This is a genomic window from Anaeromyxobacter sp. SG64, assembly GCF_022690745.1.
In the GTDB taxonomy this organism is placed as follows: domain Bacteria; phylum Myxococcota; class Myxococcia; order Myxococcales; family Anaeromyxobacteraceae; genus Anaeromyxobacter; species Anaeromyxobacter soli.
Genome location: NZ_JALCZB010000036.1, coordinates 1 through 44,005 on the forward strand (window position 1 = coordinate 1; position 44,005 = coordinate 44,005).

Below are 44,005 nucleotides of genomic sequence, written 5' to 3' on the forward strand. Positions count from 1 at the left end.
GGCACTGCCGGCAGTGCCGCATGACCCGGGCGTCCAGCTCGCAGGCCACCTGGACGCGCTCCAGCTCCTCGGCGGTCGGGCCCCGCTGACCGGTGCGACCGTAGTGCGTGCCGTGCTCGGGCTCCGAGATCAGCGGGACGAGGTTCACGAGGAACGCGCCGGCGCGGCGGACTGCCCGGGCGACGTCGGGGAGGTGCGCGTCGTTCACGCCCGGGATCACGACCGAGTTCACCTTCACGAGCACGCCGCGCGCGGCGAGCGCCGCGATCCCCTCGAGCTGCTGCGCGGACAGGAGCCGGGCGCCCTCGACGCCCCGGAGCTTGCGCCCGCCCCGCAGCACCCACGGGTAGATCCGCTCGCCGACGGCGGGGTCGATCATGTTCACCGTCACCGTCACGTGCCGCACCCCCGCCGCGGCGAGCCGCGCCGCGTGCTCGGGCAGGGCGAGGCCGTTCGTGGAGAGGCACAGGCGAAGATCCGGCGCCGCGCGCCGCACGCCCTCCAGCGTGGCGAAGGTGGCGTCCGGGTTCGCGAGCGCGTCCCCCGGCCCCGCGATCCCGACCACCGACAGCTCCGGGAGCTCCGCGGCGACCGCGAGCACCTTGCGCACCGCGTCCTCGGGGCGGAGCCGCTCCGACACCACCCCGGGCCGGCTCTCGTTCGAGCAGTCGTACTTCCGGTTACAGTAGTGGCACTGCACGTTGCACGCGGGCGCCACCGCGACGTGCACGCGCGCGAAGTGGTGGTGCGCATCCTCGCTGTAGCAGGGGTGATCGGCGACGAGCGCGGCGACGTCGGCGGGGAGCGCCGGCGGGGCGTCGCCGCAGCCGCGGCCGAACGTGCAGTTCGCCGCGGGGGGCGCGGCGTCGGGACGGGCGAGGACGGGCAGGCGCATGGCGTCCTCACGCCGCCAGGGGCTCGAACGAGAACGCGCCCTTCTTGCAGGTCCGGCCGCAGGCCTCGCAGCCGATGCAGTCGTCCGCGTTCTCGACCGCGGCGAACATCTTCGCGGACTCCTCCTCGTCCACCTCCGCCGGCGCGAGCACGCCGTGCGCGCAGATCTTGATGCACCGGCCGCACCCGATGCAGAGCTCGGGATCGATGTTCCGCACGAACCGTGGGGTCCACTCCCGCTTCCCGCGCGTCAGCCCCGTGATGAACGCCATGACCGTCTCCTCTCCCGTGTGGTGCGCCCTTCACGGCGCCGTTCAGTCGTCCTTCGCCTCGTCCGCCGGCGTCTCCGCCGCGGCGCCCGCTCCCGCGGGCGCCATCGCCTTGCGGAGCCACGGCGGCGGCCGGCCGCGCAGGACCTCCTGCAGCCGCTCGACCACCTCCGCCACGGCCACCTCGCCGCTCGTCCTCATCGGGTGGATGCGGCGCGAGACGAGCTTCGCCGCGGCGGGTCCGCCGATCTGCGCGGTGTAGACGATGGCGCAGCCGGCGAGCGCGCTCGCCCGCGCGGCGATGCGGTCCTCCTCGTCGTCGGCGCTCGTGATCGCGCTGACGCGCTCGAGGAAGCGGGCCGCGCCGGGCCCGATCTCCCACACGTAGAAGTGGTCCGCCCGCCCGAAGTGCTCGTCGATCCGCTCGCCCGTGGTGCTCGTGAACGCGATCCGCATGGTGACCTCCGCCGTCAGCTGTGCGCGAGCCGCTGCGCCTCGGTCGCGCTCGCCTGGAACAGGTTCGCCACCTCGAACACGAGGTTCATCGTGCCGCGGTAGCCGGCCCAGACCTTCTGGTGCGCGCCGAGCCGGTCGAACACCGGCACGCCCGCGCGCAGGTGGGCCTTCACGCCGAGCTTCGCGACCGCCTGGCGCCCGTTGGAGCTCGCGACGACGAGGTCCGCCCCCCGGGCCGCGGTCTCCAGATCCTCGAGGTCGCCGACGGACACCGCCCGCGCGGGCAGCGCGTCGAGGCCACGGGTCCGCGTCGCGGCGAGCGCGGCGCCGATCTCGCACCCCATCCCGTGCAGGAAGCGGGTGAGGCCCTTCAGGTGATCGGCCTCGAGCGCGAGCGCCACGCGCTTCCCGCCGAACGCGTAGTGGCTGTCCACCATCGCGTCCATGAGGCGGCTCCGCGCCCGGCGGAGCGCGCCGGGGACGGGCCGACCCGAGATCGCCGCGAGCGTCGCGACGAGCCGGTCCACCTCCCCGAGGCCCGTCACCGAGGTGAAGCCGTGGGCCGGGATCCCGAACGCCTCCTCCAGGCGGAGCGCGGCCCGGGCGAGCGAGTCGCCGACGTAGATCGTGGCGACGCTCCGCCCCGCGGAGCGGATCGCGTCCACCCCCACGCCGCCCGTCGAGAGCGGCGAGACCTCGTCGTCGATGTGGCCGTCGAGGGCGTTCGCGATGTCCGGGACGGCGACGACCGAGAGTCCGAACGCCTCGATCATGCCCTTCAGCTCCTCGACGTCGGCGGGAGTGAGGTGGGCGCCCGGGAGCAGCGTCACCTGCCCCGGGATCGGCGTCCCTCCCTCCGCGAGCGTGGTGACGAGGGCCTCCACCGCCGCGGCGTACCCCTCCTGCAGCGAGCCGCAGTAGTCCGGCGTGGACGCCCAGACGATGGGCACGCCGGCGTGCTCCGGGCGCTCCCGGCGGAACTCGGCGATCGCGCTCCGCACGTCGTCGCCCATGGTCTCGGTGAGCCCCGAGGTCATGACCCCGACGACGCCCGGGTGGAACTTCTCGATGACGCGCGCGAGCCCGGCCTTCAGGTTCCTCCAGCCCCCGAAGATGGCGGTGTCCTCGCTCATGGCCGTGGAGTTGAGGGCGATCGACTCCTTGAAGTGCCGCGAGAGCTGCAGCCGGATGAACGTCGAGCAGCCCTGCGCGCCGTGGAGGAGCCCGAGCATGCGATCCACGCCGAGGTACGCGAGCGTCGCGCCGAGCGCGGGCGAGTTCTTCTGCGGGTTCACCGTCGCGGCCTTGGCCGGCACCGCGACGCGCGACGCGGAGAGGTCCTCGGCGGCGAGCGCCGCCGCGTGGCCCCGCGCCGCCGCGCGCTCGGCCTCGAGGGCGGCCTCCGGCAGCTCCCAGGGCGCCCGCGCGGAGAGCGCGGGCCAGATGGGGTTGTTCACGGTGAGATCGAGCTGGCGGGCGAAGGTGACCATCCCCTCGTAGCCCGCGTACGGGTGCGCGCGGCCGTGGTTGATGTCGAGGAACGGCGTCCGCGTCTTGAGCGCGAGGAACTTCGTCTTCCCGCCCGCCACGACGAGGTCGGGCAGCTTCTCGCGCATGATCCCGAGGAGCCCGGCGGTCGAGGTGTCCTCGATGATGCGGGCGTCGCGGTGCATGAGCGCCTTCATGCGGTGGAAGTCCTCGAGCGTGGAGTTCTGCGTCCCCGCCGCGAGGATCTCGACGCCCAGCTCGCGCAGGGCGTTCACCATCGACCAGGTCTTCACGCCCCCGGTGAAGAGCACCGCGCGCTTGCCCTCGAGCCGCGCCCGGTGCGGCGCGATGCGCGCGCGGCAGCGCGCCTCCTCCTCGGCCACGAGCGCCTCCACCGCGTCGGCCATCGCGCTCGCCCCGTCGCCGCGCCCGCGATCGAGCTCGCGCGCGATGTGGCGCAGGGCGGTCGCGGTGTCGGTCATCCCGTAGAACGACTCCTCCAGGTACGGGATGCCCCAGCGCTTCTTCATCTTCCGCGCGAGGTTCGTGAGGCTCTTCGAGCAGATGATGACGTTCAGGCGGGCGCGGTGCGCGTGGCGCAGGTCGTCGAAGCGCGCGTCGCCCGAGATGCAGGACAGGATGCGGATCCCGAGCCGCTCGAAGAGGGGCAGCATCCCCCAGAGGTCGCCGGCGATGTTGTACTCGCCGATGAGGTTCACGTCGTACGGGGTCGTCGTCTCGGGCTCGGCCGTGCCGATCACGTGCTCGAGGAGGAGCTCGCCGGCGAGCCGGTTGCCGATGTTCTTGTCCCCGACGAACCCCGGGGTGTTCACCGGGATGACCGGGACCGGCACCTCCCCCGCGACCGACCTGCAGACGGCCTCCACGTCGTCGCCGGTCATCGCCGTGACGCAGGTGGCGTAGACGAAGATCGCCCGCGCCTCCGGGTAGCGCGACGCGAGGTCGACGATGGCGCGGCGGAGCTTCTTCTCCCCGCCGAAGACCACGTCGTTCTCGAGCATCTCCGTCGTGAAGCCGCGCCGGTAGAGCTGCGACCCGGAGGAGCGCGCGCCGCGGTTGTCCCAGGAGTTGCCGGCGCAGGCGATCGGCCCGTGCACGAGGTGGATGGCGTCCGTCACCGGCATGAGCACGACGCGCGCGCCGTCGAACGCGCAGCTCCGCTCGGTGCCCTCGCCGGGCTCGGACTTCTTGCAGAACCTCGGGGCGCCCTTCTCGCTCGTCTCGCAGTCGGGCGCGTCGTAGTAGTCGGGCCGCGGCATGGCCGCCTCGCTCGGGTTCGGGGTCGGGATCGAGCGCGGCCGCTACCGCATCATCTCGAAGAAGCGGTCCTCGCAGCCGTCGTCCTGGAGATCGATGAACTTGTTGCAGATCTCGGTGACCATGTTGACGACGCCCTGGTAGCCGACGAGCGGGTAGCGGTGCCTGTTGACGCGGTCGAAGATGGGGAAGCCGAAGCGGAAGAGCGGGATCTTCGCGTCGCGCGCGGCGAACTTGCCGTGCGTGTCGCCGATGAGCGCGTCCACCGGCTCCGTCACGAGCAGGGACCGCAGGTGCCACAGGTCCTTGTTCATGTAGACCTTCCCGTCCTTGCCGTAGGGCGAGGCGTCGAGCAGCGAGTGGAGCTCCTTCTCCAGCTTCTTCGAGCCCTTCGAGCAGAGGACGTGGACGGGCCTCGCGCCCATCTCGAGCAGGAAGGAGACGTAGCCGAGGAGGTAGTCGGAGTCGCCGTAGACGGCGAACCGCTTCCCGTGGACGTACTGGTGGGCGTCGGTCATCGCGTCCACCGCCCGGCCGCGCTCCGCCGCGAGCGCGTCCGGCACCGGCTTCTCGAACAGCTCCGAGAGCTTCAGGAGGAAGGCGTCCGTCTTGGCGATGCCCATCGGCATCGGCATGGAGACGTGCTTGCCGGAGTAGTTCTCCTTCACCCACCCGAAGGTCTTGGTGGTGGCGTAGGGCGCGACGGAGAGCGTCGCCTTGCCGTTGATGGAGTCGGCCGCCTCCTCGAGCGGGGTGCCGCCCGGATACAGGCGGTAGGTGCCGTCGAGGGGGGAGTCGAACGTCTCGGAGATGTCGGCGAGGAAGGTGTACGGGATCCCGAAGGCCTCGAAGATCCGCTTGTACTCACGGTAATTGCCGGTGTTCGCGTCGAAGCCGGCGATGAAGTTGAGCTTGCCGGTGCAGCGCCCCTCCACCGCCCTCCCCTCGGTCAGGGTCTCGAGGATGGCGCCGAGCATGGCGTCGTAGCCGTGGACGTGGGAGCCGCTGAAGCTGGGGGTGTTGGCGTAGGGGGCCGGGAGGTCCTTCGGGAGGTGCCCCTTGGCCCTCGCGTTCTTCAGGAACGACGAGACGTCGTCGCCGATGATCTCCGGCATGCAGGAGGTGAAGATGGCGATCATCTTCGGCGCGTAGAGCGCGCAGGCGTTCTCCAGCCCCTCGTGCAGGTTGTTCTGCCCGCCGAACACCGCGCCGTCCTCGGTCATGGCGCTGCAGACCGCCGGCGCGGGCTCGCGGAAGTGGCGGTTCAGCGTCGAGCGGTAGTAGGACGCGCAGCCCTGCGAGCCGTGCACGAACGGCAGCGTCCCCTCGAAGCCGTGGGCGCACAGCTCTGCGCCGAGCGGCTGGCAGGCGTGGGCCGGGTTCACCACCAGCGCCTGGCGCGCGAAGTTCTTCTCCCGGTACTCCGGCGTGTCGATCCAGGCGCGGACCCGCTCCTCGTCCTCGCGCGTGATCTCGCAGACGGGTTTGACGGTCAGTCCAAGGTTGTTCGCCATGTGTCGGTTCCTTCGGGCAAGCGGGTGGCGTTCCGTCCGGCGGGACGGCGGATCGAGGTCTCGAGAGGTGGCGGGGGCCGTGGCCCCCTCCGGCTAGAACGGCGACTTCACGAAGCCCCAGGTCGGGCTGTTGATCGCCATGTCGATGTCGCGCGCGAAGATCGGGAAGCCCTTGTACCCGTGGTACGGGCCGGAGTAGTCCCAGCTGTGCATCTGCCGGAAGGGCAGCCCCATCTTCTGGAACAGGTACTTCTCCTTGATGCCGGAGGCGACGAGGTCCGGCTTCAGGTCGTGGACGAACCGCTCGAGCTCGTACTCGGAGGCGTCGTCGTAGATGACCGTCGCGTCGGGCATCTCGGGGGCGGTCCGGTCGTAGTCGTCCGCGTGGGCGAACTCGTAGCCGGAGCCGACGACGACCATGCCGAGGTCCTCGTAGGCGCTGACGGTGTGGCGCGGTCGCAGGCCGCCGACGTACAGCATGACCTTCTTGCCCTCGAGGCGGGGCCGGACCTCCTCGATCACCTTCTGCATCATGGGATCGTACCTGGCGATGACCTTCTCCACGTTCGCCTTGATCCGGTCGTCGAACCGCTCGGCGAGCTTGCGCAGGCTCTCCTTGATCTTCGTCGGCCCGAAGAAGTTCAGCTCGATCCACGGCACGCCGTACTTCTCCTCCATGACCTTGCACATGTAGTTCATGGAGCGGTAGCAGTGGATGACGTTGAGCTTCACCTTGTGCGTCGCCGCGATGTGCTCCATCTGGCCGTCGCCGGTCCAGACGGCCTTCACGTTGAAGCCGCACTCCTCCAGGAGCGGCTTCGTCGACCACGCGTCGCCCCCGATGTTGTACTCGCCGATGAGGGCGATGTCGTACGGCGTCTCCGGCTCGGAGAACTCGCGCGTCTCGATGATGTAGTCGCGGATCGTGTCGTTGGAGATGTGGTGCCCGAGCGACTGCGAGACGCCGCGGAAGCCCTCGCAGTTGCAGGGGATGACCGGGAGGTCGAGCTCCTTCGACATCTGCTTGGCGACGGCGTTGATGTCGTCGCCGATGAGGCCGACCGGGCACTCCGACAGCACGGAGATGCCCTTGGCGAGCGGGAAGAGCTCCTTCGCCTCCCGCAGGAGGACGGCGAGCTTCTTGTCCCCGCCGTAGACGATGTCCTTCTCCTGGAAGTCGGAGGTGAACTGCATCGCGAAGTTGGAGACGCCGTTCACGCCGCTCATGAGGTTGCGGCGCGTGCCCCACGAGTACCAGCCGCAGCCGACCGGCCCGTGGGAGACGTGGACCATGTCGCGGATCGGGCCCCACACGACGCCCTTGGCGCCGGCGTAGGCGCAGCCGCGGGCGCTCATGACGCCGGGGACCGTCTTCCGGTTCGACTTCACGCAGGCGCTGCCCGACGCCTGGTCGTTCGGGGCGAGGTGCGGCGCGCGCTTCTTCTTCCCCTTCTCCGGATACGCCTCGAGCGTCCGGTCGATCATCGCCTGGGTCGACTCCTTCGTGATGCCGTCGACCGATTTCACCGAATTGGACATCGTCGTTCTCCTCGCCCGTGCCCTGCGCTACGCGCCCGCTGCCTCGGCGACTCCGACCTGCGACTCGTCCTCGTCCGCGATGATGCCGTACTGCATGAGCAGCTCCTCGAGCTCCTCCATCTGCAGCGGCCTCGGCACGACGAGCTTCCTGTTCTCGGAGATCTTCCGCGCCAGCTCGCGGTACTCGCTCGCCTGCTTGTGCTCCGGCGAGTACTCGATGACCGTCATGCGCCGCAGCTCGGCGCGCTGGACCTGGTTGTCGCGCGGGACGAAGTGGATCATCTGCGTCCCGAGCTTCGCCGCGAGCGCCTCGATCAGGTCCGCCTCGCGGTCGGTGTTGCGCGAGTTGCAGATGAGGCCGCCGAGCCGGACCTTGCCCGACGAGGCGTACTTCAGGATGCCGCGCGCGATGTTGTTGGCCGCGTACATGGCCATCATCTCGCCGGACACCACGATGTAGATCTCCTCGGCCTTGTTCTCGCGGATCGGCATGGCGAACCCGCCGCACACGACGTCGCCGAGCACGTCGTAGAAGACGAAGTCGAGGTCGGGGGTGTACGCCCCGTTCTCCTCGAGGAAGTTGATGGCCGTGATGACGCCGCGGCCCGCGCAGCCCACCCCCGGCTCCGGGCCGCCGGACTCGACGCACTTCACGTCGCCGTACCCGACCTTCAGCACGTCGGAGACCTCGAGGTCCTCGACGGTGCCGCGCTCGCGCACGAGGTCCATCACCGTCGTCTGCGCCTTCGAGTGCAGCATGAGGCGCGTCGAGTCGGCCTTGGGATCGCAGCCGACGATCATCACCTTCTTGCCGAGCGAGGCGAGCCCCGCGACCAAGTTCTGCGTCGTCGTGGACTTGCCGATGCCGCCCTTCCCGTAGATCGCGATCTGCCTCATGTCGTCTCGTTCTCCTCGCGGGGACCGTCCCGCGCCGTGTTCGCGAGGAGAGAGAGCAAGGGCCGTACCGCGGCCCCGCGCGCGAATCCTGCGCGCCCGGGAGGCGATCTGCCCCCGCGCGCGCAAGGCTCTCGCGCCGCGCGGCGCCGAGGCCTCCGCGCGTGTTCGACATCGGACGCTGCTCGCTGGGTGAAACCCGACATCACGTGCGGAACCCGACAGCGGGTCTTATGACCGGGGGCTGCGCCCTCAGGATTCGTCACATCTTCGGCTGCTGAACCGAGGGAGCGGCTTCGGTCGGCCGAGCGGCGCACCGCGCGCTCCGGCTGGGCATCGACGGGTCAGCACGCGCGCGCCGGAACGCTCCGGGCGGAGCACTGCGGGCGGCAGAGCGGTGAGCGTCACCGGCGGGGGCGCAGGGGTTCGGAAGCCCGGAAGTACGCGAGCGGCGAGTCGTCGCTCTGGCCGCGCGGCCATGCGACCCAACCCCGGTTCGCCGGAGGTTCTCCCAACTCCGGGCGGGCTGCCGCAGGGTCACGGCGCCCACATTCCCAGCTGCCTGACGGGACGCAGCGGCGCCACGTCAGCGCGCGAGAGCGACGATGGCCCGTCGCCCGCGTCGCGGCGGAAGCGATCCATGTGCTCGCGCCCGAAGGTGCTCTCTGCGTGAAGCAGGTTGTGAGCTCGGCAGGCGAGCCGAAGATTCTCGATCGTGGACGGTCCCCCGAGGGCGGCGGGCTGGATGTGGTCGAGCTCGAGCTTCCAGCGGCTGTTGCAGCGGCAGCCGTCCGGGCCGACCCAGGCGCAGCGCCCGCCGTCGCGCGTCCACACCGCGCGGCGCACTATCGCCGGGATCGTGGTCCTCGCGGCCGGCGGCTTCGCCGCGGTCTTCTTCGACGCGCTGGCAATCGTCGTCCCGGCCTGCTTCGCTCTCTTCGTCTTCCGCTCCGGCGCGACCGCGCCCTTGCGCTTGCCGTGCTTTTCGATGGCGCAGCGGATCGCCTCGTGGAGCACCGCCGCGAGGTCGCCGTCCGGGACCTTGTGCGACAGAAGCGACCGGAGCGTCTCGAGGTCCTCCTTGCAGGCGCGGTCGAGCGTGACCCGGAGCGACCAGTGGCTCTCCGAGACGGCGAGCGTCTCGGCCCGTCGCTTCGGCTGCGCTGCGGGGGGCGGGGGCCCCGGCAGAGCGCCGGCCGCGGGTCCCGGATCGAGGGTCGGCTTCGCGGTGCCGGGCTCGGTCGCCGTCTCGGCCTGCCCGGCATCGGAAGCTGGGAGCTGCAGCGCTGCGCTTCCCGCGGTGGGCGCGCGTTCGGTGAGCTTGCGGAGGCCAGCACGCGGAGCGGTGCGCGCCTGGACGGAGGCGACGAGGTGCTCGACCTCGGCCCGGGTCCGGAAGGCGGCGCGAGCGAGGAGGTCGTCCACGTTCTCCTCGGTGAGCACCTGGCCGAGGAGCGCGACGGTGGAAAGGCAGAGACGGCCATCGCGGAGTGGGGCTTCCAGTGTCGGAAAGCGTCGCAGCACGCGCATCGCCTGGATGCGCCGCCCGGCGGCGCCCTCGCGGAGGTGGAGCGCCTCAAGGCAATAGGCCCACAGGGACGCATGGCCGGCTTCAACGAAGGCGCGGCGCCGATCGAACTCGTCGAGGTGCAGGAGGAAGTCGACCTGAACGTTTCGTTCCTCTCCGGCGAGCTCGCGCAGGCGGATCGCGAGCGCGTTCGATTCGAGAGCAGCGGGCGCAGACATGGGTGTGCACCTCCAGTACACCCTTCGTAACACGCGATTTCCGGAGCTCCGGAGACGCTCCAGGCTCGCGCCTGCGCGGCGTTCTCCGCTGCGCCCTCGTCGGAGCCTCAAACCGATCGGCGCGCGCTTCACGCGCGGGGCACGTTCGCGAGAGCGGCCCTCCCGCGCCTACTCATATGCCGAGCGCGATCGAAGCGAGAAGGCGTCAATGGGAAATGTCTCACCCACCGCATCTGGGACGTCTTGCTTCGTCGCGAGAAGAGCCGCGGCACCGACCGGCACTACCGCTGGCGATAGTTGTCACCCAAGGTGAATACGGTCGACCTTCCGCGACGCTCCAGGGCGTGCTTCGGGGCGAGCTGCGGAGGCGCCTTCGAGAAGTCCGCGAGCTCCCCGCGCGAAGTCACGCCGTCGCTGGGCCCGGTTCGACCACGACGAGACGCTCGCCTGCTCCGCCGCCTTCCCGCGTTCATCGGGGTCGAGCACGAGCGCGTGCGCCGACCCCGTCGATGCCCCGAATCCGTCATGCGCACGGAAGCCGTGGTCGAAACACCCGCCGCTCGTCCGGCGAGTACCCGAACTTGTGACGAATGATGAGGGCTGCGCCCCCGCCCCGCCGAGCAGAGCTCGTCGGGGCCCCACCCCGGCGCGCCGGGTCCCGTGCGCCGCCGCGGGCGGCTTCGCCGCCATCGCGGTGGCGCCCCGGCGGACTCGCTTCGCTCGTCGACTCGATTTCCGGAACATGATGCGCCGTTCAGGCTCAGCGGCCGCCGCGCCGCAGGCACACGAGGCGCGTCGCCCGCCAGCCCGTCCGCGCGTAGAAGGCGAGGGCCGGGTCGTTCTCCCGATCCGCGAGGAGCTGCAGGCGCGACGCGCCGCGCGCGGCGGCCCAGCCCTCGATCGCCTCGAGCAGCCGGCGCCCCACGCCGCGTCCGCGCTCCGCCGCCTCGACCACCAGGTCCTCGACGAGCGCCGCCGGCCCGCCCTCCGCGGTGGAGACGACGAGCTGGGCGGTGACCATCCCGACGACCTCGCCCCCGCGCTCGGCGACGAGCACCGCGCGCCGCTCCGGCTCGCCCAGCATGAGCGCGAGCCCGCGCCGCTGCCGCTCCGGGTCGGGGCGGAAGTCCGCCTCGATGGAGAACAGGATCCCGAGGAGCCGCGCGAGCGGCTCCGTGTCCGCGGGGGTGGCCCCCCGGATCCCGACGTCGTCGTCCACGTTCACCTCCGCGCGGCGCGCGGGCCGTTCAGAACCGCTCGACGGCGATCCCGTACTTGCGGACGCGCCAGTCGAGCTGGCGGACCGTCATCCCGAGCAGGCGCGCCGCCTTCGCCTTCACGAACCCGGCGCGCTCGAGCGCGAGCCGCACCTCGCGCTCCTCGCCGGCCGGGACGGCTCCTTCCGCCGCCGCCGCGGGCGGCGCGTCCAGGCCCGCCGCCCTCGCCCTCGCGTCGCGGACGCACGCGCACGCGTCCCCCGGCGCCTCGCGCGCCGGCTCGAGCCCGAGGTGGGCGGCCCGCAGCACCGCCGCCTCGGTCGAGACGATCGCCGCCTCGAGCACGTTCCGGAGCTGCCGGACGTTGCCCGGCCAGTCGTGCGCGAGGAGCGCCTCGAGCGCGTCCCCGCCGAGCCGCACCTCGCGCCCGTTCTCCTCCGACAGCTCGCGGACGAGGTGCTCCGCGAGGGCCGGGAGGTCCTCGCGCCGCTCGCGCAGCGGGGGGAGCAGCACGGTCACGACGGAGAGGCGATGGAAGAGGTCGAGCCGGAACTCGCCTTCCTTCACGGCGGCGTCGAGATCGCGGTTCGTCGCCGCGACGATGCGGACGTCGACGGTCACCGGGCGCCTCCCCCCCACGCGCTCGAACTGGCGCTCCTGGATGGCGCGGAGGAGCTTGGCCTGCGCGGAGAGGGACAGCTCGCCGACCTCGTCGAGGAACAGCGTCCCGCCGTCGGCGAGCTCGAAGCGGCCCTTCGTACCGGCGGCGGCCCCGGTGAACGCGCCCTTCTCGTGCCCGAAGAGCTCGCTCTCGAGGAGCGCCTCCGGGAGCGCCGCGCAGTTGAGCGCCACGAAGGGCCGCCCGGTGCGCGGGCTCGCCTCGTGGAGCGCCCGCGCGACGAGCTCCTTCCCGGTGCCGCTCTCGCCGCGCACGAGCACGGTCGCCCGGCTGCGGGCGACCCGCTCGACGCGCTCGAGCACCTCGCGCATCCGGCGCCCCACCCCCACCATGCCCGGGAGCCGCGCCTCGGGCGCGCCGGCCTCCTCCTCCAGCACCGCCCGGCGGCGCGGGTTCTCGAGCTCCTGCAGCCGGACGCGCGCGCCGATCATGCCCGCGAGGATCTCGAGGAAGCGGAGGTCGCGCTCGAAGGAGATGGGGCCCGCGCTGTGGCGCCGGTCGACGGTGAGCACGCCCAGCGTGGTCCGGCCGTGGCGGACGGGGACGCCGAGGAACGCCCGCGGCTCCTCCCTGAGATCGCGCCAGGTCCCGGTCCGGTTGAGGAACAGCGGCTCGTCCCCCACGTCGGGCACGGCGATGGGCATGCCGGTCGCGAAGATCCGCCCGATGATCCCCTCCCCCGGCCGCAGGCGCCCGAGGATCCGCTCGCGGTCGCGCATCTCCGGCGCCGCCTCGATGAACACCTCCCCCGTCACGGGGTCGAAGAGCGAGAGGGTCCCGTTCTCCATCCCGAGCTCGAGCTGCAGCACCGCCAGCGTCGCGTCCAGGGCCTCGCGGAGATCCGTCGCGAGCCAGAGGACGCGCGCGGCGTCGTGCAGGGCCTGGACCTCGCGCGCCTCGCGGCCGTGCATGCCCTCCCCCATCGCAAGCGCGGTGCCAGCGTCTCGAGCGGGCGAAAGGGAGGCGCCGGTTCTTGCAGGACGCCGTGAACACGGCCGGATCCCGCGGGCTCCCGGCGCGACCGACCATGACGATCTCGCTCAACCGCTGCAACCTGCCTCCCTGGGTGATCGCGAGCTGCCAGTTCAACGAGCACCCCGTGCCTCTGGAGATCCAGGGCGTGCGGTCCTCGAACGCCTTCCTCTTCCGCGCGCTCGACGCGCTCGACGATCCGGTCGCGCGGGCGCTCATGTTCGACGACTGGCTCTCGGTGCGCTTCCAGCTCCACCACTGGGCCGAGCAGGCGACCGCCTCGGCGCGGCGGAGCCTCAAGAACTCCTACCTGCGCTTCCTGCGCGGCTGGGGCGTCGACGCGTCGAGCGTCGAGGGCGCGGTGCTGAAGGGCTGGGTCGAGAGCCGCATGGGCCTCCCGCCCTGCTTCCACCGCGCGCCGATCCGCGCCGTCGACGGGCCCGAGTACGCGCGCTACGCGCAGGACCGCACGCGCGGCAGCGCCTGCACGAGCGCGATCCTCGACCAGCTCGACCTCGTCTACACCTTCACGCAGTACGAGCTCGCGCGGCGCCGCCCGGGCGCGCGCTGGGTGACGCTCTGGCGCGGGGTGAACGATCCCGGCGACCACGAGATCGTCTCGCAGGTGGGCCGGCACGAGTGGATCGTACGGCTCAACAACCTCTGCTCGTTCACCGACGATCGCGAGCGCGCGTGGGAGTTCGGCTCGACCGTGTGGGAGGTGCGGGTCGCGCTCCCCCGCGTCTTCCTCGCGCCGGACGTGTTCCCGCGCGCCATCCTGCGGGGCGAGCGCGAGTGGCTCGCCGTCGGCGGCGAGGCGCGGGTCCGGCGCGTGCTCTTCTGAAGCTGCCGACTCAAACCCGCGGCGGCTCCCCGCGGCCGACGGGTGACAGCTCCACGAGGCGCGTCGAGAGCCGCCCGAGCTCCTCCACGAGCCCGGGGTCGAGCCGCCTGAGCCAGCGCCGCGGGATGGCGTCGGGACCGTGGTACGCGCCGGCGATGGCGCCGGCGATCGCCGCGGTCGTGTCGGCGTCGCCGCCCTGGTTCACGACCGCGATCAGGCACTCCTCGAACGATCGTGTCGCGAAGAAGAAGTGGAGCACGGTCTGGAGCGTGTCGACGACGTAGCCGGTGGCGAGGCCCGGGTACGGCGCGAAGCGGAAGCGCGGCTCGGCGCTGACGAGCGCGGCCGCGGCGGCGCCCAGGCGGCGCAGCGAGAGCCCCAGGCAGCCGAGCTGGACGAGCTCTCCCACGAGCAGGCACGCCGCGTCGGACAGCGGGTGGTGGTGCGTGAGGTGGCCCTGCTCGAGCGCGACGCGGCGGAGCATCGCGGGATCGCCGAGCGAGAGGAGCGCGACGGGCGGCATCCGCACCGCCGCCCCGTTGCCCGCGTCGCCGTCGTGCGGCGGCCCCTCGAGCGTGCCGTCGAGCATGTAGCGGCGGAGGCCGCGCCGGCAGGTCGAGCCGACGTCCACCGGTCCGGACCGGAGCCAGCGGGCGAGCGCGTCCGCGGCGCCGCGCAGGGACCAGCTCCCAGCGGCGTCGATCGCGCGGGCGAGGCAGAGCGACATCTCCGTGTCGTCCGTGACGGTCCCCGGCCTCAGGTGGAGCCAGCCGCCGCCGGTGATCTCCCGATGCACGCCGAGCGAGGCGCGGATCTCGCTCGCCGTCATGAACTCGACGGTCGCGCCGAGCGCGTCGCCGACCGCCGCGCCCAGGAACGCCGCCCGGGCGCGGTCGCGCACGTCGGGGAGATGCAGGGAGAGCGGTGGCACGAGCGCCAGCCCTGCGAGAAGCGTACCCCGGTCGCCGCGGTGGCGCTCCTCCCGCGCCGACGCGCTGGAGGAGTCTCGTCGAGCGGGACGACCAGGGCGCGACCACGGCTCTAGTGGTGAAGTCGTCCCCGAGCCGCGAAGCGGAGGCCGGGTCGCCTCGCCCGTCGCGGCGAGCTCTGGGTGTGGCCAGCGAGCGATAGACCCCCCGGCCGCTGTGGCCAGGGTGCGGGCCATGGGCGACCTATCTGGGGGGGTCACGCCCTGGCGACCGGGATCTAGCTTCGGAGGTCTGCGGCCGAACAGGCGGCCGCGCCAGGTGACACCATGCCCGTCGGGATCGCGCTCCTCACCCTCTGCGCCGCTTTCGTGATGACGCTCGCCCTCGCGTCGCGCCGACGCCGCCGGACGCGGGCGCTCCCGGGTGGGCTCGACCTGGCCTCCACGGCCGACCTCCTCCCGGCCGGCCTGAAGCACCTCGGCGCAAGGCTCAACGAGCCGCTCTCCCTCGGGCTCCGCATCCCCGCGCCCCATGCGGGGACCGCGCAGAAGCGGCTCGGCCAGCTCATCGGGCTCCGCTGACCCGAGGCGCCGCGCTCACCGCGCCACGATCCGCGCCACCACGTCCTTCTCGGGCGGGCAGGTCCCGCGGCCGTCGCAGTTGCTCGTCGTGACCCACACCGCGCCGTCCGGCCCCTGCTGAACGTCGCGGACGCGGCCGAGCCCCTCGGGCGGCTCGCCCTGCAGGTAGACCTCGTGCGCCTGCACGCGTCCGTCCTCGCGGAGCACGATCCGGTGCAGGTGGCGCGCGCCGAGGATCCCGACGAGGAAGCTCCCCTTCCACGCCGGGACCGCCTCACCGCGGTAGACGCTCCCCCCGCCCGGCGGCGCCGCGCGGCTCCAGACGATGGCCGGTGTGGTGACGCCCTCCCCCGTGTCGCAGGAGTACACGTCCGGCCAGCCGAGGTTCGCGCCGGCGCGCGCGACGTCCACCTCGTCGTGCCCGCTCCGGCCGGTGTCGCCGCTCGGGCCGTGATCGCCGACGACGAGCGTCCGCGCGTCGAGGAAGTCGAACGCCTGCGTGTTGCGGATCCCGAGGAGGAAGACCGGGCTGCCGGGGAACGGGTTCCCGTCCGCGGGCGCCCCCTCCGTCGTGACGCGCAGGAGCTTTCCGCCCAGTGAGCCGCGGTCCTGCGCGCGCGCCGGCTCGCGCGCGTCGCCGGTGCCGACGTAGAGCTGGCCGTCGGGACCGAAGCGGAGGCGCCCCCCGTCGTGCACCACGGCCGCCGGGATGCCGTCGAGGATCACGCGCTCGACGCGCGCCGAGCGCCGATCCTCGGCGAGCAGCCAGCGGGTGACGCGGTTCACCCTGCGGCCGTCCTCGTCCGCCGTGTGGTACGTGTAGAAGCGGCGGTTCTCCGCGAAGCCGGGGTCGGCGGCGATGCCGAGCAGCCCGCCCTCGCCCTCCGCCACCACCGGCACGGTCGCGACCGGCTCCGCCTCGAGCGCGCCGCCGCGCAGGAGCCGGATGCGCCCGGGCCGCTCGGTGACGAGCGCGTCGCCTCCGGGGAGGAACGCGATCGCCCAGGGCACCTCGAGGCCCGTCGCGACCCGCTCGACCCGGATCGGCACGGTGCCCGCGGGACCCCAGCCGTCCTCCACGAGCGTGCAGCCCGGCGCTGCTGCCCCGTCGCCGCTCGCGGCCGAGCCGCCGCAGCGCGCGCTCAGGGCGGCGAGGAGGCAGGCGGCGGCGAGCGCACCGGGGCGGTGCATCCTGCGGTTCTGCTTGTGCGCCGCCACCCGCGCCGCTCCCGTTCGCGGGGCGACCCCGGCCGCGCGAGGCGATCGCCCGGCCGCACGGCAGATCGCGCACGCCCCTCAGCGGGTGCGCGGTCCCGGAGCGCGCGCGGCGCGGCGCGCCTCGCGCCAGCTCCGGACGAGGACGGCGGTGAACGCGGCGTCCTCGACGAGGTAGCGGCGCCACAGCCGGCGCGGCTCGCGCAGGAGCCGGTGGAGCCACTCGAGGCCGGCGCGCGACATCCAGGGCGGCGCGCGCGGCACGGTCCCCGCGACGAACGCCAGGCTCGCGCCGACGCCGAGCACGACCGCCGGGCGGAGCAGGTCGAGGTGGCGGTGGATCCAGAGCTCCTGCTTCGGCGCCCCGAACGCGGCGAGGACGAGGTCCGCGCGCGCGGCGCGCACCCGCTCGGCGGCGGCGCGGCCCGCCTCCTCCCCCGCGGGTGAGGGATCGAGGGTGGGCGCGTCGACGCCGGCGATCGTCACCCCGGGATCGCGCGCGAGCACCTCCGCCGCGCGGGCCGCGTCCCCGGGCGCCCCACCGACGAGGTAGAGCCGCCAGCCGCGGCGCGCCGCCCGCGCGGCGAGGGGAACGACGAGATCGGCGCCGGCGACGCGTTCGGGGAGCGGCGTGCCGAGGAGCCGCGAGGCCCACACGAGCGGCATGCCGTCGGCGACCGCCAGGTCCGCCGCGGCGTAGGCGGCGCGGAGCCGCGGATCTCGCTCCGCCTTCACGACGTGGTCGACGTTGGGCGTGAACACCGCGCCGCCCCGTCCAGAGAGGACCAGCGCCTCGATGGCGTCGAGCGCCCCCTCGCGGTCCAGCACGTCGATCTCGAGGGAGCCGATGCGGACGCGGCGAGGTGCGGCCGGGGCGCGGGCGTTCGTCACGCGCCTCTTTTCCCGCGGGCCCGCCCCGCGCGTCCACTTTTCCGGAGGGGCCGGCGCCGGTCTCCGCCTCAGGCCCCGAGCTCGTAGAGCGACACGCCGAGCCGCTCGTAGCCGCGCTCGCGGGCCAGCACGTCGAGGTGCAGCGTGGGCCAGTCCGCGAGGACGAGGTCGAGGTCCCGCGTGCCGGTGTACGTCTTCACGTAGCCCTTGCACTGCTCGCACACGTCGAGCCGGAGGCCCGGCTCCTGATCGATCTCGAGGACGCCGAGCCGGTGGGCGTCGTCGTTCCCGCAGAAGGGGCAGGCGACGCGCTTGAACGCCCAGCGCGTCCGGCAGGCGCCGCAGGCGAGCCTCCGGCCGCGGCCCTCGGCGACCGTCACGAGCGCGCCCATCGTCGGAGCCGAGCCGCAGGTGGGGCAGTCTCCGCGGCCCCAGCGCTCCTCGTCGCGCCAGCGGTCGAACTCGGCGACGACCGGCGCGAGCACGTGCTGGAGCGCGGTCCAGCCCAGGTAACGGACGAGGCCTCCGCCCTCCGTCTCGCCCTTCTCCAGCGCGCCGCACACGAGCCACGCGATCGCCGCCTCGGACGCGCGCGGATCCTGTCGGAGCTCCTCGTCGAGCGCCCGCGCCCCCTCGGCGATGGACGGGGGCAGGTCGGCCGCCGCGACGCGCGCCACGATGGTCCGGAGCGCGGCGCCGCCCTCGGGCGCGACGTCGAGCTGGGCGCGCGCGCTGCGCAGGAGCGGCACGCCCGCGGCCAGATCCGCGACGTAGGCGTCCCACGCCGGGCGGCGCGTCAGCGGCGCGGCCCCCGCGGCGGCGCCCTCGACGAGCGCCTGGAAGGCCGCGACGCCCTCGAGGTAGGGGTGGCTCTCGATCCACTTCTTCGTCGCTGCGTCGTTCGTCATCGTCCGGTGATCCTAGCAAGTGAAGAGGCCCCCGGCCGCGAGCGACCGGGGGCCTTCGGAACGGAGCCGCGCGAGCGGCCCTGCTACGCGGCGGCGTCCGCCCCGCGATCCGCCTCGGCGGCCGCAGGGCCCTCCTGCTTCGGCAGGACCGGCATGTGCCGGGTCGCGAGGCCGAAGAGGAAGATCGTCGCGGCGACGAGGCCGATGGAGATGCCCCACTCGACGACGCTCGGGAAGTAGCCCTGTGGCGCGATCTGCGGCGCGGCGCCCTTCAGGTCCATCGCGAACACCACCACGTTCATGCGGTTGAACACGACGCCGAGGGTGGCGAGGAGCGAGCCGAGGAACAGCGTCCTCGGGTTCGCGCGCAGCCTCGCCGAGCCGAGGACGGCGAGCGGGAGGAGGCCACCCACGAGCAGCTCCGCGGCGAGCAGCCCCGCCTTGGGGCCGGTGAGCGCCGTCGCGAGCTCGCCGCGGAACGCGAGGTCTCCGACGCGGAACGCGAGGTAGGTCGCGAGCGCGAAGAACGCGATCTTGCCGAGCGACGCGAGCTGGTCCATGCGGAGCGCGCGCTTGAAGCCCTTCGCGATCCACATCTCCACGAGCACCATGAGCGCCACGCCGGCCGCGACCGCCGAGAGGAAGAAGTAGACCGGCATCACCGGCGACCACCAGCCCCTGGCGAGCTTGTCGGGCATGAGGAGGAACAGCGACCCGAGCGAGCTCTGGTGCATCGTGGAGAACGTCACCGCCGCGATGGCGAGCATGATCGGCTCGGCCTTCTTGCCCGGCTGGGCGCGGAACGCCCAGGCCATGAAGCCGAAGGTCGCCGCGGCGAGGCCCGTGTACACGAGGTTGCGGGACATGAGGTACACGAACGCCGAGATGGCGAAGACCACGTAGGCGGGCGACCAGCGCTTCCAGGTCTCCATCGCCCCCGCGAGGCCCCACCGCTCGAACGGCACCGGCAGGAACTCCGCGAGGAGGACCGTCACGTAGAGGCCGACGCACCAGGAGACCTCGAACATCGCCGAGTGCTCGGGGGCGTTCAGCGCGAGCTGCCAGAAGTGCCACGGCAGGCCGAGGTCGGCGAGCAGCGTCACCGTGACGAACGAGTAGCTGAGGAGCCCCATGAGCACGGCCGAGCGCCCGATGGAGTAGAGGTCCTTCCGCTGGAACACGTAGATGAGGCCCGCCGTCGCGAAGGCGCCGGCCGCGACCGCGATCCAGACGAGGTCGAAGACGATCCAGAGCCCCCACGCCCAGGTGTCGGAGAGGTTCGTCGCGCCGCCGAGGCCCAGCGCGAACCGGGCCACGAACGAGCCGCCGCCGAAGGCCATGAGCGCCGCGAGCAGGATGTTCGCGGGCGTCCAGAGCTTGGACTTCACGGGCGCGAACTCGACGTGGGCTTCGTGCGCGTCCGGCTTCGCGGCGTGCGCCGCCTTGAGCTGCCTCGGCTCCATCCTGGCGACCTCCTCGCGCCGCTTGTGCAGCGCGTAGGCCCCGCCGAGCGCGGCGCCCACGCCGATGACGGCGGGCGGCACCGCGCCGAGCGCGACCGCGCTCCGCCGCGGGAGGGGCTCGGTCCCGACCTGCGGGAACCCGAGCGTCGAGAACGGCACGGAGGCGAGGTACAGCATGTTCGTGCCGCCGGCCTCCTTCTCTCCGTAGACGTGGTCGACGTACTTCCCCGGGCTCGCCGCCATCCGCTCGCGGGCCTCGCGGAGGAGCTCCTCGCGGTCCCCGAACTTCAGCGCCCCCGCCGGGCACTGCTTCACGCAGGCCGGCAGCGCGATCGCCGCGGCGAACCGCTGGTGATCCTCGCCGGTGAGCGCCTCGCCGTTGCGCAGCGCGGGCGCGGGCTCCTGCGCCCGGCCGTGGCACATGTCGCACTTGTGGATCTTCGGCGCGAGCGAGTCCCACTCCGCCATGGGCACGCTCCACGGGCAGGCCCACATGCAGTAGCGGCAGCCGATGCACTTCGACTCGTCGTAGACGACCGGCCCTTCCTTGGTCTTGTGGATGGCGGTCACCGGGCAGGCCGACGCGCAGGCCGGCTCGTCACAGTGCATGCACTGCCGCTTCGCGAAGACGTACTGCAGCCCGCCCGGCGCGCTCGGCGCGTCGACCTCGTGCGGCGTGACGACGGTCAGGGTCTTCGCGGAGAGCGTGAGCGGGTTCTGCAGGCCGACGGAGGGGTTGAGCTGCGTGCGCTCCGCCGGCATGTCGTTCCACTGCTTGCAGGTGACCTGGCACGAGCGGCACCCGATGCACTTCGTCGTATCGATCAACGTGGCGTTGCTCATGGTCTTGTCCTTTCGGCGCGTCGCAGCCGGCTACCGCTGCGCCACCGCCTCCTCCACGGGCACCACGTTGACGAGGCAGGCCTTCGTCTCCTGCGTGCCTGCGCCCGGATCGACGGCGTCGATGGTCAGCACGTTCGTCGACGGGCCGGTCGAGAGCCCCTTGAACCCCCAGTTGTAGGGCATCCACACCACCGGCACGTCCTGGCCGGCGATCTTCATGACCTGCATCCGCTTCGTGACGACGGCCTTCACGACCATCTCACCGCGCGCCGACGAGACCCGCACCTTGTCGCCGCCCTTCACGCGCAGCTTCTCGGCGAGCTGGGTCGGCAGCTCGACGACGCACTCCGGCTGCAGCTCGTTGAGCCACGGCACGTTGCGGGTCGTGGACCCGGCGCACCAGTGCTCCGCGATGGACGACGTCATGAGGACGTACGGGAAGTCCTTCGCCGTGCCGACGGGCTGCTTGCCCGGGACGCGCGGGTACTTCACGCACGGATTGTGCTGGGCCTTCGGGTGCAGCACGTTCGCGACCGGGCTCTCGATGGGCTCGTAGAACTCGGGGAACGGGCCGTCCTTCGGCGTGTACGAGCCGTCGCGCGGCAGCCCCTTCTCCTTCGCGTCGGGGTCCTTGTAGACCGCCGCCATGAGCCGGCCGATGCCCTCGCCGTTCATGCGGAACGCGCGCTGGCCCTCCGGCGTCTCCGGGCCCTTCGTGGCGTCCGGCACGTCCGGCGTGTCCACGCCCTTCCACTTCTTCTCGGTCGCGTCCCACCAGACGAGCGGAGTCGTGCCGGGCCAGGGCTTGCCGTCCGCGTCGCAGGAGGCGCGGTTGTAGAGGATCTTCATGTTGCCCGGCCAGGTCCACGCGAAGCCCGGGAACATGCCGAGCCCCGAGGGATCGGTCTTGGCGTCGCGGCGCTTCGAGAGGTTCTTCCCGCCGCCGAAGACGCCCGCGTAGATCCAGGCGCCCGAGGAGGTCGAGCCGTCCGCCTGGAGCTGCCCGATGCCGCCCACGAAGGCGCCCGGCTTCAGCACCTTGCCGTCGGGGAGCGTGACCTCCGAGAGGACGCGGCCGCTGATCTCCTGGAGCACCGCCTCCGCCGTGTGCTCGGCGGGGTAGTTCCAGACCGCCTTCGCGAGCGGCTCGTCCTTCGGATCCGTCGAGCCCGCGTACAGGTCCCGGACCTTGCGGAAGACCGTGTCGATGATCTCGAGGTCGGCCTTCGCCTTGCCGGGCGGCTTCACCGCCGCGTAGCGCCACTGCACGAGGCGGCCGGAGCCGCTGATCGTGCCCTCCTTCTCCATGAAGTAGGCGGCGGGGAGGAGCAGCACCTCGGTCTTGATCGCCTTCGGGTCGGCGCCCGGCCGCTGCCAGAAGCTCGCCGTCTCCGTGTCCCAGAGCTCCTGCACCACGAGCATGTCGAGCTTCGACAGCGCCTCGTGCACGTAGTTCAGGTTCGGGTTCGTGACCATCGGGTTCTGACCCACGGCCCACAGGAGCTTCAGCTTCCCGGCGTAGGCGTCGTCGATCATCCCGAAGACGGTGTAGTCCTTCGCGCCGTTCTTCTTCGGGAGCCACCTCCAGCCGAAGTCGTTCTCGGCGGTGGCGTTCTCGCCGAACCACGCCTTGAGGCCGTTGACGGTGAACTTCCGGCGGAAGGTGCCGTTGTCCTTCGTCCACGCCTCGAGCGTCGGGTGGTTGTGGTTCGGCGCGTTGATGTAGCCGAACATGTAGCCGTTCAGGACGGACATGTCGCAGGCGCCCTGGACGTTCGGCTCGCCGCGCAGCGCGTTCACGCCGCCGCCGGCCTTGCCGATGTTGCCGAGGAGCAGCTGCAGGATGCCGTAGCAGCGGATGTTCTGGATGCCCACCGTGTGCTGCGTCATCCCGAGCGCGTACAGGATCGTGCCGGGGCGGTTGTTCGCGAACGTCTCGGCGATGAGCTTCACCTGCTCCGCCGGCACGCCGGAGATCTCCTCGGCCACCTCGGGCGTGTACCGCGCGAAGTGCGCCTTCAGCTTCGAGAAGACGCAGCGCGGGTCGTCGAGGCTCGCCGCCTTCTTCGGCTTCTGCGTCGCCGCGTCGAGGTCGTACGCCCACGAGGCCGTGTCGTACTTGTGCTTGTCCTCGTGGTAGCCGGTGAAGACGCCGTCCTCGAGGGCGAACTCGTCCTTCGCGAGCAGGAGCGCGTTCGTGTGCAGCTTCACGTACTCCGCGTCGTACAGCCCCTGCTGGAGGACGTGGTTGATGACCGCCCCGAGGAACGCGATGTCAGCGCCCGGGCGGATGCGCGCGTAGATGTCCGCGATCGACGAGGTGCGGTTGAACCGCGGGTCGACGTGGATGATCTTCGCGCCCTTCTCCTGCGCCTTCCGGATCCACTTCATCGACATCACGTGGTTCTCGGCGGCGTTGCTGCCCTCGATGAGGAACACCTTGGCGTTCTGCAGATCCGCCCAGTGGTTCGTCATCGCGCCACGGCCGAACGTGGCCCCCAGACTGGGGACCGTGGGGCTGTGTCAAAGTCGGGCCTGGTGCTCGACGAAGTTCGTCCCGAAGAGCCTCCCCATCTTGTTCCAGAGGTAGCACTCCTCGTTCGTGTTCTGCGCGCCGCCGAGGAAGCCGATCGCGTCGGTGCGGTTGACCGGGTACTCGACGTCGCCGTCCCGCTCGGTGGCGATCCAGGTCGAGTCGCGGACGTCCTTCACCTTGCGCGCGAGCTTCTCGAGCGCCTCCTCCCAGGAGAGCTCCTGCCAGCGATCCGAGCCCGGCGCCCGGTACAGCGGCGTCTTCACGCGCCGGTCGGACTCGTGGGTCGCCTGCATCGCGGCGCCCTTCGAGCAGAGCGCGCCCTGGTTGATGACGTGGTCCGGGTCTCCCTCGAGGTTGACGAGCTTGCCGTCGACCACGTTGCAGACCATCCCGCAGCCGCAGGAGCAGAAGTTACAGGCGGTCGTGAACTGCTTCGCGCCCGTGAGCTTCAGGTGCCCCGTCGCCGCCTGGACCTTCGACGCGCTGAACCCGAGCTCGGCCAGCGCGAGGCCGGCGCCGCCGCCAGCCGTCAACTTCAGCCAGTTTCTTCTGCTGATGCTCATCGCTTCCCTTTCCGGTGACTGCTGCCGACTGCTGCTGGAGTGCGAAGCCTTCGCGACGACCGCCGCATGTACCTGACTGCTCAGGTCTTTTTTGGCCTTCGTGCGTCGGGACGCCCCAGAGCAAGACACCTGCCAGCGGGCGGAGGCGAAACGGTTGCGCCGCCGCGTTCCGGAGACCCGGCGCGCGACGGAGTTTGCGGGGCCGGCGGCCGCCTCAGGCGGCCGGACCGTCACAGGTGTCACGGGTGCGCGTGTGACATGTCACGCGGACGGTGCGTGACATCATGTTCGAACGGGGGCTGCGCCCCCGCCCCGACGAGCAAGCTCGTCGGGGCCCCACCCCTGCGCGCCGGGTCCCGTGCGCCGCCGAGGGCGAACGCAGGCGCAGCCGGATGAGGCTGCGCCGGAGCGAGCAGGGGGTCCGGGGGGCGCGTCGTGTGCGCCCCCCGGCACGAAGCCGCTTCGCCGCTTCCGCGGCGCCGCCCCGGCGGGCTCGCGTCGCTCGCCTGTGATTCGCGTCACCGACGGTGATCGCGAATCCACGAACTGTCGTTTAGCGCGTGATGCCGAACTTCCGCAGGCGCCGGTAGAGCGTCATCCGCGAGACGCCGAGCGAGGTCGCGGTGCGCGCGATGTTCCAGCCGCACGCGTCGAGCGCGGCGACGAGCTCGTCGCGCTCCGGTCCCTCGCCCTCGCGGACCGGCGGCGCGGGCGGGCGCTCCGCGGCGGGCGCAGGCGCCACCTCGGCGCGGACCGGCGCCGGGAGGCCGCGCACCGGCGCCAGCCGCAGGTCGGCCGGCTCGATGCGAGGTCCCGCGACGACCGCGGCCGCGCGCATGAGCACGTTCTTGAGCTCCCGGACGTTCCCCGGCCAGGGGTGGGCGAGGAGCAGCGCCTTCGAGGCCTCCGACAGCTCGAGCCCGTCGCGGCCCATCCGCTCCTCGGCCTCGCGCAGGAACGCGCGGGCGAGGAGCGGCACGTCCTCGCTCCGCTCGCGCAGGGGCGGGATGTCCACGTGGAGCACGTTGAGGCGGAAGTAGAGGTCCTGGCGGAACCGGCCGGCCTCCACCTGGTCGTACAGGCGCCGGTTGGTCGCGGCCACCACCCGCACGTCCACGCGGCGGGGAGCGCTCCCGCCCAGCCGGACCACCTCGGACTCCTGGACGACGCGCAGGAGCGCCGTCTGCGCCTGGAGCGGGAGCTCGCTGACCTCGTCGAGGAAGAGCGTCCCGCCGTCCGCCTCCTCGAACTTCCCCGCCTTGCCCTCCCGCTGGGCGCCGGTGAACGTCCCGGGCTCGTAGCCGAAGAGCTCCGCCTCGACGAGCGCGGCGGGGATGGCGCCGCAGTTCAGCACCACGAACGGCGCGCCGGCGCGGGCGCCGCCGGCGTGGATGCCGTGCGCGAAGAGCTCCTTCCCCGTCCCGGACTCGCCGTGCAGCACCACGGGGAGATCGTTCCGCGACGCGACCTCGGCGAGCTGGAGCGCCGCGCGCAGCCGCAGCGACTCGCCGAGGATCGCCTCGAGCCCGTAGCGCGTGGTGAGCCGCTGGCGGGCCGCCCCTCGCGCCGCGCGCGGCGCCGCCGGCGCGGGGAGGCGCAGGATCGCGCCCACCGCGCGCCGCTCGTGCGCCACCACGGAGCCGACGGCGCGCCGGCGCTCGTCCCCCGCGCCCGGCCACTCCAGCGTGAGCTCCTCGTCCCGGGAGGCCTCGCCCGCGCGCAGCGCCGCGAGGAGCCGCTCCCGCACCGCGCGCGGGAGCTCGCCGTCGTCGAGCGGGAACCGCCGGCGCGCGGCGTCGTTCTCCGCGATCACGCGCCCGCGCGCGTCGACCGCGACCACCGCCTCGCCCGTGCTCCGGGCCGCGCGCAGCGCGTGGCGCACGAGCTCCTCGCGCACCTCCTGGCGCGCGCGGAGCCGCTCCTCGATGGCCGCCGCGACCGCCGAGGCGACGACGAGCCCGTGCCGCTCCCGGGCGTCCCACGGCCCCGTCACCTGCACGATCGCCGAGATCTCGGCGGAGCCGGGCGCGAGGATCGGCGCCGCGGCGCTCGCCCAGGGGTGCCACGCCTCCACGAAGTGCTCGGACGCGAAGACCTCCACGGCGCGCCGCTCGGCGAGCGCGGTGCCGGCCGCGTTCGTGCCGGCCGCCTCCTCGCGCCAGCTCGCGCCCGGGCAGAGGTTCAGCTCGGCGAGGTGCGCGACGGTCTGCGGATCTCCGCCCACGGACAGGACCGCCCCCTCCGCGTCGAGGAGCACGAGGGCGTGGCCCGCCTCCCCGAGCTGCGCCGCGAACCGGGCGAGCACCGGGCGCGCGAGCTCGAAGGTCTCGTCCTCGCCGCGGCGGCGCAGGACCTCGCCGCTCGCGTCGAGCGGCGCGCGCCGCAACGCCGGGTGCACGGCGTAGAGATCGCGGGAGCGCGTCCACGAGCGCGCGATCTCGGGCCGGACCCCCTCCAGCCCCCCGTCTCGCAGGAAGCGCTCCCACGCACGGTCGAGGCGCCGCCGGAGTGACGAGCGGTCTGTTTCATCCGGGAGCACGAGCATCAGGGCGCACCGACGGCGGCGCGCCTCGCGAGATGGCGCGCTTCGCGGTATATCCCCCCTTACTTACAGGTTTCGCGGACGCGCGGCTCACGAAAGTGCAGCCTTACGCCTGCCCGGACCGCCGCCGTGGCGGCGCGATTCTCGCAGGCGCGGGCTATCCGAGCCCTCACCGGAGGAGACGTGTTGCACAAGCGAACGACGGGCCTCGACCTGCGCCGCAAGATCCTGGTCGTCGCCCTGCTCCCCACCGCGCTGCTCGTCGCCGCGTTCCTCGTCGTGTTCGCCGCGCAGCGCAGCCGCATCGCCGGAGACGTCGAGCTGAGCATGGGCCGCCTCGCCGAGGAGGGCCTCACGCGCGCCGCCCGCGACCTGCGCACGCTGTGCGAGTCCGCCCATCGCGAGCTCTGGCTGCAGGTGCCCCGCAGCCTGCGCGTCGCCCGCGATCAGATGGAGCGCCTCGGCCCCCTCTCCTTCTCCTCCGAGACGGTGCGCTGGACCGCGGTCAACCAGCTCGACCGCAGCGTCGAGGAGGCGGTGCTGCCGAAGCTCCTGCTCGGCGGCGTCTGGGCGGGGCAGAACGCCGAGCCCACCCACCCGAGCCTGCTCGTGGACCGCGTGCGCGAGCTCGTCGGCGCCGAGGCCACGCTGTTCCAGCGGATGAACGAGCGGGGCGACATGCTCCGCGTCGCGACCACGGTGCCGGACGGGAGCGGCCACCGCGCGATCGGCACCTACATCCCCGCCGTCGATCCCGACGGCAAGGCGAACCCCGTCGTCTCGACGGTGCTCCGCGGCGACACGTACCGGGGGCGCGCGCGGGTGCTCGATCGCTGGTACCTCTCGGGCTACGAGCCGATCCGCGACGCGAGCGGCCGCGTCGCGGGGATGCTGTTCATCGGCCTCCGCCAGGACTCCCTCGAGGGCATCCGCGCCGGGGTCGCCGCCTCCCGCATCGGCGAGACGGGCGCGATCTACGCGCTCGGCGCGAGCGGGAACCAGCGCGGCCGCTACCTCATCCCGCCGCCCGGGCACGCCGACGGCGAGGACGCCTGGGACGCGCGGGACGCGGGCGGAGAGCCGTACGTCCAGCGGCTCGTGCGCGCCGCCATGGCGGCGAACGGCGAGACGGTGCGCGTGTCGTTCTCCCGGCCGGAGGGCGCGGGGGCCCGCGAGCGGGTCGCGGCGGTCGCCTACTTCGAGCCGTGGGACTGGGTGATCGTCGCGGAGATGGACCGGGACGAGGCCATCGCGCCGCTGCTCCAGGTCCGCTCCTCGCTCGAGACCTCGGTCGTCACGGTCGGCGGCGTCGCGCTGCTGCTGCTCCTCGCGACCGTCTGGGCGGCGCGCAAGTCGGCGGGCCGGCTCGCCGCTCCGCTCGAGGCCATGGCGGTCGCGGCCGAGCGCATCGCGGAGGGCGACGTCCAGCAGGCGGTCACCTACCGCTCGGGCGACGAGGTCGGGCGGCTCGCCGAGGCGTTCCGCGGGACGATCCGCTACCTGCAGGAGGTCGCCCGCGGCGCGGACGCGCTCGCGAGGGGCGACCTCTCGACCCCGCTCGTGCCGCGCTCCGAGCGCGACGAGCTCACCCGGAGCTTCCAGTCGGCGCAGTCCGAGCTGCGCCGGCTCGTCGAGGAGATGCGGCGGCTGGCCGACGCCGCCGTGGAGGGCCGGCTCGACGCGCGCGCCGATCCGGCGCGCCACCACGGCGACTACCGCAGGGTCGTCGAGGGCGTGAACGCCACGCTCACCACCCTCGTCGGGCACCTCGACGCCATGCCCGCGCCGGCCATGATCGTGGGTCCCGAGTTCGACATCCGGTACATGAACCAGACCGGCGCGAGCCTCCTCGGGCGCACGCAGCAGGAGCTCATCGGGACGAAGTGCTACGACAGCTACCGCAAGGGCGACTGCCGCACGGCGCGCTGCGCCTGCGCCCGCGCGATGGCGGAGGACCGCGAGGTGAGCAGCGAGACGGACGCGCACCCCGAGGGCCTCGACCTCGAGATCCTCTACTCCGCGGTCCCGCTCCGGGACGGCGCGGGGCGCGTGGTGGGCGCGCTCGAGGTCGTGACCGATCAGACCGCGGTGAGGCGCGCCGCGGACGGCCCGGGGAGCGGCGAGAGCGGCGCGGGCCCGGAGTGCCGGCCGTGCCTCGTCCGCTGAAGGACAGGGCGCCGGGCCCGGCGCGGGCGGCGCGCGTCGAGGGGCGCATCGCGGGCACCTCGCTCGTCCGGCCGGGAGACGGCGCCGCGTCGGATCTCGTCGCGCTCGAGGAGCCGCTCGAGGTGCGCATCGCCGGGGAGACGGTCGGGGTGCTGATGCGCACCCCGGGCGACGACCACCGCCTCGCGCTCGGCTTCCTGTTCGCGGAGGGGATCATCGCCTCCGCGAGCGACTTCAGCGCCGTCTACCACTGCGGCCGACCCGGGGACGAGGCGTACGGCAGCGCGATCGAGCTCGCCCCGGCGTCGGGCGCCCGCATCGACTGGGAGCGGCTCGACGGGACCCGGCGCAGCTTCGCCTCGAGCTCCGCCTGCGGCGTCTGCGGGAGGCGCGCCGTCGAGGATCTCGTGGCGGGGCTCATGCCGCCGGACCCCATCGCGCCCGTCCCGGTGGCCCTCGTCGGGGAGAAGATCGCGGCGCTCCGCGAGCACCAGCCGGTGTTCGAGGAGACCGGCGGAACCCACGTCGCCGCGCTCTGGACGCGCGACGGCGCGCTCGTCGCCGCGAACGAGGACGTCGGCCGTCACAACGCCGTCGACAAGGTGATCGGCGCGCTCCTGCTCGCCCGCGCCGAGGCGGCCGCGGGCGCGCAGATCGCCACGCCCGCGCTCCTCACCGTGAGCAGCCGGGCGGGCATGGAGATCGTGCAGAAGGCGGCGCGCGCGCGGGTCCCCATCGTCGCCACCGTGTCGGCGCCGACGTCGCTCGCGATCGAGCTCGCCCGGGCGGCCGGGCTCACGCTCGCCGGCTTCGTCCGCCCCGGACGCATGAACGTGTACGCGGGCGCGGAGCGGCTCTCCGGGCTGTAGCGCTCCCGCGAGGGCCACGCGCGGGCGACCGCCCGCTCCCGGAGCTTCGCACGGCCCCGGATCGCACGCTCCGGTCTGGGCATCGACGCGATCGGGCCGGTCCGCGACAATGGGGGCGCCGCTCGGGACCGGCGGAGGAGCCGGCGCGTGCGCCGGGGGGGCGCCATGAGGTGGATCATCGGCCTGGACCTTCGTCCGCGGAGCCACGGCGCGCTGCACTTCGCGACCTGGCTCACGAAGACGGTCCCGAAGAGCGACGAGCGGTTCATCGCGGTCCACGTGCTCGAGCCGGAGCACCTCCGCGCCGCGCTCAAGTACCACCACCTCGACGAGCTGATCGCGGCGGCGCGCGAGTCGGGCCGGCGCACGCTCGAGCGCGAGGGGGCCGGCGAGCGCGTCCAGGAGCTCGAGATCCTGGAGGGGATGGGCGCCGACGACGGGCTCATCGAGGCGCTCGCGCGCCACGACGCCGACGCCCTGCTCGTCGGCCGCATCGCCGGCCGTTCGGAGGCCGCGCTCGTGCGGCTCGGTCGGGTGGCGCGTCGCCTCCTGCGGCGGCTCCCCGCCCCCGTCGTCGTCGTCCCGCCGGACCTCGAGACCGCCGACATCGGGGGCGGCCCCATCGTCGCGCTGACGCGCCTCGACGAGTCGTCCACCGAGGCCTGCCGGTTCGCCGGGCGGTTCGCCGCGCAGACCGGGCGCCGCCTCGTCCTGCTCCACGTGGTGCCGTACCTCGAGCTGCCGTTCCTCGCGGGCGCGTCGGTCGACGAGATCGCGCGCGAGCAACAGCGCGCCGCCGAGGTCGCGTGCGCGGCGTGGATCGAGCGCCTGCAGCTCCACGTGGACGAGGCCGTGGTCGAGCAGGGCGACGTGCTCGATCGCGCCGACGCGATCGTCGAGGCGCGGGAGGCGCCCCTGCTCGTCGTCGGCGCGTCACGCCGCGTCGCGCTCGACCGGCTCGCGACCCCGAGCCTGGCCCGCGAGCTCGCCGCGACGGCGGCGGTGCCGGTCGCGGTCGTGCCGCCGCGCGCGTGAGGACGCCGAGAAACCGTCCACCGGCAATTCGATTCGCGCCCGGCCGCAGGAGCTCGCGGCGCTCATCCGGTCATCACCTCGCAGCCGTCGCGAGTCACGACGATCGTGTGCTCGAACTGGGCCGAGAGACTTCCATCCGCGGTGACGGCGGTCCATCCGTCGGCCAGCAGCTTCACCTCTGCTCGGCCGAGGTTCACCATCGGCTCGATGGTGATGGCCATCCCTGCCTTCAGCTTCACGCCCTGTCCCCTCGCGCCGACGTGCATCACGAGCGGCGGACCGTGCATCATCTTGCCGATGCCGTGACCGCCGTATTCGCGCACCACGCTGCAGCCTTCTGCTCGCGCGAGCTCTTCGATGGCGGCGCCGACGTCCCCGAGCCGGACGCCATGCCGCACGACCGCCACTCCCGCATCCCGGCAGCGGCGGGCGACCTCGACGATGTGCCGCGCCTCTGCGGAGACCTCGCCGATGCAGAACGTCGCCGAGGTGTCCCCGTGAAAGCCATCCAGGAGCGTGGTCACGTCCACGTTCACGATGTCGCCAGGATGCAGCCGCTCGTCGGTGCGCGGGATGCCGTGACAGACGACCTCGTTCCGGCTCGTGCAGACCGCCGCGGGGAAGCCGTGGAAGCCGAGCTGGCTCGGCTTGCCTCCCCGACGTGCCGTGTCCTCGCGCACCCAGACGTCGATGTCCGCGGTGGCAACTCCCGCGGCGAGTCGCTCGCCCACGTGCGCCAGCGTCGCCGCAGCGGCGTTCCCGGCGCGCCTCATCCGTTCGACTTCTCGTTCGCCCAGAAGCGGGATTCCCATGCTGGCAAGGCTGCCAGCAAGCTGCAGCGGCGATCCAATGCTGTCTCGGTATCGGGTCCGCTGCAGCGGGCTCGAAAATCCGCTTATGGACACGAGCTCCTCTCGAGGACCGGCCCGTGGCCTCGGCGACCTGACACGCAGGCCGACCTTCAGGTACCGTTCCGCTCGTGAGCCTCACGTACATCCAGTCCTTCGTCGCGGTCGCGGAAGAGGGCCACGTCGGTCGCGCTGCCCGGAAGCTTCACCTCACGCAGCCGCCCCTTTCGCGACACATCCTCGCGCTCGAGGATGAGCTCGGAACACGCCTCTTCGAGCGGACGCCGCGCGGGATGAAGCTCCTTCCCGCCGGAGAGGTCCTTCTTTCCCACGCTCGGCGGATCCTCGCGGAGGTCGACATGGCCATCGAGCGCACGAAGGGCGCGGGCACTGGCGGGCGTTGAGGCCGCAGAGCCGACCGGGTCGAGGTCGAGGTCGACGGAAGCCCGCCCCGAGGCGCGCAACGGCGCCGTACCGGGGCAGGCGCCGTCCCCGCCGCGCCGGGGGCTCCGGCGCGGCGGAACGCCCGACGTCACGGGCCGCAGCGCGTCGAGTGGCAGCGGCAGCAGCTCGCGGTCCCCGACGCGGGGCTCACGAGGTACTGCCGGCCCCACACCGGCGCGTCGCCGAGGTGGCAGGCCACCCCGGAGCAGCGCTTCGTCGCCGGGTCGTACGCGGCGCCCGACAGCTCGATGGAGAGCGTCGTGCCGTCGAGGACCGCGCCGGCCGGGACGGCCTCGCAGAACCGCGAGGGCGAGACCCAGTAAGGCCGCGTCGGCGTGTTCGGCGCCGCCGGCAAGCCGGGGAGCGGCGGGAGCGCGGTGCGCGGGTCGAACACGACGTCGCGCCGGCCGTTCACGTGCGTGAGCGGCAGCACCTTGCCCCGCGCGACCGGGGCACCGCCGGCGACGTGGCAGGTCCCGCACTGGGTCGCCTTCCAGCGCGGATCCGCGAGCCGGGCGGGATCGCCGCCCGCGAGCACGTAGCTCCCGGTCGTGTCGAGCCAGTAGAAGCGAGAGGGCCCCGTCGCCGTGGGATCGGTCGTCGCGTAGTGGCAGGTCTGGCAGGTGACGGGCGCCGCCGCCTCGCCGGCCACGGCGCTGCCGTGCTTGCTCGCGTGCGCCGGGCCGCCGAGACCGACGTAGTGGCCGAACTCGCGCCCCTGCTCGGTGAGGCCGATGTGGGCGTTCGCGTCGAGGGCGCCGGCGCCGCCGGAGGCGTAGCTCGGCGGGTTGCCGTGGCAGCCGTCGCACCCGAGCGCCGCGCCGGAGGTCCAGGCCGGCGCCGTCGCGTACGCGGGGAGCGCCTGGCCCGACGAGTGGCAGTAGACGCCGCTGCACCGGCCGGTGGCCGCGTCGTACACGGCGTCCGGCGCGTTCCGCGCGCGCAGGGAGTCGGTCGCCGCGCCCGCCGGCGTGAGCTCCACCTCGACCTTCAGGTCCATGTGCTTCGCCGCGTCGAGCGGGTGGCAGTTGCCGCAGCCGAACTGGTAGCCCGAGGCGCCGCCCGGCGCGTAGGCCTCCAGGATGCGGAGATCGCCGTACTGGGGCACGTCCGGCGTCGGGAACGCCGCGTGGGCGAGGTGGGCGCCGTTGGCGGGCGGGACCCCGTGGCAGGCGCCGCACTTGCCCGTCGCGTCGAGCTTGCCGTCGATGTGATGTCCGCCCTCGACGTCGATCGAGCCGTCGGGCTTCACGGTGTCGGGGTGACAGCCTGCGCATCCGGTGGGGGAGGAGGTCGGGTGCGGCGCGGGCGGCGGCGCACCGTGGCAGGTGCCGCAGGCAGCCTGCGTGCCGTCGACCTTCGTCCAGAGCGGGGTCGTGTTCTTGCCGCCCGCGGCGAGCGTCTGGCCGTGGCAGTAGTTCGTGCACGTGAGGGCGCTCGGGTCGAAGCCCGCGATCGCCTCCCCCGCCGTGGCGAGCGGGCCCCACGCGAGGTCGACCGTGCCGTTCGAGTGGATCGTCTCGGTGGGCACGACGTGGCAGTCGCTGCACCTCAGCGCCTTGCGCAGCGTGCCGTCCCGCACGTGCGCCTGGTGCGCGCCGACCGCGCGGGCGGTGGTCGCCGTCTCGAGGTGCGTGCCGATCGGCGGCGCGGGGTTGTCCGTCGAGCCGTGGCAGGAGCTGCACGTCATGCCGGCCACGTCGACGTTTCCGTCGATGTGGCGGCCGCCGGCCACGTCGATCGTGCCGTCGATCGCGACGGTGAGCGGGTGGCAGGAGTTGCAGAGCGGGTTGTCCGGGTGGTTCGTGGTCGGCGGGCTCCCGTGGCAGGTGCCGCACACGGCCTGCGTCCCGTCCACCTTCGTCCAGGTCGGCGTCACGAGCGAGCCGCCCGCGGCGAGCGTCTGGCCGTGGCAGTAGTTCGTGCACGTGAGCGTCGTCGCGTCGAAGCGCGGGACCGCGCCGTTCTTCGAGGCCAGCGTCCCCCAGGTCAGGTCGGCCGTGCCGTTCCGGTGCGTCGCGTCGGAGAACTGATGGCACGCGTCGCAGGTCATCGCCTGGAAGAGCGCGCCCTCGCGTACGTGCGCCTGGTGCGCGCCCACGGCCCGTGCCGTGGTCGCCGTCTCGCCCTTCGTGCCCACCGGAGGCGCAGGGTTCGCGTCCGAGCCGTGGCACAGGCTGCATCCGCCCGAAACCTGGATCGCGCCGTCGATGTGCCGCCCGCCGGCCACCTTGATGGTGCCGTCCGGGTTCACCGTGTCCGGGTGGCAGGCCGCGCAGTCCGCGCTCTGCGGGTGATTGCCCGCAGGCGGAGCGCCGTGGCAGGTGCCGCAGGCAGCCTGCGTCCCGTCCACCTTCGTCCAGGTCGGGGTCGTGTTCTTGCCGTCTGCGGCGAGCGTCTGCCCGTGGCAGTAGTTCGTGCACGTGAGGGTCGTCGCGTCGAAGCGCGGGACCGCACCGTTCTTCGAGGCCAGCGTTCCCCAGGTGAGGTCGGCCGTGCCGTTCCGGTGCGTAGTGTCGGAGAACTGATGGCATGCGTCGCAGGTCATCGCCTGGAAGAGCGCGCCCTCACGCACGTGCGCCTGGTGCGCGCCGACGGCGCGCGAGGTGGTCGCCGTCTCGCCCTTCGTGCCCACCGGCGGCGCCGGGTTCGCATCCGAACCGTGGCACAGGCTGCACCCGCCCGAAACCTGGACCGCGCCGTCGATGTGCCGTCCGCCGGCCACGTTGATCGTGCCGTCCGGGTTCACCGTGTCCGGGTGACACGCCGCGCAGTCCGCGCTCTGCGGGTGATTGCCGGCAGGCGGAGCGCCGTGGCAGGTGCCGCACGCCGCCTGCGTACCGTCCACCTTCGTCCAGGTCGGGGTCGTGTTCTTGCCGTCCGCGCCCAGCGTCTGCCCGTGGCAGTAGTTCGTGCACGTGAGGGTCGTCGCGTCGAAGCGCGGGACCGCACCGTTCTTCGAGGCCAGCGTCCCCCAGGTCAGGTCGGCCGTGCCGTTCCGGTGCGTCGCGTCGGAGAACTGGTGGCAGGCGTCGCAGGTCATCGCCTGGAAAAGCGCGCCCTCACGCACGTGCGCCTGGTGCGCGCCCACGGCCCGTGCCGTGGTGGCCGTCTCGCCCTTCGTGCCCACCGGCGGCGCCGGGTTCGCGTCCGAGCCGTGGCACAGGCTGCATCCGCCCGAAACCTGGATCGCGCCGTCGATGTGCCGCCCGCCGGCCACGTTGATCGTGCCGTCCGGGTTCACCGTGTCCGGATGACACGCCGCGCAGTCCGCGCTCTGCGGGTGATTGCCGCTCGGCGGCGCCCCGTGGCAGGTGCCGCACGCCGCCTGCGTCCCGTCTACCTTCGTCCAGGTCGGGGCGGTGTTCTTGCCGCCCGCGGCGAGCGTCTGGCCGTGGCAGTAGTTCGTGCACGTGAGGGTCGTCGCGTCGAAGCGCGGGACCGCACCGTTCTTCGAGGCCAGCGTTCCCCAGGTGAGGTCGGCCGTGCCGTTCCGGTGCGTCGCGTCGGAGAACTGGTGGCACGCGTCGCAGGTCATCGCCTGGAAGAGCGCGCCCTCGCGCACGTGCGCCTGGTGCGCGCCCACGGCCCGTGCCGTGGTCGCCGTCTCGCCCTTCGTGCCCACCGGCGGCGCCGGGTTCGCATCCGAGCCGTGGCACAGGCTGCACCCGCCCGCCACCTGCACCGTGCCGTCGATGTGCCGCCCGCCGGCCACGTTGATCGTGCCGTCCGGGTTCACCGTGTCCGGGTGACACGCCGCGCAGTCCGCGCTCTGCGGGTGATTGCCGCTCGGCGGGGCGCCGTGGCACGAGCCGCAGGGGGTCGGGCTCGTGGACACGACGGTCCACGTCGGCACCGTGGCATTCCCGCCCGCCCCGAGCGTCGCGCCGTGGCAATAGGTCGAGCTGCAGGTCGCGCCGTTCCAGACCGGCGTCGTGCCTCGCGAGCCCAGGCCCGTGAACGGCATCGAGACGGTGCCGTTCGCGTGCTCGGTTCCGAGATCCGTCACGAGCGCGTGGCAGTCGCTGCACGCGAACGCCTTGCGGATCGCGCCGTCCACCACGTGCTTCTGGTGCGCGCCCACCGGCCGCTGGGTCGTCAGCGTCTCGCCGCGCGTGCCGAACGGCGGCGCTGGGTTGACGCCCTGCCTGCCGTGGCAGGCCGTGCAGCTTCCGCGGCCCTCCACCTGCACGATGCCGTCGATGTGCTGGCCGCCGGCGACGTCGATGCCGCCCGTCGCGAGCACGGTCCCCGGATGGCAGCGCGCGCAGTCGGTGGCCTGCGGGTGCGGCAACGGAGGCGGCGCGCCGTGGCAGGCGTTGCACGCGGTCGGGCCGTCGGACACGGCCGTCCAGACCGGCGCCTTCGCCGTGCCGCCCCCGAGCGCGAGCGTCGCGCCGTGGCAGTAGGTCGAGCTGCAGGTCCCGCTGGCGCGGGTCCACTCCGGGGCGGTTCCCTTCGCGGCGAGCGCGCCCCAGGCGAGGTCCACGGCGCCGTTCGAGTGCAGCGGCACGGTCGGCTCGACGTGGCACTCGGCGCAGCCCACGGCCTTGCGAATGCTTCCGTCGCGCACGTGCTTCTGGTGCGCGCCGACGGCGAGCTCGGAGGTGGCGGTCTCCCCGTGCGTGCCCGCGGGAGGCGCGGCGTTCACGCCGTCCGTGCCGTGGCACATCGTGCAGGTGAGCGGCGCGAGGTCGAGGTGCCCGTCGATGTGCTTGCCGCCGGCGACGTCGATGGCCGAGCCGTCGGCGGTCAACGTGCCGGGGTGGCAGCGGCCGCAGTCGGTCCGCTGCGGGTGCGGCAGCGGCGGAGGCGCGGCGTGGCACGCGCCACACGAGGCCTGCCCCTCGCCGACCCGGGTCCACACGGGCGCGGTGAGCTGGCCGCCGCCGAAGGACAGCGTCGCGCCGTGGCAGTAGGTCGCGGCGCACGTCGCGGTCGCGGGGCTGAACGACGGGCTCGCGCCGTCCGCGGTCGCGAGCGCGCCCCAGGTGAGCTCTGCGACGCCGTTGGCGTGGAGCGCCGCGGTGGGAACGACGTGGCAGTCCGTGCAGCCGAGGCGCGCGCGGACCGCGCCGTCCCGCAGGTGCGCCTGGTGCGCGCCGACCGCGAGGCTCGTCGTGGCGGTCTCGCCGGCGGTCCCGATGGGGGGAGCCGCGCTGGTCGCCGAGCCGTGGCACGTGTTGCACTCGAGCGCCTTCACGTCGACCTTGCCGTCCACGTGCGTGGCGGCGACCACGGACGAGGCGGTGTAGCCGAGGTGGCAGCGCCCGCAGTCGGGGTTCTGCACGTGGGGTGGCGGCGGAGGGAGCCCGTGGCACGCCCCGCAGGCAGCCTCGGAGGCGCCGCGGTTCCAGACGGGCGCCACGTGAGCGCCGCCGCCCATCGTCCCGCCGTGGCAGTAGGTGCCGCTGCAGGTCGCGGTCTCGCGGGTCCAGCGGGGTGACGCGCCGCCCATGACCGCGACCGCGCCGAAGGTCACCTTCTCCCGGCCGTTGTCGATGTGGCCGGGCGCGTCGACCGTCTGCGGGACGACGTGGCACGCGGAGCACGCGATCGGAGCGTGCAGCGGGCCGCCGCGCACGTGGACCTGGTGCGCGCCCACGACGGGGTCGCTGGCGTCGCGACCGCCCGTGACCGACAGCGGAGGCGCCGCGTTGTCGGCGCTGCCGTGGCAGCGCGAGCAGGTCGCGGGGTCGGGATCACCGTGGACGCTCCGCTCGTTACCGCAGGCGAGCGGACCGGCCGAGATCGCGGCGACGCACAGCAGCAGCGCAGGTAGGCGCGGCGGCGCCAACGAACCCAGTCCGGACTGCATGACGGAACCCTCCCCTACTCGTAGGATCCGGAACTTAGGTGCTGTCGCAAGATCTCAGGTGACTGCGATCAAGCGACGTGCCGGACGGATGGGGGCTTCCCCCTCCGGCATTGCGCTTCACGGCGCGCACGACGGTATGCGCGCGCGCCTCGCGCATGCCCCTCACTCTTGCTTGCTGTGGATCAACACGCCTCGCGGTGCCCGGGTGTGCGCGCCAGCGCGCTCCCGGGGTCGAGCAGTCTCCGAGGGCGCCTGGAGGCGGGATTCACGAATCGTGTTTTCCGCGAGGACGAGGTCGAGGTCGCCTTGACGGCCACCGTCCTGCGGGCCGGGGTGGGCGGCGCTACGGGTTCTCGAGCAGGAAGCGCTCGATCTCGCCGACGTCCTCGTTCGTGAGCGCGAGGTCCGCGGCCGCGACGAAGCCGTCCACCTGCTCCGCGCTGCGGGCGCCGACGATCGCGCCGGTGACGGCGGGGTGCAGCAGCGTCCACGCGACCGCCGCGGCCGCGGCGGTGGTGCCGTGTCTCGCGCCGATCCGGCCGAGCAGGCCCTGCAGCGCGAGGTTGCGCGAGAGCCGCGGTTCCTGGAAGTCGGGGTTGCGCCGGCGCCAGTCGTCCTCCGGGAACGCCTCGACGCGGGCGCGCGTCATCTTCCCGGTGAGGAGGCCCGCGCCCATCGGCGAGTAGGCGATGACGCCGATGCCGTCCTCGCGGCAACAGGGCAGGAGATCCTGCTCGACGTCGCGGTGGAGGAGCGAGTAGCGCGGCTGGACCGACGTGACCGGCGCAACGTCGCAGGCGCGGCGGAGCTGCTCGCAGTCGTAGTTCGAGACGCCGACGAAGCGGACCTTCCCCTCCTGCTTCAGCGCCGCGAGGGTGGACCAGCCCTCGTCCATCTCCGCCGGATCCTGGACCGGCCAGTGGATCTGGTAGAGGTCGATCGCGTCCACGCGGAGGCGCCGCAGGCTCGCCTCGCACTCGCGCCGGACGGAGTCGGCGCGCAGCGAGCGGCCGATCTTCCCGCGCTCGTCCCATACCATCGAGCACTTCGTGAAGACGTACGGCCGGCGCGCCACGCCCTCGAGCGCGCGCGCGACGACCTCCTCGGAGTGGCCGAGGCCGTACACCGCCGCGGTGTCGATCCAGTTCACGCCGCGGTCGAGCGCGCGGCGGATGGCGGCGATGGAGGCGGCGTCGTCCTGGGGCCCCCAGGCGAACTCCCACTGGCCGCCGCCCACCGCCCAGGCCCCGAAGCCGAGCACCGTGACGTCGAGGTCCGAGCTGCCGAGGCGACGGGTCTTCATGCGCGCTCCCGCAAGAGGGTCCGCGCATGTTGATGACGGAGCCGGGCCGCGGCTGTCACGCGCCCGGGTGGAGCGCGCGCCTGGAGCGGGCAGCCCGGCAGGCGGCGCGGGCCGGAGCGCTCCGGCCCGCCCGCCGCGGGATCAGCAGGTCAGCAGCCGAGCTTCTTGAAGAAGTCGTTCCCCTTGTCGTCGACGAGGATGAAAGCCGGGAAGTTCTCGACCTGGATCTTCCAGACCGCCTCCATGCCCAGCTCGGGGAAGTCGATGCACTCGACCTTCTTGATGTTCTCCTCGGCGAGCACCGCGGCGGGGCCGCCGATGGAGCCGAGGTAGAACCCGCCGTGCTTCTTGCAGGCGTCGGTGACCTGCTGGCTGCGGTTGCCCTTCGCGATCATCACCATCGACGCGCCGTGCGACTGCAGCAGGTCGACGTACGAGTCCATGCGCCCCGCCGTCGTCGGGCCGAACGAGCCGGACGGCTTGCCCGGCGGGGTCTTCGCCGGGCCGGCGTAGTAGACGGGGTGGTTCTTCAGGTACTCGGGCACGCCCTTGCCCTGATCGATGAGCTCCTTGAACTTCGCGTGCGCGATGTCGCGCGCGACGACGAGCGTGCCGGTGAGGAGGAGCGGCGTCGAGACCGGGTGCTTCGTCAGCTCGGCCAGGATCTCCTTCATCGGGCGGTTCAGGTCGACCTTCACGCCGTGCTCGTGCTTGCCCTTCTTGTACTCGAGCGGGATCAGCCGCTCCGGGGCGTGATCGAGCTCCTCGATCCAGACGCCCTCCTTGTTGATCTTGGCCTTCACGTTCCGGTCGGCGGAGCAGGAGACGGCCATCGCCACCGGGCAGGACGCGCCGTGGCGCGGCAGGCGCACGACGCGGACGTCGTGGGCGAAGTACTTGCCGCCGAACTGCGCGCCGATGCCGAGCCCGTTCGCCGCCTCGAGCAGCTTCGCCTCGAGCTCGGTGTCGCGGAACGCCACGCCGTGCTCGTTGCCCTTCGTCGGCAGCCCGTCGTAGTAGCGCGTCGACGCGAGCTTCACCGTCTTGAGGCACTGATCGGCGGAGGTGCCGCCGACGACCACCGCGATGTGGTACGGCGGGCAGGCCGCCGTGCCGAGGTGGCGCATCTTGTCGACGAGGAACTTCTCGAGCTTCTCGGGCGTGAGGAGCGCCTTCGTCTCCTGCCAGAGCTGGGTCTTGTTGGCCGAGCCGCCGCCCTTGGTGACGAAGAGGAACTTGTACTCGGCGCCGTCGGTCGCGTAGAGGTCGATCTGCGCGGGCAGGTTCGTGCCCGTGTTGACCTCCTTGTACATGTCGAGCGCGGCCGTCTGGGAGTAGCGCAGGTTCTCGGTGGTGTACGTGGCGTAGACGCCCTTCGAGAGCCACTCCTCGTCCTTCGCGCCGGTCCAGACCTGCTGGCCCTTCTTCGCGACGATCGTCGCGGTGCCGGTGTCCTGGCAGATGGGCAGCTCGCCGCGCGCGGCGATCTCGGCGTTGCGGAGGAACGCGAGGGCCACGCCCTTGTCGTTCTGCGAGGCCTCGGGGTCGCCGAGGATCTTCGCGACCTGCTCGTTGTGCGAGGGCCGCAGGAAGAACGAGACCTCGCGGATCGCCTCGCGGGCGAGCCGCTCGAGCGTGGACGGCTCGACCTTGAGGACCTCCTTGCCGTCGAAGCTCGCCACCGACACGCCGTCGCGCGTGAGGAGGCGGTACTTCGTCTCGTCCTTCGAGAGCGGGAACGGATCCTGGTATTGGAAAGCTGGGGTCGCCATCGCCTTTCCTTCTCCTTGGGCTGCGGCGTAAGTGCCTGGGCGCAAAAGAGAACCACAGGTCGGCCGCGCGTGTCGACGGCGGCGAGCCCGCACGCGCGCCGCGCAAGCGGACGGCTCGGGTCCAGAAATCGTGCCGGCGCGTCACGATGACGCGTCGCCGGCGGGCCTCGTGATCAGAGGGACCGGGCCCGCGCCGCCACGTAGCCGGCGGTCACCACGTCCATCGAGCCGGTGTGAGAGACGAACCAGCGGGGGACCACCTCGAGCAGGTATCGGCGCAGCCGCGCCGTGTCGCCGCTCCGGCGGTACGCGGACGCCTCGGCGTCCATCTCCGCGAGCACGCGGTCGTGCTCGCTCTTGTGCGGCAGGTACGCGGGGAAGCCGGTCTCCCGCATCACGGCCTCCTCGTGGAGGAAGTGCTCCCGCGTGTGCACCGCGAGGACCGCGAGCCGCTCGAGGATGCTCTCGACCGCACCCTTCCCGTCCCCGTGCGCCGCGAGCGCCAGGCCGAGCTCCTCGAGGAGCCGGAACTCCTCGGCGTGGTCGCGGTTCATGAAGGGGAGCGGCAGGTCGGGAAGCTGGCTCGGGTCGACGTAGGGCATTCGCGGAGGTTCCTCGAGGTGAGCGCCGCCGGCGATATAACCGGCGCTCCCCTGCTCCGCGAGAGGGTGCTGCTCATCCCCGCCCGGGCGGTCGCACGCTCGCGCGCTCCGGGAGGGGCGGCCCACCGACCTCTCGAGCGGGGCTCAGCGAATGGCGCCCGCGGCGCGCGCCCGGCGCAGGCCGCGCGGCACGAGCCAGCGCTCCGCGAGATCGAACAGCGCCTGCGCGGCGAGCGCGAGCAGGGCGGCGGGGATGGCGCCCTCCAGGATGAGGGGCACCGAGGCGAGCCGCACGCCGGTGAGGATCGGCTGTCCGTAGCCGCCGGCCCCGACGAGCGCGCCGAGCGTGGCGGTGCCCACGGCGATCACCGCCGACGTCTTCACGCCCGCCAGGATCGCGGGGGAGGCGAGCGGCAGCTCGACCAGGCGGAGGCGCGCGCCCGGAGGGAGCCCGAGCGCCGCCGCCGACTCGCGCAGCTCGAGCGGGATCCCCGTCAGCCCGGCGTGCGTGTTCCGCACGATGGGCAAGAGGCCGTACAGGAAGAGGGCCGCGACCGCCGGCCGGGCGCCGATGCCGAGGAGCGGGATCATCATCACGAGCAGCGCGAGCGAGGGCACGGTCTGGACGACGCCCACCGCGGCGAGCACGACGCGGCCCACGCCCGGCCGGCGCGCCGCCACGACGCCGAGCGGGACCGCGAGCGCGATGGCGGCGAGGAGCGCCACCGCCACGAGGGCCACGTGCTCGCGCGTCCGGCGGAGCACGCGGGCCGTCCGGCCCTCCTCCTCCGGCGCGGCGGCGACGCCGAGCGTGGCGCGCAGGAACTCGCTCGCGACGCGGGCGGGCGCGACGCCGTCGAGCTCGGCGCGCGCGTTCAGCGCGATCATGGCGGCCGCGTCGATCCGGCCCTCGAGCCGCCGGATCGCCTCGAGCGCCGCGGGCGCGCGCCGCTCGAGGTCGAGGCGGTAGAGGTACACGGCGTCGTAGGGCGGGAAGGCGTGGAGATCGTCCTCGAGCACCACCAGGTCGTGGCGGCGGATCTCGGGGTCGGTCGAGTACAGGTCCGTCACGTCGATCTCGCCGCCCGCGAGCGCCGTGTACGCGACCTCGTGCTCGAGCCCCCGCACGTCGCGCTGCGGCAGCCGGTAGCGCGCGCGCAGCGCCGGCCAGCCGTCCCCGCGGTCCATGAACTCGTTCGTGAAGCCGAGCCGCAGCCGCGGCGAGCGCGCGAGGTCCGACACGCGGGAGATCCCGAGCTCGGCGGCGCGCGCGCGCCGCATCCCCAGCGCGTACGTGTCCTCGAACCCGAGCGAGCGGGTCATGCCGACGCCGCGGGCGGCGAGCGCCGCCCGGAGCGCGGCGGGATCGCCGGCCGGCACCGCGCCGCCGAGGAGCTCGCGCGCGACGGTCCCGGTGTACTCGGGGTAGAGGTCGACGTCCCCACGGACGAGCGCCTCCCAGACGACGCGCGTGCCGCCGAGCGCCGCGCGGTGCTCCGCCGGGACGCCCGCGTCCCGGGCGAGCTCCACGGCCAGCTCGCCCAGCACGAGGGACTCGCCGAACTGCTTCGACCCGACCGTCAGCGAGCCGCCGGTGGCGGCGAGCGCGAGCGCCCCCGCGAGCGCGGCCCCCATCACGGCGCGGCCCCCGCGGGCAGCCCGAGCGCGCGCTGCGCGTGGACGAACCGCGCGACGAACGGATCCGCCGGGGTGCGCACGAGCGCGTCGAGGGATCCGCGCTGGAGGACCCGGCCGTCGCGGAGCAGCACGAGCTCGTGCGCGAAGAAGACGGCCTCGGCGAGGTCGTGCGTGACGAGCAGCACGGTCTTCCCCAGCGAGGCGAAGATCTCGCGCAGGTCGGCCTGGAGGTCGGCGCGCGTGATCGGATCGAGCGCGCCGAGCGGCTCGTCGAGGAGGAGGACCTCCGGCTCGAGGAAGAGCGCCCGCATGAGGCTCACGCGCTGGGCCTGGCCGCCCGAAAGCTCGTGCGGGAAGCGCGCGAGCGCCTCCGCCGGGAAGCGCGTCAGGGCGGCGAGCTCGCCGAGGCGCGCCGCGACGCGCGCCTCCGGCCAGCGGAGGTGGCGCGCGACGAGCGCCGCGTTCCCGCCGGCGGTGAGGTGCGGGAAGAGCCCGCCGCCCTGCACCACGTACCCGAGGCGGCGGCGGGCGGCGTGGTCCTCGGGGCGCAGCGGCGCGCCGCGGAGGCGCACCTCGCCCCGATCGGGCGCGACGAGGCCGAGCACGAGGCGGAGGAGCGTGGACTTCCCCGCGCCGCTCGGACCGATGAGGGCCACGGTGCGGGCCGCGGGCACCGCGAGGGAGACCGGCCCGAGCCCCTCCGCGCCGTACCGCTTGACGACCTCGCGGAGCTCGATGGCCGGTGCACCCTCGGTCGATTGAGCCGCGCGCATCCTGCCGTCCCCGCTAACCGCGGCCGCGCACGCTTCCAGGGCTCTGCCGGGTCGTCGGGGCGTACGCATCGTAGGGGGCGAAGGGGGACGGGATGCCCACGAAGAGCACCACACGGAAGGCGAAGGCGGACCTCCGGGCCGGGAAGCGGCCCTCCACGGCGGCGGGCGAGTTCGTCCGCGAGGAGATGGAGCACATCCGCGAGGGGAAGCATGGGGCCCGCTCGTCGAAGCAGGCGATCGCGATCGGGCTCTCGAAGGCCCGGCGGGCGGGCGTGCCCCTGGCGCCGCCGAAGAAGGGCACGACGAGCGCGCGCACGCGGCGCTCCGCGCAGCGTGACGCCGAGGTGGGACAGGGCAAGCGCAAGCCGCGCGCGCCCTCGCGCCGGAGGAGCGCCGCCGCGAAGGGCGCGCTGAAGCGCGAGGGGCGCGCGGCCGCGTCGAAGCGGTCGCTGTCCGCGCAGGCGAAGCGCGCGGCG

At 73.2% G+C, this 44,005-nt stretch carries 31 protein-coding genes; 7 read left to right on the top strand and 24 right to left on the bottom strand.

The annotated features are described in order from the left end of the window. The 10 genes from nifB to MNZ29_RS12560 form a co-directional block, all read right to left on the bottom strand. Positions 1 to 895, bottom strand: an 895-nt coding sequence (gene nifB, locus MNZ29_RS12515) for a nitrogenase cofactor biosynthesis protein NifB (protein ID WP_242355437.1), incomplete at its 3' end; no start/stop codon positions are given. Between the two features lie 7 nt (positions 896 to 902). Further along, complete coding sequence (gene fdxB, locus MNZ29_RS12520) at positions 903 to 1,166, bottom strand: ferredoxin III, nif-specific (protein WP_242355439.1); 264 nt, start codon at positions 1,164 to 1,166, stop codon at positions 903 to 905. Positions 1,167 to 1,208: 42 nt separating this feature from the next. Continuing rightward, on the bottom strand, positions 1,209 to 1,619 hold the full coding sequence (gene nifX / locus MNZ29_RS12525; protein WP_242341249.1) for a nitrogen fixation protein NifX: 411 nt from the start codon (positions 1,617 to 1,619) through the stop codon (positions 1,209 to 1,211). Positions 1,620 to 1,633: 14 nt separating this feature from the next. Continuing rightward, entirely contained in the window at positions 1,634 to 4,387 is a 2,754-nt protein-coding gene (locus MNZ29_RS12530) for a bifunctional nitrogenase iron-molybdenum cofactor biosynthesis protein NifEN (RefSeq protein WP_242355441.1), read from the bottom strand. A gap of 42 nt (positions 4,388 to 4,429) precedes the next feature. After that, positions 4,430 to 5,899, bottom strand: coding sequence for a nitrogenase molybdenum-iron protein subunit beta (nifK, locus tag MNZ29_RS12535; RefSeq protein WP_242355443.1), 1,470 nt, complete (start codon positions 5,897 to 5,899; stop codon positions 4,430 to 4,432). Between the two features lie 93 nt (positions 5,900 to 5,992). Next, a complete protein-coding gene (gene nifD, locus MNZ29_RS12540) occupies positions 5,993 to 7,438 on the bottom strand; it encodes a nitrogenase molybdenum-iron protein alpha chain (RefSeq protein ID WP_242355445.1) in 1,446 nt (481 codons plus the stop codon). Positions 7,439 to 7,465: 27 nt separating this feature from the next. After that, positions 7,466 to 8,335: a nitrogenase iron protein gene (gene nifH / locus MNZ29_RS12545; RefSeq protein ID WP_242341245.1), complete on the bottom strand. Its 870-nt coding sequence runs from the start codon at positions 8,333 to 8,335 to the stop codon at positions 7,466 to 7,468. A 534-nt stretch (positions 8,336 to 8,869) separates the two neighbouring features. Further along, on the bottom strand, positions 8,870 to 10,078 hold the full coding sequence (locus MNZ29_RS12550; protein ID WP_242355447.1) for an HNH endonuclease: 1,209 nt from the start codon (positions 10,076 to 10,078) through the stop codon (positions 8,870 to 8,872). A 760-nt stretch (positions 10,079 to 10,838) separates the two neighbouring features. After that, positions 10,839 to 11,297 carry a GNAT family N-acetyltransferase gene (locus MNZ29_RS12555; RefSeq protein WP_242355448.1) on the bottom strand — a complete coding sequence of 153 codons (459 nt, stop codon included), beginning with the start codon at positions 11,295 to 11,297 and terminating at the stop codon, positions 10,839 to 10,841. A gap of 28 nt (positions 11,298 to 11,325) precedes the next feature. Next, positions 11,326 to 12,885: a sigma 54-interacting transcriptional regulator gene (locus MNZ29_RS12560; protein WP_242355449.1), complete on the bottom strand. Its 1,560-nt coding sequence runs from the start codon at positions 12,883 to 12,885 to the stop codon at positions 11,326 to 11,328. A gap of 116 nt (positions 12,886 to 13,001) precedes the next feature. Here MNZ29_RS12560 and MNZ29_RS12565 point away from each other — a divergent pair, with 116 nt between their 5' ends. Beyond that, positions 13,002 to 13,790, top strand: coding sequence for an NAD(+)--dinitrogen-reductase ADP-D-ribosyltransferase (locus MNZ29_RS12565; protein WP_242339319.1), 789 nt, complete (start codon positions 13,002 to 13,004; stop codon positions 13,788 to 13,790). A 10-nt stretch (positions 13,791 to 13,800) separates the two neighbouring features. Here the strand turns inward: MNZ29_RS12565 and draG are convergent, their stop codons facing one another. Further along, positions 13,801 to 14,721 carry an ADP-ribosyl-[dinitrogen reductase] hydrolase gene (draG, locus tag MNZ29_RS12570; protein WP_242355451.1) on the bottom strand — a complete coding sequence of 307 codons (921 nt, stop codon included), beginning with the start codon at positions 14,719 to 14,721 and terminating at the stop codon, positions 13,801 to 13,803. Between the two features lie 324 nt (positions 14,722 to 15,045). On the opposite strand from draG, the gene MNZ29_RS12575 reads away from it, so the two are divergent. After that, entirely contained in the window at positions 15,046 to 15,300 is a 255-nt protein-coding gene (locus tag MNZ29_RS12575; RefSeq protein ID WP_242339323.1) for a hypothetical protein, read from the top strand. 15 nt (positions 15,301 to 15,315) lie between these two features. Here MNZ29_RS12575 and MNZ29_RS12580 read toward each other — a convergent pair whose 3' ends face one another. The 6 genes from MNZ29_RS12580 to MNZ29_RS12610 all read right to left on the bottom strand — a co-directional run bounded on the left by MNZ29_RS12580 (position 15,316) and on the right by MNZ29_RS12610 (position 26,264). After that, positions 15,316 to 16,491, bottom strand: coding sequence for a sorbosone dehydrogenase family protein (locus tag MNZ29_RS12580; RefSeq protein WP_242355453.1), 1,176 nt, complete (start codon positions 16,489 to 16,491; stop codon positions 15,316 to 15,318). Between the two features lie 105 nt (positions 16,492 to 16,596). Further along, positions 16,597 to 17,406, bottom strand: coding sequence for a WecB/TagA/CpsF family glycosyltransferase (locus MNZ29_RS12585; protein ID WP_242355455.1), 810 nt, complete (start codon positions 17,404 to 17,406; stop codon positions 16,597 to 16,599). A 68-nt stretch (positions 17,407 to 17,474) separates the two neighbouring features. Next, the gene (locus MNZ29_RS12590) at positions 17,475 to 18,314 is read right to left on the bottom strand and encodes a formate dehydrogenase accessory protein FdhE (protein ID WP_242355457.1); all 840 of its coding nucleotides are present in this window, start codon (positions 18,312 to 18,314) and stop codon (positions 17,475 to 17,477) included. Positions 18,315 to 18,397: 83 nt separating this feature from the next. Further along, positions 18,398 to 20,620, bottom strand: a complete 2,223-nt coding sequence (locus MNZ29_RS12595) for a 4Fe-4S dicluster domain-containing protein (RefSeq protein ID WP_242339330.1) — start codon at positions 20,618 to 20,620, stop codon at positions 18,398 to 18,400. Between the two features lie 30 nt (positions 20,621 to 20,650). Then, positions 20,651 to 23,719 carry a formate dehydrogenase-N subunit alpha gene (gene fdnG, locus MNZ29_RS12600; RefSeq protein ID WP_255840864.1) on the bottom strand — a complete coding sequence of 1,023 codons (3,069 nt, stop codon included), beginning with the start codon at positions 23,717 to 23,719 and terminating at the stop codon, positions 20,651 to 20,653. Between the two features lie 553 nt (positions 23,720 to 24,272). Then, a complete protein-coding gene (locus MNZ29_RS12610; protein WP_242355459.1) occupies positions 24,273 to 26,264 on the bottom strand; it encodes a sigma-54-dependent Fis family transcriptional regulator in 1,992 nt (663 codons plus the stop codon). A 183-nt stretch (positions 26,265 to 26,447) separates the two neighbouring features. Between MNZ29_RS12610 and MNZ29_RS12615 the strand changes: the two genes are divergently transcribed. The 3 genes from MNZ29_RS12615 (at position 26,448) to MNZ29_RS12625 (ending at position 30,331) form a co-directional block, all read left to right on the top strand. Further along, positions 26,448 to 28,427, top strand: a complete 1,980-nt coding sequence (locus MNZ29_RS12615; protein ID WP_242355461.1) for a Cache 3/Cache 2 fusion domain-containing protein — start codon at positions 26,448 to 26,450, stop codon at positions 28,425 to 28,427. Continuing rightward, positions 28,412 to 29,296, top strand: coding sequence for a formate dehydrogenase accessory sulfurtransferase FdhD (fdhD, locus tag MNZ29_RS12620; protein ID WP_242355463.1), 885 nt, complete (start codon positions 28,412 to 28,414; stop codon positions 29,294 to 29,296). Before MNZ29_RS12615 ends, fdhD begins: the two co-directional genes overlap by 16 nt. A 147-nt stretch (positions 29,297 to 29,443) precedes the next feature. Continuing rightward, complete coding sequence (locus MNZ29_RS12625; protein ID WP_242355465.1) at positions 29,444 to 30,331, top strand: universal stress protein; 888 nt, start codon at positions 29,444 to 29,446, stop codon at positions 30,329 to 30,331. Positions 30,332 to 30,393: 62 nt separating this feature from the next. Here the strand turns inward: MNZ29_RS12625 and map are convergent, their stop codons facing one another. Next, the gene (gene map / locus MNZ29_RS12630) at positions 30,394 to 31,143 is read right to left on the bottom strand and encodes a type I methionyl aminopeptidase (RefSeq protein ID WP_242339346.1); all 750 of its coding nucleotides are present in this window, start codon (positions 31,141 to 31,143) and stop codon (positions 30,394 to 30,396) included. Positions 31,144 to 31,310: 167 nt separating this feature from the next. Between map and MNZ29_RS12635 the strand changes: the two genes are divergently transcribed. Beyond that, the gene (locus tag MNZ29_RS12635) at positions 31,311 to 31,583 is read left to right on the top strand and encodes a LysR family transcriptional regulator (protein ID WP_242339348.1); all 273 of its coding nucleotides are present in this window, start codon (positions 31,311 to 31,313) and stop codon (positions 31,581 to 31,583) included. A 128-nt stretch (positions 31,584 to 31,711) separates the two neighbouring features. Here MNZ29_RS12635 and MNZ29_RS12640 read toward each other — a convergent pair whose 3' ends face one another. From MNZ29_RS12640 to MNZ29_RS12665, 6 genes are all read right to left on the bottom strand, one after another. Further along, positions 31,712 to 37,441 carry a CxxxxCH/CxxCH domain-containing protein gene (locus MNZ29_RS12640; protein WP_242355467.1) on the bottom strand — a complete coding sequence of 1,910 codons (5,730 nt, stop codon included), beginning with the start codon at positions 37,439 to 37,441 and terminating at the stop codon, positions 31,712 to 31,714. A 343-nt stretch (positions 37,442 to 37,784) separates the two neighbouring features. Continuing rightward, positions 37,785 to 38,744 carry an aldo/keto reductase gene (locus tag MNZ29_RS12645; RefSeq protein WP_242339352.1) on the bottom strand — a complete coding sequence of 320 codons (960 nt, stop codon included), beginning with the start codon at positions 38,742 to 38,744 and terminating at the stop codon, positions 37,785 to 37,787. A 149-nt stretch (positions 38,745 to 38,893) separates the two neighbouring features. After that, complete coding sequence (locus MNZ29_RS12650) at positions 38,894 to 40,516, bottom strand: fumarate hydratase (RefSeq protein ID WP_242339354.1); 1,623 nt, start codon at positions 40,514 to 40,516, stop codon at positions 38,894 to 38,896. Between the two features lie 173 nt (positions 40,517 to 40,689). Further along, positions 40,690 to 41,118, bottom strand: a complete 429-nt coding sequence (locus MNZ29_RS12655) for a bacteriohemerythrin (protein ID WP_242339356.1) — start codon at positions 41,116 to 41,118, stop codon at positions 40,690 to 40,692. A gap of 144 nt (positions 41,119 to 41,262) precedes the next feature. Next, positions 41,263 to 42,753, bottom strand: a complete 1,491-nt coding sequence (locus tag MNZ29_RS12660) for a glycine betaine ABC transporter substrate-binding protein (protein WP_242339359.1) — start codon at positions 42,751 to 42,753, stop codon at positions 41,263 to 41,265. Then, a complete protein-coding gene (locus MNZ29_RS12665) occupies positions 42,753 to 43,529 on the bottom strand; it encodes an ATP-binding cassette domain-containing protein (RefSeq protein WP_242339361.1) in 777 nt (258 codons plus the stop codon). Before MNZ29_RS12665 ends, MNZ29_RS12660 begins: the two co-directional genes overlap by 1 nt. A gap of 92 nt (positions 43,530 to 43,621) precedes the next feature. On the opposite strand from MNZ29_RS12665, the gene MNZ29_RS12670 reads away from it, so the two are divergent. Further along, positions 43,622 to 44,005, top strand: a 384-nt coding sequence (locus MNZ29_RS12670; RefSeq protein ID WP_242355469.1) for a DUF6496 domain-containing protein, incomplete at its 3' end; no start/stop codon positions are given.

Excerpts from the sequence above, each read along its gene's own strand:
- MNZ29_RS12590 (WP_242355457.1), bottom strand. The coding sequence starts at position 18,314 with ATGACGAACGACGCAGCGACGAAGAAGTGGATCGAGAGCCACCCCTAC.
- MNZ29_RS12565 (WP_242339319.1), top strand. The coding sequence starts at position 13,002 with ATGACGATCTCGCTCAACCGCTGCAACCTGCCTCCCTGGGTGATCGCG.
- map (WP_242339346.1), bottom strand. The coding sequence starts at position 31,143 with ATGGGAATCCCGCTTCTGGGCGAACGAGAAGTCGAACGGATGAGGCGC.
- MNZ29_RS12530 (WP_242355441.1), bottom strand. The coding sequence starts at position 4,387 with ATGCCGCGGCCCGACTACTACGACGCGCCCGACTGCGAGACGAGCGAG.
- MNZ29_RS12610 (WP_242355459.1), bottom strand. The coding sequence starts at position 26,264 with ATGCTCGTGCTCCCGGATGAAACAGACCGCTCGTCACTCCGGCGGCGC.
- MNZ29_RS12595 (WP_242339330.1), bottom strand. The coding sequence starts at position 20,620 with ATGAGCAACGCCACGTTGATCGATACGACGAAGTGCATCGGGTGCCGC.
- fdxB (WP_242355439.1), bottom strand. The coding sequence starts at position 1,166 with ATGGCGTTCATCACGGGGCTGACGCGCGGGAAGCGGGAGTGGACCCCA.
- MNZ29_RS12650 (WP_242339354.1), bottom strand. The coding sequence starts at position 40,516 with ATGGCGACCCCAGCTTTCCAATACCAGGATCCGTTCCCGCTCTCGAAG.
- MNZ29_RS12645 (WP_242339352.1), bottom strand. The coding sequence starts at position 38,744 with ATGAAGACCCGTCGCCTCGGCAGCTCGGACCTCGACGTCACGGTGCTC.
- MNZ29_RS12665 (WP_242339361.1), bottom strand. The coding sequence starts at position 43,529 with ATGCGCGCGGCTCAATCGACCGAGGGTGCACCGGCCATCGAGCTCCGC.
- MNZ29_RS12550 (WP_242355447.1), bottom strand. The coding sequence starts at position 10,078 with ATGTCTGCGCCCGCTGCTCTCGAATCGAACGCGCTCGCGATCCGCCTG.
- MNZ29_RS12580 (WP_242355453.1), bottom strand. The coding sequence starts at position 16,491 with ATGCACCGCCCCGGTGCGCTCGCCGCCGCCTGCCTCCTCGCCGCCCTG.
- MNZ29_RS12560 (WP_242355449.1), bottom strand. The coding sequence starts at position 12,885 with ATGCACGGCCGCGAGGCGCGCGAGGTCCAGGCCCTGCACGACGCCGCG.
- nifH (WP_242341245.1), bottom strand. The coding sequence starts at position 8,335 with ATGAGGCAGATCGCGATCTACGGGAAGGGCGGCATCGGCAAGTCCACG.
- nifX (WP_242341249.1), bottom strand. The coding sequence starts at position 1,619 with ATGCGGATCGCGTTCACGAGCACCACGGGCGAGCGGATCGACGAGCAC.
- MNZ29_RS12655 (WP_242339356.1), bottom strand. The coding sequence starts at position 41,118 with ATGCCCTACGTCGACCCGAGCCAGCTTCCCGACCTGCCGCTCCCCTTC.
- nifD (WP_242355445.1), bottom strand. The coding sequence starts at position 7,438 with ATGTCCAATTCGGTGAAATCGGTCGACGGCATCACGAAGGAGTCGACC.
- nifK (WP_242355443.1), bottom strand. The coding sequence starts at position 5,899 with ATGGCGAACAACCTTGGACTGACCGTCAAACCCGTCTGCGAGATCACG.
- MNZ29_RS12640 (WP_242355467.1), bottom strand. The coding sequence starts at position 37,441 with ATGCAGTCCGGACTGGGTTCGTTGGCGCCGCCGCGCCTACCTGCGCTG.
- MNZ29_RS12575 (WP_242339323.1), top strand. The coding sequence starts at position 15,046 with ATGCCCGTCGGGATCGCGCTCCTCACCCTCTGCGCCGCTTTCGTGATG.
- MNZ29_RS12660 (WP_242339359.1), bottom strand. The coding sequence starts at position 42,753 with ATGGGGGCCGCGCTCGCGGGGGCGCTCGCGCTCGCCGCCACCGGCGGC.